This window comes from Pseudochelatococcus sp., assembly GCF_050946405.1.
Lineage (GTDB): Bacteria > Pseudomonadota > Alphaproteobacteria > Rhizobiales > Beijerinckiaceae > Pseudochelatococcus.
Window position 1 is genome coordinate 57,672 of sequence record NZ_JBMNUS010000013.1, and the last position, 57,671, is coordinate 115,342.

Sequence of the window (57,671 nt, forward strand, 5' to 3'; positions counted from 1 at the left end):
GCCAGGAGAGGACGACAGAAGAGATGACGACAGACACCGGATCCGAAATCGCCGTCGCCGGGACCCGCGGGCTGCCTGCCCCGCCGCCCGCCCAGCCGCTACCCGTCATGGAAGGCCCGGCATCCGCGGGCCCCGGCCCCGTGCGCCGGCTTTTCGCGCTGTGGTCCGTCAGGCTGTCGGCGACGGCGCTCTTCATCGTCGTGGCGATGGCCGTCATGGCGCCGTGGCTCGGGACGGTCGATCCCGTCACCATCGATCCTGCCCAGCGCCTGCGGGGCATGACCGCCGCGCACTGGCTCGGAACCGACAGCTTCGGCCGCGACGTCTATTCGCGTCTCGCCTACGGGGCGCGCGTCTCGCTCGTCGTCGGCGCCGGGGCGGTGCTTATCAGCGTCGTCTTCGGCATGTTCTTCGGCGTCGTCACCGGCTATTTCCGCTGGGCGGACATGGTCATCATGCGGTTCATGGACGGGCTGATGGCCATTCCCGGCATCCTGCTGGCGATCGCGCTCGTCGCCGTCTCGGGCGCGACGATCGCCACCGTCGTGATCGCCATTTCGGTGCCGGAGATCCCGCGCGTCGTGCGCATGGTGCGCAGCGTCATCCTGGGCGTGCGCAGCGAGCCCTATGTGGAGGCGGCGACCATCCTCGGCACGAAGCTGCCGGCGATGGTCTGGCGCCACCTCATCCCCAACACGCTGGCGCCGCTGCTGGTGCAGGGCACCTACATCTTCGCCGCCGCGATCATGACGGAGGCGATCCTGAGCTTCCTCGGCGCCGGGGTGCCGCCGGAAACGCCCTCCTGGGGCAACATGATGGCGGATGCCCGCGTCTACTTCCTGCTGAAACCCGAACTGATCCTCATTCCCGGCATCATGGTCTCGATCACGGTGCTCAGCGTCAACATGCTCGGCGACGTGCTGCGGGACAGTCTCGATCCGCGCATGGCCAAGCGCCTCTGATCACGACCCGCTGCGAAGGAGCGCCAACATGACATCCGCGAACGCCATTTCCGCGCCGAACGCCATTTCCGCGCCGAACGCCACTTCCGCGCCGAACGCCATTTCCGCGCCGGCCGTCGTTCTCTCGGTGCAGGGGCTGACCGTCGACACCGTTCCCAAAGGCGAGAAGCCCATCGTCCGCGACATCGGCTTCGAGGTGCGGGAAGGGGAGACGGTCTGCATCGTCGGGGAATCGGGCTCGGGCAAGTCCGTCACCTCGCTGGCGGTGATGGGGCTGCTGCCGAGGGGAAGCCTCGCCGCCACCGGCGGCCGCATCCTGCTCGACGGTGAGGACGTGCTGAACGCCAAGCCGGCGCGCATGCGCGCGCTCCGGGCGACGCGCGTCGCCATGGTGTTTCAGGAGCCGATGACCGCGCTCAACCCGGTGCGGCGGGTGGGCGAGCAGATCGAGGAGGTGCTGCGCCTGCACACGAAGCTGTCGGCGGCCGAGCGCAGGCGCAAGGTGCTGCACATGCTGGAACGCGTGAAGCTGCCCGATGTGGAGCGCATCCACGCCTCCTATCCGCATCAGCTTTCCGGCGGCCAGCGCCAGCGCATCGTCATCGCCATGGCGCTCATCCTGCGTCCGCGCCTGCTGCTGGCCGACGAGCCGACGACGGCGCTGGACGTCACGACGCAGAAACAGATCCTGTCCCTGATCCGCGAGCTTCAGGAGGAGACGCGGACCGCGGTCGTCTTCGTCACCCACGATTTCGGCGTCGTTTCGGAGATCGCCGACCGTATCGTCGTCATGAACCGGGGCGAGATGGTGGAGCAGGGCACCCGCGACGCCGTTCTGGCCGCGCCCGCGCAGGAGTACACGCGCATGCTGGTATCCTCGGTGCCGAGCCTCATTCCCCGCCGGCAGCCCCTGCCGGACCATCCGCCGGCGCTGGAGGTGATCGGCCTCGGCAAGCTCTATGAGGAGAAGCGCTTCTTCGGCGCCAGCCGCCGCGTGGTCGCCGCCGACAACGTGACGTTCACCGTGCGGCGCGGCGAGATCACCGGTGTCATCGGCGAATCGGGCTCGGGCAAGTCGACGGTGGCGCGCTGCGTGGTGCGCCTCGCGGAACCGACATCCGGCAGCATCTTCCTCGGCAGCCAGGATATCGCCGCGATGCATGACCTGAGCGCCGTTCCGAAGCGCGTCCAGTACATCTTTCAGGACCCCTACCGTTCGCTCAACCCCCGGCGCACCATCGGCCGGTCGCTGACGGAAGGGCTCGTCAACTTCGGCATGCCGGAGGCGGCGGCGTTGAAGAAGGCGGCCGGGACGCTGGAACTGGTCGGGCTGCCGGCCTCGGTGATGGGGCGCTATCCGCACCAGTTTTCCGGCGGGCAGCGCCAGCGGATCTGCATCGCGCGCGCCATCGTCATGGAGCCGGACGTGCTGGTCGCCGATGAGGCGGTTTCCGCGCTCGACGTTTCCGTGCAGGCGCAGGTGCTGAAGCTGTTCGAGGAGATCCGCGAGCGCACCGGCGTCGCCGTGCTGTTCATCACCCACGATCTGCGCGTCGCCGCCCAGATCTGCAACACGATCGTCGTCATGGAGCGCGGCAAGGTCGTCGAGGCCGGCAGCGCCATCGACGTGCTCGGCGCCCCGAAGCATCCCTATACCCGGTCCCTCATCGACGCCGCCCCGGCGCCCGGCTGGGACTTCCGGAATTTCAGGCCGGCTCAAGTGGTCTCCCAATCGGTTTCTCACGCGGTTTCTCACGCGGTCTGAGGTCATGACATCACGTTATCGGGAAGGACTTTCCTCATGCGTATCATCGTCTGCGGATTTCAGCACGAGACGAACACTTTCGCGCCGGCGAAGGCCGACTATGCCGCCTTCGAGCACGGCGGCGGCTGGCCGGGCATCAGCCGGGGCGCGGCGCTGTTCGAGGCGCTGACGAGCACGTCCAACATCCCGGCCGCCGGTTTCATCGAGGCCGCGCGCGTGGCGGGCCACGAAATCGTGCCGATCGTCTGGGCGGCGGCGAGCCCCTCGGCGCATGTGACGCGCGACGCCTACGAGCGCATCGCCGGCGAGATCGTGGCGGGCGTCGGCGCGGCGTTGCCGGCGGACGCCATCTACCTCGACCTGCACGGGGCGATGGTGGCGGAGCATGCCGACGACGGCGAGGGCGAACTGATCGCGCGGGTGCGCGCCGTCGCCGGGCCGGACGTGCCTATCGTCGTGAGTCTCGACCTGCACGCCAACGTGACACGACGCATGCTGGCGCAGGCCGACGCGCTCGTCGCCTTCCGCACCTATCCGCACGTCGACATGGCCGAAACCGGCGTGCGCGCCCTGCGCCTGATCGAGGAGCGCGTGCGCCTCGGGCGGCGCTTCGCCGTGGCTTCCCGGCGCATTCCCTGTCTCATTCCCATCTGCTGGCAGTCGACGCAGGACGAGCCGGCCGGCGGGCTCTACCGGACGCTTGCGCGCATCGAGGCCGATACGGCGGCGGCGAGCCTGTCGTTCACCATGGGTTTCGCGGCCGCCGATTTCCCCGAATGCGGCCCCGTGGTCTGGGCCTGCGCCGCCGATCCCGCCGCGGCGGAAAAGGCCGTGGAGGACATGAGCGAAGCGGTGCTCGCCGCCGAACCGTATTTCGCCGGGCCGCTGCTCGATCCCGACGCGGCCGTGAGGCAGGCGATGGCGCTGGCGGCGACAGGCAAGCGCCCCGTGGTCATCGCCGATGCGCAGGACAATCCCGGCGCGGGCGGCAATTCCGACACCACCGGGCTGCTGCGGGCGCTCATCGCCAATGGCGCGACGAAGGCGGCGCTGGGACTCATGGTCGATCCCGATGCTGCGGCAGCCGCTCACGCGGCAGGCGAGGGGGCGACCATAACCCTCGCGCTCGGCGGCCGCTCGCCGGTGGCGGGCGACGCGCCGCTGACGGCTGAGTTCTTGGTGGAGAAGCTTTCGGACGGCAACCTGCGCACCACCGGCCCGTATTACGGAGCGCGCGACATGCAGCTCGGTCCGAGCGCCTGCCTCGTTCATGGAGGGGTGCGCGTTGTCGTGGCGAGCCACAAGGCCCAGCTCGCCGATCAGGCGATGTTCCGCTACGCCGGCGTCGAGCCGACCGCGCAGGACATCCTCGTCGTCAAGAGCGCCATTCACTTCCGGGCCGATTTCCAGCCGATCGCGGCGGCCATCCTCACCGCCGTCGCGCCCGGCCCCATGGCCATGCTGGCGACGGACTGGCAATGGAAACATCTGCCGCCCGACATCCGCATGGCTCCCTGCGGCCCGACCTATGCCGAAGTCTCGGCCGGTTACGCCGACGAGGATCTGAAGCGCGCCGGCTGATCGCCCGGCCCTCCCGCTCTTGCTCTTGCCCTTGCCCTTGCCCTTGCCGTTTCTGTCACGATGGAGAATTCAATGTCGGAACTCTGGCGTCTGTCCGGGTCGCAGATTGCAAATCTCGTGCGCCTGGGCGAGATTTCGGCCACCGAGGTGGCGCGCGATGCGCTCGCGCGCCTCGATGCGGTCAACCCGCAGATCAACGCCGTGGTCGATTACAGGCCGCAGGAGACGCTGGCGCGCGCCGCCGCCGTCGATGCCGCGATCGCGCGCGGGGAGCCGGCCGGGCCTCTCGCGGGCGTGCCGGTGACGATCAAGATCAACGTCGACCAGGCGGGATACGCCACCAGCAACGGCCTCAAGTCGAAGGCCGATCTGATCGCCTCCGGGAACAATCCGGTCGTCGACGGCTTTCTGCGCGCCGGCGCGGTGATCGTCGGCCGCACCAACACGCCGGCCTTCAGTTGCCGCTATTTCACCGACAACCAGCTTTACGGCCCCACCCTCAATCCGCGCGATCCGGCGGTGACGTGCGGCGGCTCCTCCGGCGGGGCGGCCGCGGCGGTGGCGGCCGGCATCGGCTGCATCGGCCACGGCAACGACATCGGCGGATCGGTGCGCTATCCCGCCTATGCCTGCGGCATCCACGGCCTGCGGCCGGGGCTCGGCCGCGTGCCCACCTGCAACGCCAGCGGGCCGGACAGGACCATCGGTTTCCAGATCATGTCGGTGCAGGGGCCGCTGGCGCGCACCATACAGGACGTGCGCCTCGGCCTCGCGGCCATGGCAGGGCGCGACATGCGCGATCCCTGGTGCTTCGAGGCGCCCGCCGGGACGGGTTACAATCCGCAGCTCGCGGCGGTCTGCCTGCATCCCGACGGCATCGAGACCGCGCCGGAGGTGGAAAAGGCGGTTCTCGACGCGGCGCAGCGGCTGCGCGACGCCGGCTGGACCGTGGTGACGCTCGACGAGGTGCCGCCGCTCATCGAGGGCAGCCTCATCATGCATACGCTCTGGGTCGCCGACTATCCCGAAAGCAAGATCGCCGACGCAGAGGCGGAAGGCGATCCCGGCGCGATCGCGGCGATGCGCGGCGCGGTCGAACTGGTCGGCCCGGTGGATGTGGCGCGCTTCTCCGCGACGCTGACGCGGCGCGCCAATCTGGTGCGGGAATGGCTGCTCTTCCTGGAGAAATATCCGGTGCTGCTCATGCCGGTGTCGTCGGAGCTGCCCTTCGACACCGACATCGATCTGAAGAAGGGCTACCGCTACATCTACGATCATCAGCATTTTCTGGCCGGTCTTCCCGCTTTCGGCATTCCGGCGCTCACCGTCTCCACCGGCATGGCGGGCAGCCGGCCGGTGGGCGTGCAGATCGTCGCAAGCCGCATGCGCGAGGATCTGTGCCTTGCCGCCGGCGAAGCCATCGAGGCGCGCGGCGTGCCGCCGATGCCCGTCGATCCCGTCAGCGCCTGACGCATCCGTCGAGAAACGAATGGAGCCTTGTCCGTCATGAATGCCGCACCTCTCTTCCACGGTTCCGCCGATCTCGGTCCCGACGCGGGTGAAATGCTCGCCGGGCTGAGGCGGTGGGTCGAATGCGAAAGCCCGTCCATCGATCCTCGGGCCGTCAACCGCATGATGGTTCTGGCGAGCAGCGATCTCGCCGTCGCCGCCGTCGCCGTGCTCGCCCGCCGGGCTCGATCCGGCGGATTTTCCGCTGGCGGAAGGACGCGACGGCGACCTGTGCGGCAGGGACCACCGGCCGGCGGGTGACGCGCCGGCGCGGCGGCGTCAACGAAGGGGCGGCGGAGCCGTTCCATGCGTGGGCCGACGCCGTTCGCGAGGGCGGGGACCTGTTCATCTGAAGGATGTGGCGGAGAACGATCATGAATGACAATCACACCGAAGGCGGGCCGGCGCGGACGGATGCGCTGTGGAGTCTCGACGCGACGCTGATCGCCGCGCTCGTGTCGGCGCGCGAGGTGTCGGCGGAGGAGATCGCCCGTTCCGCGCTGGAGCGGCTCGAAGCCGTCAATCCCGCCATCAACGCCGTGGTCGAGTATCGCCCGGATGCGGTGCTGGACGCCGCGCGCAAGGTCGATGCGGCGATCGCGGACGGCCGCGATCCGGGGCCGCTCGCCGGCGTGCCCGTCACGATCAAGGTCAACGTCGATCAGGCGGGCTATGCGACCACCAACGGCGTTACGCTGCAAAGGGACCTGATCGCCGCGACCAACAGCCCGGTGGTCGACAGCCTGCTGGAAGCCGGCGCCGTGCCGCTGGGGCGCACCAACACGCCGGCCTTCAGCTACCGCTGGTTCACCGGCAACCGGCTGCACGGCGCGACGTTCAATCCGCGCCGCAAGGAGTTGACGCCGGGCGGTTCCTCGGGCGGGGCGGCCTCCGCCGTGGCCGCCGGCATCGGCGCCGTCGCGCACGGCACCGACATCGCCGGGTCCATCCGCTATCCCGCCTATGCATGCGGCGTGCACGGCCTGCGTCCGAGCCTCGGCCGCATTGCCGCCTATAACGCCAGCGCCGGCAAGGACCGCACGATCGGCGGTCAGATCATGGCGGTTTCCGGCCCGCTCGCGCGGCGGGTCGGCGATCTGCGTCTCGGGTTCGAGGCGATGGCGCGCCGGCCCGACAGCCGCGATCCGTGGTGGGTGCCCGCGCCCCTGCGCGGCGGGCCGGCGCCGCTGCGCGCGGCGGTGTGCTTTCGTCCCGACGGCATGGAGACCGCGCCAGAACTCGTCGCGGCGCTCGCCGGGGCGGCCGCGAAGCTGCGCGACGCCGGCTGGCTGGTCGATGAGGTCGACGCCCTGCCGCCTATCCGGGAAGCGGTGGCCGTGCAGATCGCGCTGTGGCTCGGCGACGACTACGAGGGGCAGGTGGCGGCGGCTGAGCGCGAGGGCGACGCCGGCGCCATGGCGGCGCTGGCCGGCCACCGGGATTTCGCGCGCTCGCTCGGCCTGGCGGGTTTCTCGCGGGCTCTCGCCCGCCGGCTCGGGATCGCGCGGGAATGGCTGATCTTCATGGACCGCTATCCGGCCGTGCTCCTGCCGCCCTGCGCCGAACTGCCCTTCGCGGACAATCTCGACCTGCGCGGCGAGGAGGATTACCGGCGCGTGTGGCAGGCGCAGATGCCGATGATCGGCCTGCCGGTGACGGGCCTGCCCGCCCTGTCGCTCTGCACCGGGCTGCTGCCGGACGGGACGCCGGTCGGCGCGCAGATCGTGGCGGGGCGCTTCCGCGAGGACATCTGCCTCGCGGCCGGCGAGGCGATCGAGGCGCGCGGCCCGCGTGTCACGCTTGCCGATCCGCGCGACGGCGCGTGATCCCGCGGCGCGGGCGGCCTCATTCGTTTGTTGGCGCATTAGAGCATTTCGGCATTTCGTTGAAACGCAGAAATGCTCTATCTTATTGACTTGACGCGTTTTCTTCACACAAAGCGGTATCCGCTTTGCTTGAAAACGCTTTAGATCATGAAATGCTCGCGCTTCGTGGTTTGATGCTATAGAGGCCGTCGGAGCGCGTTGCGTTCAAACGGAATCGTTTGATCGATCAGCATTCGCTCAGGACAAGGAATTCGGAACATGTCCCGTTTCAATCCGAACGGGACATGTTCCGGTGCCCCCGTTTCAGGATGACCGAGACGCCATGACGCTCGCCGACCTCCGCCCCGTCGCCAGACAATCGACCGAAAGCCTGGTCACGGACAGCCTGCGCAACTACATCCTTTCCGGCAAGGTGGCGCCCGGCGAACGCCTGACGGAAATCGCGCTGGCGGAGCAGCTCGGCGTGGCGCGGGCCACCCTGCGCACCGCCCTGCACCGGCTGACCAGCGAGGGCATCGTGGTCCAGATTCCCTATACCGGCTGGCAGGTGGCGACGCTCACGGGTGGCGACGTGTGGGAGATATGGACCCTGCGCGGCAGCCTCGAAAGCCTGGCGGCCCGGCTGGCCGCGCAACGCCCGGAACCCGCCGTCCGCGAGGCGCTGCGCGCGGCGCATCTGGCCCTGCTCGCCGCCTGCGAGGGCGGCGGGCTCAAGGACATGATCGCGGCCGACTTCGCCCTGCATCGCGCCATCATCGACAACAGCGGCCACCGCCGGCTGGCGGCGCAATACGCCATCGTCGAGCAGCAGGTCAAACTCTATATCGCCACCAGCAACACCCACGTCGCCACGGGGCCGGCGGACATCATCGAGCAGCACCGGCCGCTCGCGACGGCGCTGCTCGCCGGCGAGGCGGAGGCCGCCGGCCGCGAGGCATGGCTCCACAACGAAAGCGAAGGCCGCCGCCTGATGGACTGGCTGGAGCACCGCGTCTCCTGACAGGCGCACGGCGCTCCCACCCTGACGCGCCGGCCGGCCGCGTCCTCCCGAAGGCGCGGGAGCGGCTCACACCACCCCGGAATCGCGCAGGCGGAACCACGCGATCGCCGCCGCCAGATAGAGGCTTTGCAGCCCGTGGAAGGGAATGGGCTGTACCCTGGTCAGGGGGAAAGGAAGCGTTCTCGGGTCGCGGGACGTGGCATAGGCCGCCAGCGCCGCGCCCATGGCCGTCTCCAGCGCGACGCCGCGTCCCTGACAGCCGATGTTGATGACGAGCCCCTTCTCAGGCTCGTGCACGTGGGGCAGGAAGTCGCGCGTCACGGCGACATGGCCGCACCAGCGATGATCGAAGGCGATGCCCGCCAGTTGCGGGAACATGCGGACTGTCGTCTGCTCCAGATGCCGCCAGTCGTTCGCCGAGCGCGGCTGCCGGAAGGGGCCGCGCCCGCCCATGATGAAGCGGCCGGTGTGGTCGCGCCGGAAATAGAGCAACAGGTTGCGCGTGTCGGAAGACGGATAGCCGCCCGGCATGATCGTGCGGCCGATCTCCTCCGGCAGCGGCACGGTCGATACCTGATAGGAGATCGGCGCGATCACCGTGCGGGCGATCCGCGGCGCCAGCTCGCGCGTGTAGCCGTTCGTGCACACGATGACCGTGTTGGCCGTCACTTCCGGCCCGTGCGCGGTGGAGACACGCCACTTGCCCGCTTCCGCCCGCCAGCCGGTGACGGCGGTGTCGCCGTGAATCGTCGCGCCCGCGGCGGCGGCGGCGCGCGCCAGCTCCCGCGCGTAGCTCAGCGGCTGCACGGCTCCGCCGCGCGGATCGAACCAGCCGCCGAGATAGGCCGTGGTGCCGAGCAGGCGCGCGGTTTCCTCCCGGTCGAGCACGCGCGCGCCCTCCACGCCGCGCTTTCGCCACTGGTCGGCGCGGGTCGCGACGGTCTTCAGCGCCTGCGCGTTGTGCGCGCCCTGCACCCAGCCCGTGCGCGAATGCGGCACGTCGAGGCCATGGCGCTCGATCAGATCGAACACATGGCGCGTGGTGGAGCCGGCGAAGGCCGTCAGGGCGCGGCCGGCGTCGCCGCCGGCTTTTTTATCGAGCTCGTCGGGATCGTACTTCAGCCCGGCGATGACCTGCCCGCCGTTGCGCCCGGAGCCGCCCCAGCCGGGTTCGCGCGCTTCGAGCACCTTGACCCGGACGCCGCGCTCGGCCAGATGCAGCGCGGTGGAAAGGCCGGCGTAGCCCGCCCCGACGATGGCGACGTCGACGCGGGCGCCTTCTTCGAGCCGCGGCGTCGGAATGGCCGGCATGGCCGTATGGGCCCACAGGGACGGGGAAAGAGGAAACAGTTCAGAAGACATGGCAGCCTGCCTATGGACGATGCGGGCGCCCGGTCGCGGGGCGCGCCTTGAATGATTGCCGGCGAATCAAATAATTCGCCAGACAATCATTCGTTCGGATCGGTTCAGTCACGACTTGAAAGCCTCCGGAGCATTTCGACATTTCGCTGAAACGCCGGAATGCTCTATCTTGTTGATTTGACGCTTTTCCTTTACGCAAAGCGGTGTCCGCTTCGCTTGAAAACGCCAGAGCATCGTGCAGAAAAGCGGATACCACTTTTCGTCGACAAAGATGCTTTAACTCAAAAAGTGAGCGCGTCAGTTCTGATTCCATCAGAACCGACGCGCTAGACGTGTTCGATCACCCGGCGCAGAAAGTCCTGCGTTCGCGCCTGTTTCGGGTTGCCGAGCACTTCCTTCGCCGGCCCTTCCTCCACGATCACGCCGCCGTCGAGGAACAGGACGCGGTCGGCGACGTCGCGGGCGAAGCCCATTTCATGGGTGACGACGACCATCGTCATCTCTTCCGCGGCGAGGCTGCGCATGACGGCGAGCACCTCGCCCACCAGTTCCGGGTCCAGCGCCGACGTGGGCTCGTCGAACAGGATGGCCTTCGGCTGCATGGCCAGCGCCCGCGCGATGGCGACGCGCTGCTGCTGTCCGCCGGAAAGTTGAGCCGGAAAATTGTCGGCCTTCGCCGCCAGCCCGACGCGCTCCAGCAGCGCGCGCGAACGCTCCTCCACTTCCCGCCTGGGCTCGCGCTTGACGAAGAGCGGGCCTTCCATGACGTTCTCCAGCACCGTCCGGTGCGGAAACAGGTTGAAGCGCTGGAACACCATCGAGACATGCGTGCGGATCTCGACAATGGATCTGTGGTGGCAATCGACGGTTTTTCCCTCGAAGGTGATCTGCCCGTGCTGATAGCTTTCGAGCCCGTTGATGCAGCGCAGGATCGTCGACTTGCCGGAGCCGGAGGGGCCGATGAGGCAGACGACCTCGCCCCTGGAAACGGCGGCGGAAACGCCCTTGATGACCTCGAGTTGTCCGTAGCTCTTGTGAACGTCCTTCAGCTCGATCATCGTCCCTTTCCTCCCATCTTCTTCTCCAGCCTGCCGACGAGAATGATGAGCGGCACGCACATGACGAGATAGAGCAGCGCCACGGTGGAGAAGACGGCGGTGTTCTTGAACGTCGCCGCCGCCAGCAGCTTGCCCTGCATCGCCAGCTCCGCCACCGTGATGGTGGACGCCTGCGAGCTGTCCTTGAGCAGCATGATCATGGTGTTGCCATAGGGCGGCAGCGCGATCCTGAACGCCTGCGGAAGGATGACGCGGCGCATGGTCAGCGCCCACCCCATGCCGATGGACTGCGCGGCCTCCAGTTGGCCGCGGTCGATCGCCTGGATGCCGGCGCGGAAATTCTCCGCCTGATAGGCGGAATAGGCGATGCCCAGGCCGATGATGCCCGCCTGGACGGCGGAGAGGGAAATTCCGAATTCCGGCAGCACGAAGTAGATGTAGAACAACTGCACGATGATCGGGATGCCGCGCAGGAAGTTGATGACGACCAGCGCCGTCTTGTCGAGAAACCATTTTCCCGACACGCGCATCAGCGCCAGCATGATGCCCAGCAGCGTCGACAGAACCAGCGCGCCGACGGTCACGACGATGGTCAGCCACACACCTTGCAGCAGAACGGGCAGAAATTCGATGACATCGTTGATGAATTGCATGACGGTGGAAACCTCGGCGATGGAAACCTCGCCGCCCGTCGCCGAAGGCGGGGTCCGCGCATTCGGGGGGCCTTTCCCGGAAGGACCGGGATGAGGGCGGAAATGCGGAATGCATCGCCGCCCCATGCGACCGGTAACGGGCGGGCGACTGACTCAGAGGCCCCACTTCTTGACGATCGCGTCGAAGCGCCCTTCGGCCTTCAGCTTCGCGATCGCCGCGTTGAACTTTTCGAGCCGCTCGGCGTCGTCCTTGCGCAGGCCGATGCCGATGGCGCCGTGCAGCGTCGGCTTGTAGCTCTCCACGATGCGGGTATCGGGGAAGCGGCCCTGAGCCAGGTTGTGGGCGACGATGGGATAATCGGCGAAGCCGGCCTTGATGCGGCCCGCGTTGACGTCGCGGATCATGTCGGGAATGGTCTCGTAGGGCTTGACCTCGGCGAAAAGCCCGGTGCGCTGCAACGCCGAAATATAGGTCGTGCCGATCTGCCCGCCGACGACCTCGCCCTTCAGATCCTCGAAGGACACGTATTCCTTCGTATCGGCCTTCGGCACGAACAATGCTTCGCCGTAGCCGTAGACCGTATCGGTGAAGTTGATCACCTCGCGGCGCGCGTCGGTGGCGAACATGGCCGCCGCGATCACGTCGATCTTCTTCGACGTCAGCGACGGTATCAGCGATGCGAAGATGATCGGCGTGATTTCAACCTCGTAACCGGCTTCCTTCGCCACTTCCGTCACGATGTCGACCATCAGGCCGTTGATCGTGTTGGTCTTGGGGTCGAGAAAGCTGAAAGGCACGCTCGTCGGCGTCGAGCCGACCTTCAGCGTCTGCGCCCACGCGGAAGAAGCCGCGCCGGCGGCGCAGGCCATGGACAGGACAACGGCCAGCGGTTTGAATACGTTCATGTCGGATACCCCTCTTGTTTTGCCGTCCTGGGGACGTCGCTCGTATGAAAATCCGGAGGTTATGAGAGCGTTTTCATTTTTATGAAAAAACGCTACCATGATGCGCATCGGCAAGCAAGTATTTTCATGTTAGTGAAATTATGCTGATATGAAAGTGCAAAAGAGAGGGAGGCGTCGTGTCGGAAGCAAACGAGAAGGATGGCGAGGCGAGGCACCTTGCTGCGGATCAGGCCATCGGCCAGCGTATTCGCGCCCTGCGCCGCGAGCGTTCGTTGTCGCTGATGGAGCTTGCCGCCCGCACGGGTTACTCGGTGGGCTATCTCAGCCAGATCGAGCGGGGGCTGTCGTCGCCGTCGTTGCGCACGATGGTCGCGCTGGGGGAAACCTTTTCGGTCGGGCTTTCCGGGTTGTTTTCCAGCACCGCCGTGACGCCCGCGGAAGGATCGGGCGATGTCGTCATCCGCCAGGCCGACCGCGGGCGGATGGATTTATGGCGCACCGGCATCGACAAGGAAATCCTGACCCGGCCCGACCCGGCCTTCGGCCTGGCGCTCTATCTGATGAAGCTCGCGCCGGGCGGCTTCTCCGGCGAGAAGTTCGTCGCCCATCTCGGTGAGGAGGCGGGCCTCGTGCTGGAGGGAACGCTGGAATTGCAGGTCGACAACGAGGCGTGGGAACTCACGGAGGGCGACAGCTTCCAGTTTCTCAGCATGCGGCCGCACCGCTATCGCAACCCTTCGCAATCGTCGCCGACGCAGGTGTTGTGGACGACCTACACACCGCCCGAGGCGAGAGGCGGCAACGGCGCCGGCGCGCCGGGAAGCGCGCCCGGAAACCCGCCGGCAGACGGCGACATCGGCAGCGAGGCTTGATCATGGCATTTCTCTATCACGCTGATCCATCGCGGGCGCACAGATGGCGCGAGGTGTTCGCCGCGGAAGCGCCCGACATCCCCTTCTTCAGCGCCGGGGACCGGCACGATCCGGCGGCGATTCGCTATCTGGTGATCTGGGAGGCCGAGGGAAATCTGGCGGAGCGCTATCCCGATCTTGAAGTCGTGTTTTCGGCCGGGGCCGGCACGGACCAGTTCACGCCCGCGCATCTGCCGCCCGAGGTGCCGCTCGTGCGCATGGTCGAGCCCGGACTGGCGGCCGGCATGGCCGAATATGTCTGCGCCGGCGTCCTGCTCCTTCACCGCGATCTGATCGGCTACATCGCCGATCAGCGGAACGGGCGCTGGAACCCGCGGCCGATCGTGCCGGCGGAGCAGCGGTGCGTCGGCGTCATGGGGCTCGGCGCGCTGGGCATGGCCGTCCTCGCGCCGCTGAAGGCGCTCGGCTTTCGGCTTGCCGGATGGAACCGCTCGTCGCGCTCCATCGAGGGCGTCGAGACCTACGCGGGCGCGCAGGAGCGCGACGCCTTTCTCGCCCGGTGCGACATCCTGGTCTGCCTGCTGCCGCTGACGCCCGAGACGCGCGGCTGCCTGAACGCCGATCTGTTCGCGAGACTGCCCGAGGGCGCCGGCATCGTGAACGTGGGGCGCGGCGGCCATCTGGTCGAGGCGGATCTTCTGGCGGCGCTGGATCGCGGGCGGATCGGCGGCGCCGTTCTCGACGTCTTCGCGCAGGAGCCGCTGCCGCAGGAGCATCGGTTCTGGCATCATCCGCGCGTGTTCCTGACCCCGCACATGGCCAGCATGACGCAGCCCGAGGGCGGCGCGCGCGCCGTCATCGCCAACATCCGCCGCCATCGCGCCGGCGAGCCGCTGCTCAACCGTGTCGACCGCTCGCGCGGCTATTGAGGCGAGGCATGGGGAACGTCGCCAGCTCACGCCTTGCCGCCGACGATGTTCCCCAGCTCCAGCTCGGGGTAGAGCGCATCGACGACGCTGACGTCGTGGCGCAGCTCGGCGATGATCCAGTCCTGCACGGCGGTGACGATGGGCCGCAGCGGCTTGCGGCGCGAGCGGACGAACTGGCAGCGCCGCTGCGTCGTCGTCACGCGCGTGCCGGCCGGCACCAGCGCCCGCGTCCGCAGCCAGTGGGCGACGACATTGAGCCAGCCCAGCGCGACGCCCTGCCCGAGCAGCGCCGCCTGCACGACGATGGCGTAATCGAGGAAATTCATGGAATCGAAGCGCGTCGAATCGGCGCCCTCGCCGGCGAAGAACAGGCTCGACCACGCCGTGTGCCTGTCATCGGGGTCCGCCAGCATGTCGATGTCGCGGCTGTCGCCGCGATGCCGCAGATGGTTTTCCCGATAATCGGCGTTGCTGATGGGAATCAGGATTTCCGGCATGATGTCGGCCGCTTCGTGCCGGGGATCGGGCGCGCTCACGAAGCGCATCCCGATGTCGACGTCGTGCACCTCGCCGGCCAGCTCGCCCATGACCAGTTGAAACCGCAGATCGACGGTCGGGAAAGTGCGTTTGAAATCCGCCATGCGCGGCATCATCCAGTGCGTCGTGAAGCCCGTCGAGACGGACAACGTCACCGTCTCGATGCCGGTCTTGTGATCCTCGATCTCGCGCAGCGCATTCTCGATGCCGGAAAAACCGCGCGCGATGGCGTCGAACAGGATGCGCCCCGGCCCCGTCAGCGTCGCGCCGCCGGCCTGGCGCGCGAACAGCGCGACATCGAGATGTTCCTCCAGCCGCGAGACCATGCGGCTCACCGCGGCGGGGGTGACGTTCAGCTCCTCCGCCGCTTTCGAGAAGTTGCCGCAGCGCGCTGCGGCCTCGAAAGTGAAGAGGCTGTTCATGGAAGGAAGGCGGCGTCTGAGTTTGTCCATTACATCATGTAACAACGGAGTGGATTATTTTTCAATTGCCTCGGTGACGGAACTTTGATGAGGTAAGGACAACGAGGCGTTCAACGGCCTTAATTTATAACAAACAAGGGGAGCGCGGCAGCAGGCGACGACCGGAATATGGTCGAACATGCCGCTTGTTGTGCAGTTTCTTGCTCGTTCTGGTGTCAGTTGCATTTCAATGCTTCTGAACAGGCAATCTGTAGTGGGATAGCATGGCGAAACTATCATTCCGGGAGCCCGTTGGCGTATCCGTGCGCTCGGCGACGAAATCTTACGGCGGCTTTCTCGCGCTGGACGACGTGAGCCTCGAAGTGGCTCCGGGCGAGTTCGTCTCCATTCTCGGGCCGTCGGGTTCCGGCAAGACGACGTTTCTCGGCATTCTGGGCGGTTTCGTGCAGCCGACGTCGGGGAGCATCCATCTGGGATCGGTGGATATTACATTCGCGCCGCCGCACAAGCGGGACATCGGCATCGTGTTCCAGAACTACGCGCTGTTCCCGCACATGAGCGTGGCCGACAACATCACGTTTCCGCTGCGGGCGCGGCATCTGCCGAAGGCGCAATGGGCCGACAAGCTGGAGGCGGCGCTCGCCATGGTGGAGCTGTCGGGCTACGGCGGACGGCAGATCCACGAGCTTTCGGGCGGGCAGCGTCAGCGCGTGGCGCTGGCGCGGGCGATGATCTTCGAGCCGCGTCTGATCCTGATGGACGAACCGCTGTCGGCCCTCGACAAGCAGTTGCGCGAGACCATGCAGATCGAGCTGAAGCAGCTCCACAGGAAGCTCGACGCGACCATCATCTACGTCACCCACGACCAGCGCGAGGCGCTGACGATGAGCGACCGGATCGCGATCATGAACAAGGGCCGCATCGCCCAGATCGATACGCCCGAACGGCTGCACGACCGGCCGGCGGATTCCTTCGTCGCGAGCTTCATCGGCGAGGCGACGCTGCTGCCCGTAACCAGGGAGAGCGACGACACCGTCGTGCTCGGCGACACGCGCCTGCGTTCCGCGCAGCCCGTGCCGCGCGGCGATCGGCTGTTCCTCGCGGTGCATTCGGAAAAGCTCGTCGTCGCCGGCGAGGAGGGCGGCGAAACGCCCAACCTGCTGCGCGCGACCGTGACGGATACGCTTTATCAGGGAGAAAGCATCCGTGTCTTCATCAGGCTCGGCAGCGGCGACCAGCTCAGTCTGCGGCTGCCGAGCAACCATTCCGGCCGGCGGCTTCTGAGGCAGCCCGGCGAATCCATTACGGTTGCGCTGCACCCGGACGACACCGTCGTGGTGCCGCAGGCGTAACGCGCTTCCGGGGAGGCGCCGCGCCGCCCTCCCGGAACGACAATCGACGAAAGAAGACGAAACTCCGGGCGGGCGGGCGTTCGCCGGCGGCACGCGCGCATGCGCCCTCGTTCTTGCGGAAAGGCTATCGTAAATGAAAATCACCGATTTCAAGGTCCTGACCTTCGACGTGGTCGGAACGCTGATCGACTTCGAGACGGGCGTGCTGGAAGCCGTGCGCGCGCTCGGGGGAGACAAGGCCCGGCAGGCGACGGACGACGAGATCTTCCAGCCGTATCTGCGCGGCCGGGCGAAGTTCTACGGCCGCTCGTCCTCGGCGATGAAGGATGTCTATCTGTCGCTGGCCGCCGAGACCGGATACCGCGCCGACGACGCCACCGCCGACGCCTTCCAGCTCGCCGTGCTGCGCTGGCCCGCCTTCGCGGATTCGGTCGCGGCGCTGGCCCGCCTGCGCCGCAATTTCCGCCTCGTCGCCATGACGAACGCCGACCGCACGGCCTTTTCCGCCTATGCCGAAACGCTCGGCAATCCGTTCCACGACAGCGTGACCTGCGACGACACCGGCTATGCCAAGCCCGCGCCGGAGTTCTTCGCCTTCAACAAGGGCCGGCAATCGGCCGCCGGCTTCAGGCAGTCCGAGATCCTGCATGTGGCGCAGAGCCAGTATCACGATATCGGCATCGCCCGCGAGCTGGGCTATGCGACGTGCTGGATCGAGCGCCGGCAGGGCTTGCAGGGCTTCGGCGGCACGCCCGAGCCCAGGGAGGTGACGAAGCCCGACTTCCACTTCTCCAGCCTGAAGCAGCTCGCCGACGCCGTCGACGCCGAACACGCCCTCGACCGCAAAGTTGCGGCCTGAAGGCCCGAAGCAGGGTGACGATCATGGGCTCCCCACCGTTTCCGGATATCCGCTCGCTGTGGCAGGACACCGCCGCCGCCCGGCCCGCCTTCGGGCGGCTGGCGGGAGAGCATCGCTACGACGTGGCGATCGTCGGCGGCGGCTACACGGGGCTCAGCACCGCGCGCTATCTCGCCCTCGCCGGCTTGCGCCCGATCGTGCTGGAGGCAAGCCGCATCGGGTGGGGGGCGAGCGGCCGCAACGGCGGCGTCGTTTCCGGCAAGTTCCGCATCAGCTACCCGGACATCGCCGCCCGTTTCGGCACGGAAACCGCGCGGCGGATGCACGACCTCGCGCTGGAGGCGATCGATCATGTGGGCGAGCTGACGCGGGTCTACGGCATCGCCGCCGCGGATTACCGGCCCAACGGCTCGCTGCGCTGCGCCCACAACGCCGTGAGCCTCGAGGCGCTGAAGCGCGAAACCCTGTGGCTGCGGCAGGAGCTGGGCGACACCGCCTGTTCCATCCTTTCCGCCGGGGCGGTGGCGGAAGAAACCGGCTCGCGCGATTTCGTCGGCGGCATGCTCAACACGCATGGCGGCATCGTTCACCCGCTGAATTTCGCCCTCGGACTGGCGGGCGGCCTCAAGGACGCGGGCGTCATCATCGCCGAGCAATCGCCCGTTACCGGCATTCGCCGCGATGAAAACGGCGTCGTCGTGGAAACGCCGGAAGGCGCGGTCAGGGCGCGCCAGGCCGTGATCGCCACGGACGGCTATTCCGATCTCACGGCGGCGACGGCGGGCGTGCGCAAGGCGATCATCCCCTTCCGGTCGGCGATGATCGCCACGGAGCCCCTTGCCGGGACGCCCGGCGAGGGATTGTTGCGGACCGACCGCAGCTACACGGAGACGCGGCGCATGATGCGCTGGTTCCGCAAGTTCGACGGCCGGTTGCTGTATGGCGGCCGGGGCGCCTTCGGCAAGCAGGATTCGGAGAGCGCCTTCACCGCCCTGCGCAACGCGATGGTGCGCCAGTTCCCGGAGCTCGAATCCGTGCGGGTCACGCATCGCTGGTCCGGGCTGGTGGCGATGACGCTCGACAGCCTGCCCCATGCGGGCCGGCTCGACGACCGCATCGTGTATTGCCTCGGCTATAACGGCACGGGCGTCGCCATGGCCTCCAACATGGGCCGTTACGTCGCGCGCATCGTCACCGGCGAGCGGCCGGATGTCGGCCTCGTGTCGGCGCTGCCGCTGAAGAACGTGCCGTTCTACACCCTGCGGGAGCCGGCCGTGAGGCTCGTGGCGGGATGGTATCAGTTCCTCGACGCCATCGGCCGCTAGGGTGTGTTCCGGTTGGCGCGGGAGAAACATGGAGCGTTTCAGGGGAGGCTGCCGAACGAAAAAATATAAAGCGGCTGTCACGACCGTGCGGCCGGCAAATGCATCCGGAAAAGACCAGAGGAGAATAACGATGATCGTGAAATTTACGCTGCTGACGATGCTGTCTTCCGTCGCCGCCCTCGCGGCCGGGACGGCGAGCGCGCAACAGATAACCTTCGTGTCGCAGGGGGGCGCCTATCAGGAGGCCCAGACCAGGGCGATTCTGGACCCCGTGGCGCAGTTGCTCGGCATCACCATCCGGCAGGACAGCTCGCCCGACGCCTGGCCCGTGATCCGCACCCAGGCGGCGACGGGAAAACCCATCTGGGACGTGATCGACACGCCGACGAAGGATTGCGTCCGGGGCGGCGAGCAGGGCTTCATCGAGAAGCTGGATTTTTCCCGGATTCCGAATGCCGCCGACCTGCCGGAGCAGTACAAGAGCCCGTATTCCGTCGCTTATGAGTTCTATTCGAGCGTTCTCGCCTACAACAAGGACAAGTACGGCGATAACCCGCCGCAGGGCTGGGCGGATTTCTGGAACGTGGAAAAGTTCCCCGGCACCCGCGCCCTGCGCAATCATCCGCTGGCGACGCTCGAGGCGGCGCTGATCGCCGATGGCGTTGCGCGCGACCAGCTCTATCCGCTGGATGTCGACCGCGCCTTCAGGAAGCTGGAGCAGATCAAGCCGCATGTCACCGTCTGGTGGACGTCCGGTGCGCAATCGGCCCAGCTTCTAGCCGACGGCGAGGCGGATCTGGTGATGGCGTGGAACGGCCGCGTGGCGGCCGTGCAGAAGGAAGGCGCGCCGGTGGGCTTCACCTTCGGCGACGGCCTGCTGCAATACACCTCGCTGTGCATCCTGAAGAACGCGCCGAATCTGGATACGGCGGTTCAATTCGTGAATGCCGCGCTGACGCCCGACATCCAGGCCAATTTCCCGACCTATATCGACTACGGCCCGGCCAATCCCGCCGCCTACGGCACCGGCAAGATCAGCCCGGAGCGCGCGGCGCAACTGCCGAGCTCTCCCGCGAACACAGCCGTGCAGGCGTTGATCTCCGAAGAATGGTGGAGCTCGCCGGCGGGCGAGGAGGCGCAGCGGCGCTGGGCCTCGTTCATCCAGCGCTGATCGTCGCCGACGCGGGGCGGCTTGCCGCCCCGCGCCTTTCGCTTCCATCGATGGAGGAATAACCATGGCCGCCTGCCCTCCGGGTCCCGCAGTCCTTCATGAGCGGCGCGAACAGCGGCTGACGTTGCTGCTGCTCGCGCCGGCGCTCGCGGTCGTCGTCTGCCTGCTCGTGCTGCCGCTGCTCTGGCTGGCGTGGCAGTCGATCCGGGGCGACGGCGGCTTCACGCTGGTGAACTACCAGCGGTTTCTGACCGACGACATCTATCTGATCTCGTTTCTTCAGACCTTTCGGATCGCCGTGACGGTGACGGTCGCGACGCTGCTGCTCGGGTATCCGGTGGCCTATGCCGCCGCGCTGGCGCCGCGGCAATGGAGCCTGCTCATCCTGGCGGCCGTGGTGCTGCCCTTCTGGACGAGCGTGCTGGTGCGCGCCTATGCCTGGCTCATCCTGCTGCAAAGGCGCGGCCTCGTGAATTCGGCATTGACCGATCTCGGGTTGATCGACAGCCCGCTGCTGCTCGTCAACAACGAGTTCGGCACGGTGCTGGCGACGATACACATCCTGCTGCCGTTCATGGTGCTGCCGCTCTACGCCACCATGCAGAAGATCCCGCGCGAGCTGACGATGGCGGGCGCGAGTCTCGGCGGCAGCCCCTTCTTCGTCTTCACGCGCGTCTTCCTGCCGCTGTCCCTGCCGGGTGCGATCGCGGGCATGGTGCTGGTGTTCGTGCTGACGCTCGGTTTCTACATCACGCCGGAACTGCTCGGCGGCGGGCGCACCTTCATGGTGTCGATGCTGGTGTCGCGCAATATCGAACTCTATCACGAATGGGGCGCGGCCTCGTCCATCAGCATGGTGCTGCTCGCCAGCGTGTTCCTGATCTTCCGTCTGTCGACAAGGCTCGTTCCCTTCGAGCGCATCATGGGTACGAGGTGAGCCATGATACCCTCCCGTTTCTTCCTCTACGGCTTTGTCGCGCTGGTGCTCGTGTGGCTGATGGTCCCCGTCGTGATCATCGTGCCGATGTCGTTCTCGGATTCGCGCTTTCTCGCCTTTCCGCCGCCGGCGTGGTCGCTGCGCTGGTACGAGGCCTATCTGGGCAGCGCGGCGTGGATGCAGGCCACGCGCGTGAGCCTCATCGTCGCCTTCGCCAGCGCCGTCATCGCCACCGTCATGGGCACCGCCGCCGCCTATGCGCTCAACATGACATCCTCCCGGCTGGTGCGTAACCTGCAAGTGATCCTGTTCCTGCCGCTCGTCGTGCCGATCGTCATCACGGCCGTGGGCATCTTCTTCATCTACGCCAACACCGGCCTGCTGGCGACGATGACGGGGCTCATCCTCGCCAACGTCATGCTGGGGCTGCCTTATGTGGTGACGTCGGTGCTGGTGGGCCTGCGCAAGTTCGATCCCGTGCAGGAAATGGTGTCGCGCAGCCTCGGCATGAACAGGTTCCGCACGTTCTTCATCGTGACCCTGCCGCAGATCCGGCCGAGCGTGATTTCCGGCATGCTGTTCGCCTTCATCTCCGCGCTCGACGAAACCGTCGTCGCGTTGTTCATCTCCGGCGGCGAATACCAGACGCTGACCAAGCGCATGTTCACCGCCCTGCGGGACGAGATCGACCCGACCATCGCGGCCATCAGCTCCCTGCTGACGGCGACGTCCTTCATCATGGTGATGCTGCTGTCGCTCAACGCGCGCAGCGCCGGGAACAGGCGGAACGAGGCGGCATGATGGCCGATCATCTCATTCTGGGCGGCGGGTCTGCGGGCTGCGTGCTGGCGGCGCGGCTTTCGGAGGATGCGCGGCGCGCCGTGATTCTGGTGGAGGCGGGCCGCAACATCGCCGCGGACGACGTTCCCGACGATATCCGCAGCCGCTATCCGGGCCGGGCCTATCTCGACACCTCCAACATATGGCAGGCGCTGCGGGCGCTGATGGGCGAGGCCATGCCGCGCCCGTCGCGGCGCTACGAGCAGGCGCGGCTGCTGGGCGGCGGCTCCGCCATCAACGCGCTGATGGCGAACCGGGGTGCGCCGGCGGATTACGACGAATGGGAGGCGCTCGGCGCCGCCGGCTGGAACTGGGACGCCTGCCTGCCCTTCTTCCTCGGCATCGAGGCCGACCGCGATTTCGACGGCCCGCTGCATGGCGCGAACGGCCCGCTCTCCATCCGCCGCATCGGCGACGACAGGATATCGCCATTCGTGGATGCGGTGCTGAAAACGCTCGACGCGCGCGGCCATCCGCAGCGTGCCGACCAGAACGGCGTCTGGCAGGACGGTGCGTTTCGCGGCGCCGTCGCCGTGAGCGACGCGGGCGAGCGGCTGCCCACGTCCATCGCCTATCTCACGCCGGAGGTCCGGCGCCGGCCCAATCTCACGCTGCTCACCGGCCATCAGGCCGCCCGCATTCTCTTCGACGGCCGGCGGGCCGTGGGGGCGGAGATCGTCGGCCCGGACGGCGGTTCGCGCACGATCCGCGCGCGCGAGGTCATCGTCGCGGCGGGCGCGATCCATACGCCGGCGCTGTTGCTGCGCTCGGGCGTCGGCCAGCCGGAGGCGCTGCGCGATATCGGCGTTCCGGTCGTGGCGTCCGCCGCGGGCGTGGGGCGCAACCTGATGGAGCATCCCTCCATCGCCGTCGCCGCCTATCTGCCGCCGGCGATGCGCGCGCCCGACCCGCGCGAGCACCATGAACAGGGCGTGTGGCGCTACTCCTCCGGCCTGCCGGAGACGCCGGCGGGCGACATGCACGCCGCCATCCTGTCGCGTTCCGGCTGGCATTCGGTGGGCGGGCGCATCGGCAGCCTGTTCTTCTGGGTCAACAAGTCGTACTCGCGCGGCTTTCTGAAGCTCGCGGACGCCGATCCCCGCGCCGAGCCCTTCGTCGATTTCCGCATGCTGTCCGACGCGCGCGATCTGGAGCGGCTGAAGACGGCGCTCCGGCTGGGCGCGGAAGTGCTCGCCGATCCGCGCCTTGCCGGCGGCATCGGCCCGGTCTTCCCGTCGAGCTATACGCCGCGCGTGGCGAAGATCGCGCTTCCCGGCCGCTGGAACGCCTTCCAGCGCGGCCTTCTCGCGGCGATGCTCGACGGGGCGGGGCCTCTGCGCGGCGCGCTCATCCATGCGCTCGTGACCCTCGGGACGACGATGGACGGCCTGCTGCGGGACGACGGGGCGCTGACGGATTTCGTGCGCCGCAACGTCGGCGGCACCTGGCACGCCTCCGGCACCTGCCGCATGGGCGCGGATGGCGATCCCGAAGCCGTCACCACGCCGCGGGGCAAGGTGCGGGGCGTCGAGGGCCTGCGCATCGCGGACGCCTCGCTCATGCCGTCGATTCCCCGTGCAAACACCAACATTCCGACGATCATGATCGCGGAACGCATTGCCGATTTCGTCCGCAAGGGGTTTTAAAAGGGTGTCATTCATCCACGGGGAGCAGACGACATGAAGAACGCACATCACTTCTACATCGACGGCGCCTGGGTTGCCCCTCTGGGCGGGAGCGCGCTCGACGTCATCGATCCGGCCACGGAGCAGCCGTTCGCCTCGATCGCGCTCGGCACGGCGGCCGACGCCCGGCGTGCCGTCGCCGCCGCCCGCAAGGCGTTCCCAGCCTTCTCACAAAGCCCGCGCGCCGACAGGCTGGCGCTGCTCGAGCGCATCGCGGAAATCCTCAAGCGGCGCAACGACGAGATCGGCGACATCATCTCGCGCGAGATGGGCGCTCCCCGGCAAATGGCGCGCGAGGAACAGGCGGGCAGCGGACGCTACCATTTCAGGGAAACGATCCGCGCCTTCCGCGATTTCTCCTTCGAATACATGCAGGGTTCCACGCGCATCGTGCATGAGGCGGCCGGCGTCGTGGCCATGATCACGCCGTGGAACTGGCCGCTCAACCAGATCGCCTGCAAGGTCGCGCCGGCGCTCGCCACCGGCTGCACGATGGTGCTGAAACCTTCCGAGATCGCACCCCTCAACGCCGTGATCTTCGCGGAAGTGCTGGAAGAGGCGGGCGTGCCGCCGGGCGTGTTCAATCTCGTGCACGGCGACGGGCCGACCGTGGGCGCGGCGCTGTCGAGCGATCCCGACGTCGACATGGTGTCGTTCACCGGTTCCACCCGCGCCGGCATCGCCGTGGCGCACGCGGCGGCGCCCACGGTGAAGCGGGTGCATCAGGAACTGGGCGGCAAGTCGCCCAACATCGTCCTGCGAAGCGCGCCGTTCGAGGAGGCCGTGCGCGCGGGCGTTCTCAAGTGCTTCGACAATTCCGGCCAGTCGTGCAACGCGCCGACGCGCATGCTGGTGCCGCAGGAGCGCATGGACGACGCCGTCCGCATCGCCGCCGCCGCGGCGGACGCCCTGCGTGTCGGCCCGCCCGACGCGGCCGACACCGACCTCGGCCCGGTCGTCAGCCGCGCCCAGTTCGACCGCATCCAGGCGCTGATCGCCAGGGGCATCGAGGAAGGCGCGGAACTGGCCGCCGGCGGTCCCGGCCGGCCGGTGCACCTCAATGCGGGCTACTACGTCCGCCCGACGGTGTTCGGGCGCGTCACCAATGACATGACCATCGCGCGGGAGGAGATTTTCGGGCCGGTCCTCTCCATCATCGGCTACGGCGCCACGGAGGAGGCGGTGGCCATCGCCAACGATACGCCCTACGGTCTTGCCGCCTATGTGCAGGGCGCGCAGGAAGAGGCGCGCTCGCTTGCCCCGCTGCTGCGCGCCGGCGTGGTGCGGCTGAATGCCTCCGCCTGGGACGGCGCGGCGCCGTTCGGCGGCTACAAGCAATCCGGCAACGGGCGCGAATACGGCCGGTTCGGCCTGCACGAGTTCAGCGAGATCAAGGCCGTCGTCGGCTTCGACGAGGCGTGAAAACGGCCGGCGACGGGCCATCATCAGGGGAAAGAACGATGCTTGAGCTTCAGGATGCTTCGCTTCTCGTGTCCCGCTGCCTGATCGGCGGCGAATGGATCGCGGGGGGCGGCGAGACGGTCGCGGTCGACGATCCGGCGACGGGCGGGATCGTCGGCCATGTGCCGGCCGCCGGGGAAGCGGAAACCGCGCAGGCGATAGCCGCCGCCGCCACGGCGCTGAAGGAATGGCGCAAGCGCCCCGCCGCCGAGCGGGCGGCGCTGCTGGAACGCTGGCACGAACTCGTCCTCGCCAATGTCGAGGATCTCGCGCGCATCATGACGGCGGAGCAGGGCAAGCCGTTGCCGGAAGCGCGGGACGAGATCCGCTATGGCGCGTCCTTCATCAAGTGGTTCGCCGAGGAGGCGCGCCGCATCCACGGCGGCACGGTGCCCGCGCCCGCGAGCGACCGGCGCATCCTGACGCTGAAGGAGCCGGTCGGCGTCTGCGCCATCATCACGCCGTGGAATTTTCCCAACGCCATGATCACCCGCAAGGTGGCGCCGGCGCTGGCGGCGGGCTGCACGGTGATCGTCAAGCCGTCCGAGTTCACGCCCTATTCGGCGCTGGCGCTCGGCGTGCTGGCGGAGCGCGCGGGCATTCCCGGCGGCGTGATCAACATTCTCACCGGGCTGCCGCAGGCCATCGGCAAGACCCTGCTGGACAGCGACATCGTGCGCAAGGTGTCGTTCACCGGCTCCACGCGCGTGGGCTCGCTGCTGATGGCCGGCAGCGCGCCGACGGTCAAGCGGCTGTCGCTGGAACTGGGCGGCAACGCGCCCTTCATCGTCTTCGACGACGCCGATCTCGATGCCGCCGTCGAGGGCGCGCTGGCGTCGAAGTTCCGCAACGGCGGGCAGACCTGCGTCTGCGCCAACCGCCTGCTGGTGCACGAGCGCATCTACGACGCTTTCGCCGACAGGCTGGCGCAGCGGGTGAACGCGCTGAAGGTGGGGCCGGGCTTCGCCGAGGGCACGCAGATCGGCCCCATGATCAACGACGCCGCCGTGGAGAAGATCAACGACCACGTGGCGGACGCGCTGGCGCGGGGCGCCCGCAACCTGACGCCGCGGACCGATCTGCCGCAGGGGCGCCGCTACGTCGCGCCCGTGGTGCTCGCCGATGCGGCCGCCGGCATGCGCCTCGCGGATGAGGAAACCTTCGGCCCCGTGGCGCCGCTGTTCAGGTTCCGCACCGACGACGAGGCGATCGCCTTCGCCAACGGCACGCCCTTCGGCCTTGCCGCCTACTTCTTCACGCAGAACCTCAAGCGCGCCTTCACGGTGGGCGAGGCGCTGGAATTCGGCATGGTGGGGCTCAACACGGGCAGCATTTCCATGGCGGTCGCGCCGTTCGGCGGCGTGAAGCAATCGGGGCTCGGCCGGGAAGGCGGGCGCGAGGGCATCGAGGAATATCTTGAGACGAAGGCGTTCCACATCGGCGGCCTGAACGGCTGAAGCCTCCACGGAGTTGAGATGAGCGACAGAACTTATGACATCGCGGTGATTCCCGGCGACGGCATCGGCAAGGAGGTGATGCCGGAGGGCGTGCGCGCGCTGGAAGCCGCCGCGCGCCGCTTCGGCTTCGGCATCAGGCAGACGTGGCACGATTTCGCCAGTTGCGATTACTACGCGAAGCACGGAAGCATGATGCCGGAGGACTGGAAGGAGCGCCTGGGCCGCCCGTCCGCGTTGTTCTTCGGCGCGGTGGGCTGGCCGGATACGGTGCCCGATCATGTATCGCTGTGGGGATCGCTGCTGCAATTCCGCCGCGAATACGATCAATACGTCAACCTGCGGCCGGTACGCCTGATGGAGGGCGTGCCTTGCCCGCTCGCCGGTCGCAAGCCGGGCGACATCGATTTCTGGGTGGTGCGCGAGAACACGGAAGGCGAGTATTCGTCCGTCGGCGGGCGCATGTTCGCCGGCACGGAGCGCGAGATCGTGTTGCAGGAAACGGTGATGACGCGCCACGGCGTCGACCGCATCCTGCGCTTCGCCTTCGAGCTGGCCCGGAAGCGCCCGCGCCGGCAACTGACGTCGGCCACCAAATCGAACGGCATCGCCATCACCATGCCCTATTGGGACGAGCGGGTGGAGGCCATCGGCGCGGAATATCCCGAAGTGGCGCACAACAAGTTCCACATCGATATCCTCACCGCCAACTTCGTTCTCAAGCCGCAGATCTTCGATGTCGTCGTCGGCTCCAACCTGTTCGGCGACATCCTGTCCGATCTCGGCCCGGCGTGCGCCGGCACCATCGGCATCGCGCCGTCCGGCAACATCAATCCCGAGGGCGATCATCCGTCGCTGTTCGAGCCCGTGCACGGCTCGGCGCCGGACATCGCCGGCCGGAACGTCGCCAACCCGATCGGACAGATATGGTCGGCGGCGATGATGCTCGACCATCTCGGCGAGGCGGAAGCCGCTGCGGCCATCGTGCAGGCCATCGAGGCGGTGCTGAAGGAGCCCGCCTTGCGCACCCGCGATCTCGGCGGCCGCGCCGATACCGTCACATGCGGCAAGGCGATCGCCGACGCCATCGGCGGATAGAGCATCGTGCGTTCAAGCCGATCGATCGGCTTGAACGCAAATTGCTCCGGTGTCGGTAAAATATATTTCAAATCAGCAGGATGCGGGACTTCCGCGTTTCGGGAAAACGCGGAAGTCCCCTGAACGGGAGAAGCTGGATGAGCAACCTGATCGTGTTCGACCTTGAGAACCTCGGCGCGCCCGAGGAGAGCGAGGCCGCGCCGGAGCGCCTTGTCGAAGGCCGGCCGACCTACAAGACGTGGGAGAAGGATGTCGTCGACGACGGGCGCATCCGTTCCGGCGTGTGGGAAGCGACGCCCGGCGCCACCCGCTCCGTGAAGGGCGAGACGTGGGAGTTCTGCACGATCCTCTCCGGCGTCGTCGAACTGGCGGAAGAGGGCGGCGAGACCCGCCGCCTTGCGGCGGGCGACACGTTCATCATGCGGCCGGGTTTCGTCGGCGTGTGGCGCACCATCGAGACGGTGCGCAAGCTGTGGGTGATCGTTTCCTGATACCCGCACGGCCGGGTTTGCGACCGCGCCGGCCCTGCTCAAGCCCGCGCGCAGGTCATCGGGCCGGATCGCGTCGATCCGGCCCTTTTTCTTCGCCGCGTCGATTACTGTGCGCGGTTGAGCGCATCGCCGAGGACGGACACGATCTCGCCGATCTGCTCGCGCTCCACGATCAGCGGCGGCGACAGCGCGATGATGTCGCCGGTGACGCGGATCAGCACGCCCCGGTTGAGGCAGTCGATGAACACGTCATACGCGCGCGCGCCGGCGGCGCCGGGGCGGGAGGAAAGCTCGATGCCCGCGACGAGGCCGAGGACGCGGATGTCGATGACGTTCGCGGCGCTCTTCAGGCTGAAGATCGCCTCCTGCCATTCTTCCGCGAGGCTCGCGCCGCGCGTCAGCAGGCCCTCGTCGGCGTAGATGTCGAGCGTCGCGATGCCGGCGGCGCAGGCGGCGGGGTGGCCCGAATAGGTGTAGCCGTGGAAAAGCTCGATGGCCGCCTCGGGGCCGGTCATCAGCGCGTCGTGCACCTTCCGCTGCACGAACACGGCGCCCATCGGAATGGTGCCGTTGGTCAGGCCCTTGGCGGTCGTCACGATATCCGGCGTGACGCCGAAGTAGTCCGTGGCGAAGGGCGTGCCGAGACGCCCGAAGCCGGTGATCACCTCGTCGAAGATGAGCAGGATGCCGTGGCGCGTCGCGATTTCGCGCAGGCGCTCCAGATACCCCTTCGGCGGCGGCAGCACGCCCGCCGACCCCGCGAGCGGCTCCACGATGACGGCGGCGATGGTTTCCGCGCCGTGCAGCGCCACCAGCCGCTCGAGATCGTCGGCCAGTTCCGCGCCGTGCTCGGGCAGGCCCTTCGTGAAGGCGTTGCGGGCGGGGTCATGGGTGTGGCGCAGATGGTCGGCGCCCGGCAGCAGCGGAAACACGCGCCGGTTGTTGACCAGCCCGCCGACCGAAAGGCCGCCGAAGCCGACGCCGTGATACCCGCGCTCGCGGCCGATGACGCGCGTGCGCGTGCCCTGCCCGATGGCGCGCTGGTAGGCGATGGCGATCTTCAGCGCCGTGTCGACCGATTCCGAGCCCGAATTGGTGAAGAAGATGCGGTCGAGCTGCGCGTCCGCGCCGCCCGGCGCGACGGCGGCGAGGCGCTCGGCGAACTCGAAGGCGATCGGATGGCCCATCTGGAACGAGGGGGCGTAATCGAGCGTGGCGAGCTGGCGCTCCACCGCCGCCGTGATCTGCCGCCGCCCGTGACCGGCGTTGACGCACCACAGGCCGGCCGTGCCGTCCAGCACGCGGCGGCCGTCGACCGTGGTGTAGTGCATGCCCTCCGCCGCGGCCAGCAGGCGCGGCGCCTTCTTGAATTGCCGATTGGCGGTGAAGGGCATCCAGTAGTTGTCGAGGGACGGCGTGTTCGGCCTGTCGGCGGCGGTCGTCATGATGAAAGCTCCTCTGGCGGTTTTTCCCGTGGCGGGTGCAGGCAGCGTAATCACGGTTATGATTTGCCAACAAGTCCTTTTCTGATGACTGATAACACGTTGAAATATATGGTGGTGCGCGTGGCCGTGTTTCGGTTTTCGAAACGGCTGCAACGCCGGAGGCTTTTCGGTCTGACGCGTTTTTCTCGCGCGGAGCGGCATCCGCTTCGCTTGGAAACGCTTTATCGCGGGGAGGGAATGTTGATCGACGATCTCGGCGGCCGGCTGCGCTACGTCCGCACGCTTCACAATCTGTCGCAGCGGGAACTCGCCAAGCGGGTCGGCGTCACCAATTCCACCATCTCGCTGATCGAATCCAACACCAGCAACCCCTCGGTGGGCGCGCTGAAGCGCATTCTGGACGGCATCCCGATCAGCCTCGCGGACTTTTTCGGCCTTGAGCCGGCCGCGCCGAAGAAGGCGTTCTACCGCGAGGACGAGATGGTCGAGATCGGCAAGGGGCCGATATCCTACCGGCAGATCGGCGAGAACCTCGTGGGCCGCGCCATGCAGATTCTCAGGGAGCGTTACCAGCCCGGCGCGGATACAGGGGTGATTCCGCTGGTTCACGACGGCGAGGAAGGCGGCGTCGTTCTCAGCGGGCGGCTGGAGGTGACGGTGGACGGCGAGCGGCGCATTCTCGGCCCCGGCGACGCCTATTACTTCGAAAGTCGCCGCCCGCACCGCTTCCGCTGTCTCGGTCCCGTGCCGTGCGAGGTCGTGAGCGCCTGCACGCCGCCTACATTCTAGAGCGCGCTCCGTTCAAACGGAGAAGGAGTTTCCGGCGAGGCAGCCGGCTCATGTTCCGCGTCCGCGGGCGCGGGCGGCGAGCGCGTTGCGGATCGCGAAGCTCGAATGGATGCGCGACACGCCGGGCAGCGTCGACAGGATTTCGGTGTGAACGCGCTCGAACGCGGCGGCGTTCTCCACCTCCAAGCGCAGCAGGTAGTCGGCCGAACCCGTCATCAGATAGCACTCGCGAATCTCGGGATGCTTGCGCACCGCCGTCTCGAAACGGGCGAGATAATCTTCCGTCTGCCGCTCCAGCGTGATGTTGACGATGACGGCCATGGTGGCGTCCGGCAGCGCGTGGTCGATGATGGCCGTGTAGCCGCGAATCACGCCGCTGTGTTCGAGCTGCCTGATCCGCCGCAGGCAGGCGGAAGGCGACAGGCCGACTTCCCCGGCGAGTCTCGCGTTGCTCATGCGCGCGTCGAGACGCAGCAGGCGAATGATGTTGCGGTCGACGGTGTCCAGGCCAGTCATGCAATAACCTTCCAATTCATCGTTTATTATTGCATGGAATTTCCATTGTTGAAACGATCGTGTGCAGTTTGCGCATCCATTGCGCGATCGTTGCGGTAGGCTCAATGCCGTTTCGCGGGGCTGCCCTTCGGGGTGGGCGCGGCCCTGCGCCGGGGGTGTTTTTATGGTCGAAGACGTTTCTCCTGCCGTTGCGCGGCAGATATCCTGCGGCATCCTGACGGTCGATCTCGACGCGCTGGCGCGCAATTATCGCGCGCTGCGCGAGCGGCTCGCGGGCGTCGCCGCCGGGGCCGTCGTCAAGGCGGATGCCTATGGTCTCGGCGCGGAACAGGTCGCGCCCGTGCTCTATGATACCGGCTGCCGCGACTTCTTCGTCGCCCATCTCGGCGAGGCGCTCGCGCTGCGGCCGGCACTGGATGATGACGCGCGGCTCTACGTATTGAACGGCCTGCTGCCGGGAGCGGAGAACCTGTGCGCCGACGCCGGTATCGTGCCCGTTCTCAACACGCCCGAGCAGGTGGCGAACTGGGCGGCGACGGCGCGGGCGCGCGGCCGGGAACTGCCGGCGGTGCTCCAGTTCGATACCGGCATGTCGCGGCTCGGGCTCTCCGGCGGCGAGGCGCAGGCGCTCGCGGCCGATCCCGCGCGGCTCGCCGGCGTGCGCGTCGCTTATCTGATGAGCCATCTCGCCTGCGCCGACGAGCCCGACAACCCGCAGAACGCCGATCAACTCGCGGCGATGCGCCGTTTCGCCGCCCTCTTTCCGGGGGTGCCGCCGTGCTTCGCCAATTCCGGCGGCATCTTTCTCGGCGCGGATTATCACGGCGCGCTGGCGCGCCCCGGCATCGCGCTCTACGGCGGCGCGCCGGCGGCGGGCGACGTCAACCCGATGGAACCGGTCGTGCGGCTCGACGTGCGCGTGATCCAGACCCGCACGGTGCCCGCCGGCGCCCGCGTCGGCTACGGCGGCGCCCACGTCACGGCGGGCGAAACGCGCCTCGCCACGATCGCGGCGGGTTATGCGGACGGCCTCTCCCGCCACCTCGGCGGTCGCGGCGCGGTTTACGTCGACGGCGTGCGCCTGCCGATCGCCGGGCGCGTGTCGATGGACAGCATCACCGTCGACATATCGGCGCTGCCGCCGGGAACGTTGACGACCGGCAGCCTCGTGGAAGTGATCGGCCCGCATCAGACGCTGGAAGACGTCGCGGAAGCGGCCGGAACCATCGCCTACGAAATTCTGACCGCCCTCGGGTGGCGCTACCATCGCGACTACGTTCGGACAGCGGAAAAAAACAGGGGAACCGCATGAACATCGTCATTCTCGGCGCGGGCGTGATCGGCGTCACCTCCGCCTATTATCTCGCCAGGGCGGGCCACAAGGTGACGGTGCTCGACCGCCAGCCCGGCCCGGCGCTCGAAACGAGCTTCGCCAACGCCGGCGAGATATCGCCCGGCTACGCCGCGCCATGGGCCGCGCCGGGCATTCCGCTCAAGGCGCTCAAGTGGCTGTTCATGACGCATGCGCCGCTGGTGATCCGCCCGCTGCCGGCCCTTGCCGCGTGGCGCTGGATGTTCGCCATGCTGCGCGAGTGCTCCGATGAGCGCTACAAGATCAACAAGGGGCGGATGGTGCGCCTGGCGGAATACAGCCGCGATTGCCTCATCGTGCTGCGTGAGGAAACCGGCATCGCCTATGATCACCGCACGCAGGGCACCTTGCAGGTCTTCCGCACGCAAAAGCAGTTCGACGGCATCGCCAAGGACATCGCGGTGCTGAAGGCGGACGGCGTGCCGTTCGAGGTGCTGGATGCGGCGGGCTGCGTCGCGGCGGAACCCGGCCTCGCGGGGGCGCGGGAGAAGATCGTCGGCGGCCTGCGCCTGCCCCACGACGAAACCGGCGATTGCTTCAAGTTCACCAACGAACTGCACCGGATCTGCGAGGGGCTCGGCGTCACGTTCCGCTTCGGCGTCGACATCCGCCGCCTGCGGGTGGCGGGCGGGCGCATCGCCGCCGTCGAAACGGCGGCCGGCGACGTCACCGCCGATGTTTTCGTCGCCGCGCTCGGCAGCTACGCGCCGGCGCTGCTCGCGCCGCTCGGCCTGCGCCTGCCGGTCTATCCGGTGAAGGGCTACTCGATCACGCTGCCCGTTGTCGACGAGGCCCGCGCGCCGGTTTCCACGGTGATGGACGAGACCTACAAGGTGGCGATCACGCGGCTCGGCGACCGCATCCGCGTGGGCGGCATGGCGGAGATCGCCGGCTTCAACCTCGATCTGCCGCCGGCGCGGCGCGCCACCCTCGAACATTCGGCCGAAGACCTTTTCGGCGGCGCGGGAGACCGGCAGCGGGCGACCTTCTGGAGCGGCCTGCGGCCGATGACGCCGGACGGCACGCCGGCCATCGGCCCGACGCGCTACGCGAATCTCTTCCTCAACGCCGGCCACGGCACGCTCGGCTGGACCATGTCCTGCGGTTCGGGCCGCGTGTTGGCCGATCTCGTCGGGGGAACGAAGCCCGATATCGAAACGGCGGACCTCGCGCCCGGCCGCTACGAATCGCGCTGACGCAGCCGGAATGTCCCTTCGTTACGATTGAAATGTAACGGCCGTTGCATTATAGGGGTGCCATGGTTTCCTTGGCATGGCTCCTCCTGACCTACAAGGTCCCCCCCGATCCCGCCGCGCGGCGGGTCGCGCTCTGGCGCAAGCTGAAGGGCATGGGCGCGGTCTATCTGCAAAACGGCGTCTGCCTGCTGCCGAAGACCGACGATCACGCCCGCCGCCTGAAGATGATCGGGAACGACGTCGCCGAAATGGGCGGCGAGGCGGTCATTCTCGAAACCGTGGCGCTGGATCGCGGGCAGGAGGAAAAGGTCGTCGCGCGATTCAGGGCCGACCGCGACGAGCAATACCGGGAGTTCCTCGGGCGCTGCGCCGATTTCGAGGCGGAAATCGCCAAGGAAATCGCCATCGGGAAATTCACCTACGCCGAGCTGGAGGAAGAGGACACCGACCTGAAGAAGCTTCAGGGGTGGCTGGAGAAGATCAGGAAGCTCGACTTCTACGGCGCGCTGCTGGCGGAGGAAGCCGCCTCTCGCCTGCGAGCCTGCGAGGCGGTGCTCGAAAGCTATGCGCAGCGCGTCTTCGACGCCCATGACGAGAACCGGTAGTATGGGCATTTTCAGGCGCGACGACGAGATGAAGGCATCGGCCGGCCGGCGCGGCATTCCCGCGGGCGTCTGGGCGCTCGGCTTTGTCTCCATGCTGATGGATATCTCCTCCGAGATGATCCATGCGTTGCTGCCGGTCTACATGGTGGCGGTGCTCGGCACCTCCATGCTGACCGTCGGCATCATCGAAGGCATCGCGGAGGCGACGGCCGCGATCACCAGGATCTTCTCCGGCGCGCTCAGCGACCGGCTCGGCCGGCGCAAGTTCCTCGCCGCGCTGGGCTACGGCCTCGCGGCCTTCACCAAGCCGATCTTTCCGCTGGCGCCGTCGATCGGCTGGCTCGTCGCCGCCCGTTTCATCGACCGCGTCGGCAAGGGCATTCGCGGGGCGCCGCGCGATGCGCTGGTCGCGGACATCGCGCCGCCCGAACTGCGCGGCGCGAGCTTCGGCCTGCGCCAGTCGCTCGACACGGTCGGCGCGTTCATCGGCCCGCTGCTCGCCATCGGCCTGATGTGGCTGACGGCGGATCATTTCCGGACGGTGTTCTGGATCGCGGTGATTCCGGCTTTCCTGTCGCTTGCCGTCATCCTCTTCGCGGTGAAGGAGCCGGAGCGGCCGCAGGAGCTGCGCCGCGTCCGCATGCCGCTGCGGCGCGAGGAACTGCGCCGCCTTGGCGCGGGCTACTGGCGGGTGGTCGCCGTCGCCGCCGTCTTCACGCTCGCCCGCTTCAGCGAGGCTTTCCTGATCCTGAAGGCGCAGTCCATCGGGCTGCCGCTGGCTCTCGTGCCGGTCGTTCTCGTCCTCATGAGCCTGGCCTATTCGTTGTCCGCCTATCCGGCGGGCGTGCTGTCGGACAGGATGGACCGGACGGCGATCCTGATCTGCGGCCTCGGCCTGCTCATCCTGGCCGATCTGGTGCTTGCCTTCGCCGGCGGGCTTGTCGGCCTGGGGATCGGCGTCGTGCTGTGGGGCCTGCACATGGGGCTGTCGCAGGGCATCCTGGCCACGCTCGTCGCGGATACGGCGCCGGCGGAACTGCGCGGGACGGCGTTCGGCATGTTCAATCTCGTGACCGGGTTCGCGCTGCTGGCCGCGAGCGTCATTGCGGGCGGTCTGTGGGATCTCGCCGGGCCGCGCGGCACGTTCCTCACCGGCGCGGCTTTCGCCACGCTGACGGTGGCGGGGCTGGCGACATTGCGGCATCGGCGAGGCTCTCGCTGAAGCCGTGCCGGGGCGCAAGAAATGTCGCATTCTGGCGGCGGCCGCCGCCGCCGACCGTGCGGATATCGGATGGAATCGACACGGCCATGCCGTTCAGCGCCGGCACGGAGCGCGTTAACGCTCCTGAAATTTCACGCATTTTCACGGATATTCAAGAGGTGCCTCATCAATGGGCAGAGACTGCCTAATGGGTAGTCACATCGGCAAAAATTGCATGATAACGACAAAAATTGCGTCGCGGGGAGAGGCGGGCGCTTGCGTCGTCATCTCCCATATCGTTACATGTCGGCGACAATCAGGCAGACTTTCCCCTCCCGATCGGATCAGCCGTTCATGTGCTCGTTCAAAGCGCCGTCGACGCTCAATGACGCCCTTGTCTCAAATGCGGGCGTGTCGGAGATCGGAGTTGCGGGCATTGGCGATCCGCCGCGCGGCGTGACCTTTTTCGGGGCCGACCGCCAGCTCACGCATGTTTCCTACGCGCAGTTGCTCGACCGCTCCCGCCGCTGGCTGTGGCATCTGACGCAGGGCGGCGTCCGCCCCGGCGACGAGGTGCTGATCGTCACCGACGACCTGCCGCTGTTCACGACGGTTTTCTGGGCCTGCGTGCTCGGCGGCATCGTCGCCGTGCCGGTCTCGACACCCACGAACGACGAGGGGGCGCTCAAGATCGCGCGTATCCGGGGCGTTCTGCGGCGTCCGTGGATCGTCTCGGACGCGCGGGTGCATGCTCGCCTCGCCGCCGTCGCGGACGGGATCGCGCCGGAACGCACGGCGTGCGCCGGCGAGCGCTCGATCGCGGTTCCCGGCGTCGTGCTCGATTGTCCGGCGGCGCCGGTGGCATCCGTGGCGGCGTCGGATGTGGCCTTCATCCAGTTTTCCTCCGGCTCGACGGGCGCGCCGAAGGGCGTGATCGTCACCCACGCCAACCTGATCGCCAATTGCACGGCCATTCTCAAGGGCATCCTTGCGAACGCGCCCGGTGAAAACGGAGAAGCCGCGCGCCTGTTGAGCTGGATGCCGCTGACGCATGACTTCGGCCTCATCTGGTTCCACATCCTGCCGACCGTCTTCGGGCTGGATCACGGCCTCGTCCCGACGAAGCTCTTCGTGCGCAACCCGCTGGTGTGGATGCAGGCGGCCTCCGACATGAAGGCGAGCGTGCTCGGCGGGCCGAATTTCTCTTACCGGCATTTCCTCAAGCATTTCGATGCCGGCAAGCCGCGCGACTGGGATCTGTCGCCGGTCCGCGTCATCGCCAACGGCGCGGAGCCCATCTCCTGCGAACTGGCGGAGGAGTTCACCGCGGCGCTCGCGCCTTGCGGACTCGATCGCGGGGCGATGACCGCCGCCTACGGGCTGGCGGAAGGCACGCTGGTGGTGAGCATGGCGCAGCCCGGCGCGGGGCTCGGCCGGATTTCCGTCGACCGCAACCGCGTCAATCCCGGCGAGCGCGTCGCGCCGCTGGATGAAGGCGATGACGCCGCGGTGAGTTTCGCGGATGTCGGGACGCCGCTGGATTGCGTGTCGCTGCGCGTTGTCGACGAGGCGGGGCTGCCCTGCGCCGACGATGTGGTCGGCCGCTTGCAGATAACCGGCGCGAGCGTGACCGCCGGTTACTACAACGACGACGAGGCGACGCGCGCCGCCTTCACGGCGGACGGCTGGCTGGATACGGGCGATCTGGGCTTCATGCGCGCCGGGCGTCTCGTCGTCACGGGCCGCCGCAAGGACGTGATCATCGTCAACGGGGTGAACTACTATCCGCAGGACATCGAGCGCGTGGCCGGCGAGGCGGAAGGGCTCGACCTCAACATGGTGGTCGCCGGCGCGATCCCGCGCGGGGTTCTCGGCGAGGATCGGGAAGGCGTCGTGCTGTTCGTGCTGTTCCGGCGCGAGGTGGAGCGGTTCCTCCCGCTCGCCCGCGAGGTGCGCGACCGCGTGCTGCGCGAGATCGGCATTCCCGTCGATCGCGTCATTCCGGTGGCCCGCATCGCCAAGACGACGAGCGGCAAGGTGCAGCGCTTTCAGATGGTGGGGCAGTTCGTCGCCGGTGCGTTCGATGAAGCGTTGCGCGCGCTCGATGCGGCGGATGCGGCCGAGGGCGCCGCGCTGCGCCGGGCGTGGGAGCGGGGCGACGAGGCCGCGCTGGTGGCGGAACTGGCGGCGTGGGGCGCGCGCATCGTGCCGGGCGGCGCGCTCGATCCGGGCCGGCCGCTCATGGAAAGCGGCTTCACGTCGCTGCGTCTCGTCGAACTGATGCGGCGCATCGGCCGCGCGCTCTCGCTGGACCTGCCGGTCACGCTCGCCTTCGAACAGCCGACGCTGGCGGCGCTCGCCGGCGCGCTCGTGCGCCTGCGCAGCGCCGATGCCGCGCCTGCGGAAGCGCCGCGCGCCGCGCCGGCGGCGGAGCGGGCGCGGATCGGCATCACCGGGCTGGCCTGCCGCCTGCCCGGCGGCGTTGAAAGCCCGGCCGGCTTCTGGCGGCTGCTTGAAGGCGGCGTCGATGCGACGGCGCCGGTCGCGCCCGGCCGCTGGCCGGCTTACGACGCCAGCCTGACCGTGACCGATCGCGGCGGCTATCTGGCGGATATCGAAACCTTTCCGGCCCGGTTCTTCAATCTGACGCAGGTGGAGGCCGATGCCGTCGACCCGCAGCAACGGCTGCTGCTCATGACGGCCTGGGAGGCGCTGGAGCACGCGGGGATCGATCCGCTGTCGCTGAAGGGATCGCGCACCGGCGTGTTCGTGGGCATCAGCCCCGGCGATTACGTGCAGGCGCAGGCGCGCGCCGGCCGGCTCGACGCCATCGGCCCGCATGCGTTTCTCGGCAGCGCAACGAGCGTCGCGGCCGGGCGCATCGCCTATGTGCTGGGGCTGGAGGGGCCGGCGCTGGCCGTCGACACGGCCTGTTCGTCGGCGCTCGCGGCGCTCCATCTCGCGGTGCGGGCGCTGCGGGCCGGCGAGTGCGACCGCGCGCTGGTGGCGGGCGTCAATCTCATCCTCGGCCCCGAGATGCATGTGGGCCTCAGCCGCATGAACGCGCTGTCGCCCGCGGGGCGCTGCCGGGCTTTCGACGCGGCGGCGGACGGCTACGCGCGCGGCGAGGGCTGCGTCACGCTCGTGCTGGAGCGTCTCGATGCCGGAGATGCGCCACGTCCGCTCGCCCTTGTGCGCGGCACGGGCCTCAACCACGACGGCGCGTCGAACGGGCTCACCGCGCCCAACGGCGCGGCCCAGCGGGCGGTGATCGCCGCCGCGCTCGCGGATGCGGGCCTTGCGCCGGCCGATGTCGACTATGTGGAGGCGCACGGCACCGGCACGCCGCTCGGCGACCCGATCGAGGCGATGGCGCTGGCGGAAGCCTACGGCGCGGGGCGCGACGGCGAGCTGCGCGTCGGCTCCGTCAAGACCAACATCGGCCATCTGGAGGCCGCCGCCGGTCTTGCCGGCCTCGCCAAGGCGGTGCTCGCGCTCCGGCATGGCAGCCTGCCGGCCTCGCTGCATTTCGAGACGCCCAATCCGCTGATTCCGTGGCCGCAACTGCCCCTGCGCGTCGTCGACCGCGCCGAGCCGTGGCCGGCCGTGGCCGGGCGGGTGCGCCGGGCCGGCGTCAGCGCCTTCGGCATGAGCGGCACCAACGCGCATGTCATCATCGAGGAAGCACCGCCGGCGCCCGTGCCCGCGCATGACGACGCGCGGGCGACGGTGCTGCCGGTTTCCGCGCGCACGCCGGAGGAATGCGCCGCGCTGGCGGAGCGTTACGCGGCCGCGCTGGAGCGCGCCGACAGCGGCCGCATGCACGATCTGGCCCGCACGGCAGCGTGCGGCCGGGCGGCGATGGCGCATCGGCTGGCGGTGACGGGACGCGATCCGGCGGAACTCGCCGCGAAGTTGCGGGCGAAGGCCGCCGCCGGGGCTGGCAGGCCCGATGCCGGCGCGCCCGTCGTCTTCCTGCTGCCGGGGCAGGGGGCGCATGCGCCGGAGGCGGTGCGCGCGCTCCATGCGCGCGAGCGCGTGTTCCGTGAGACGCTGGATGCGGCCGATGCGGCGCTTGAGGGCTTTCTGGACCGGCGCCTGACCGATCTCCTGCTGTCGCCGGAGGGCGCGCCGCTTCTGGGGCGCACGGCCTACAACCAGCCGGCGACGGTGGCGGTGTCGCTGGCGGTGGCGGCGATGCTGCGGGCGTTCGGCGTGCGGCCCGATGCGGTCATCGGGCATTCGGCCGGCGAGATCGCGGCGGCGGCGCTCGCGGGCATGCTGGATCTGCCCACGGCGGTGCGGTTCGCGGCGGCGCGCGGCGCGGCCATGCAGGCGCTCGACGGCGGCGCGATGATCGCGGTGCGCGCGCCGGCGCAGACGATCAACGACGTGATTGCGCAGACCCTGGCGCGGGTCGAGGGCGTGGGCGTCGCCGCCTGGAACGCGCCGGCGCGCGTCACGCTGTCGGGGCCGCGCGAGGCGGTGGCGCGGGCGGCCGCCGTCCTGCGCGAGGCAGGCGCGCGCGTGGCAGAGCTGCGCGTGGCGGAGCTGGACGTGTCGCACGCCTTCCACTCGCCGATGATGGACGGCGCGCTCGCCCCCATCCGCGAACTTGCCGCCGGCCTCACGGTGAGCGCGGCGACGGGGCGCATGATTTCCACGCTGACGGGCGGGCCGGTCGATGCCGGGGCGCTGCGCGATCCCGCCTATTGGGCGCGGCAGGCGCGCGAGCCGGTGGCCTTTGCCGCCGCCGTGTCGGCGGTGGGGGGCGATGCGCCCGACCGCGTCGATCCGGTTCTGATCGATCTTGGCGCGCGGCCGGTGCTGGCGCCGCTCGCGGCGGAGGTGCTGCCGCAGGCGCGCTGCCTCGCCGTCTGCGACGCGCGCCGGCCCGACGAGCGGCTCATCGAGACGCTGGGCGAACTGTTCGAAGCCGGCCGGCCCGTGGCATGGCCCGCCGTCTTCGCGGAGCGTCCCGGCCGGCTCGCGGAAGCGCCGACCTATCCCTTCATCGGCAAGACGCGCGTGCTGCCGACGGCCGGTGCGGATTCCCGCGCCGGCGAAGCGCAGGCGGCCGGCCGGGCGGAAGCGCTGCCCGTGCCCGCGGCGACAGCCCCGGTGGCGGGGCGCGAGGCGGTTGCGCACGTCATCCGCAGCGTCCTGCGCGGCGTCGCCGGGCTCCAGCCGGAGGAGGTGGCGGGCGATGCGACATGGTTCAGCCTCGGCCTCGATTCGCTGCTGATCGTCCAGCTCCAGCAGGCGCTGGCGCGCGAATACGCCATCGACCTGCCGCTCGCCGCCGTCATGGAGAACGGCGATACGCTCGACCGGCTCGTGACCCTCGTGGTGGAGCGCCTGCCCCGCGTGGCGCAAGCGCCGGTGGAAGCGCCCGTTATGGAGACGCCCGCTGCGGCGGCGGCTGGCGGCGAAGGCGTCGAGGGGCTTCTCGCCCGGCAGATCGACGCCATGAGCGCGCTGTTCAGCCAGCAACTCGCGTTGCTTCAGGGCGGAGTCCGGCCGGCGGTTTCGACGCCCGCCGCTATCCCGGACGTCGCAGTCGCCGGGCCGGCCCCGGCCGCGCCGAAACGCGAGATCAAGGGCCTGTTCAAGGCGCTGCCGGCGCGCAGGGAGCAGGCGAATCCGGCGCAGGAGGCGCATGTGCGCCGCCTTGCCGCCGCCTTCAACGCCCGCACGCGCTCCTCGAAGGAGCATACGGCTGCCTATCGTGGCGTCTACGCCAACCCGCGCGCCGTGATCGGCTTCCGCCCCGAGTGGAAGGAGCTGAACTACCCCCTGCATGTGGAGCGGGCGGAAGGGCCGTATGTGTGGGATATCGACGGCCATCGTTATGTCGACATCACCATGGGTTTCGGCGTGACGCTGTTTGGCCACAACCCGCCCTTCGTGCGCGAGGCGCTGGCGGCGGAGCTTGCCGCCGGCTTTCCCGTCGGCCCGCAGAGCGCGCGGGCCGGGCGGGTCGCCGCCATGATCAGCGCCATGACCGGCGTGGAGCGGGTGGCGCTGTTCACCACCGGCAGCGAGGCCGTCATGGTCGCGCTGCGGCTGGCGCGCGCGAAAACCGGCCGGCGCAAGATCGTGACCTTCGTCAATTCCTATCACGGCACGTTCGACGGCGTGCTGGCGGTGGGCTGGACCGAGGGCGCGCGCGTGACGACCATGCCCGTGAGCGAAGGTACGCCGCAAGGCATGGTCGATGACGTGATCGTGCTGCGCTACGGCGATCCGGCCGCGCTCGACGTCATCCGCCAGCACCTCGCCGAACTGGCGGCCGTGGTGGTGGAGCCGGTGCAGAGCCGCGACCCGGCGGTGCAGCCGCGCGCCTTCCTGCACGAGTTGCGGGCGCTGACGGCGCAGGCGGGCGTCGCGCTCGTTTTCGACGAGACGATCACCGGCTTTCGCGTGCATCCCGGCGGGGCGCAACGCCATTTCGGCATCGAGGCCGATATCGTCACCTACGGCAAGGTCGTCGGCGGCGGCATGCCGATCGGCGTCGTCTCGGGAAGGCGGCATTATCTCGACGGCGTCGACGGCGGCGACTGGCAGTATGGCGACGATTCCGTTCCTTCCGCCCGCACCGCCTTCGTGGCCGGCACCTTCAACAACCATCCCCTGACGGCGGCGGCGGCGGAGGCGGTGCTGAAGCACCTCGCCGCCGAGGGGCCGCAGTTGCAGGAGCGGCTGAACGCCCGCACCGCCGCGATGTGCGCCGAGCTAGACGCCCTGTTCGCGGCCGAGGACGTGCCCGTCCGCATGGCGCATTTCAGCTCGCTGTTCCGTTTCGAGTTCGCCGGCGACACCGAGATCCTCAACTATCACCTGCTCAACAACGGCGTTTTCGTCTGGGAGGGGCGCAACTGCTTCCTCTCCACCGCCCACAGCGACGACGACATCCGCTTCATCGTCGAGGCGGTGCGCAAGGGCATCGCGGAGATGCGGGCCGGCGGATGGCTGCCGCCGTCGCCGGGCCGCGCCGCGCCCGAGGCGCGCCAAGAGCATGGTGCGCGCGAGGAGGCAGGACCGGCGCCGCTCGGCCGGGGGCAGGGCGAGATGCTGGCGCTGCTCGAAGCGCGGCCGGAGGCGACGCTCGCCTATAACGAGATGGTGGCCTTCGCGCTCGACGGCCCGCTCGACCGGGAGGCGCTGCGCCGCGCCTTCGCCGGGCTCGTGCGGCGCCACGAGGCGCTGCGTTGCGCGGGCATCGACGAGACCGGCTGGCGCGCGGCGGCTCTTCCGCCCGCCGACCTGCCGGCGGAAGAGCCGGCCGAAGAAGGAGCGGTGATGGCGCGCCTGGCGCGCGAACTCGAAACGCCGTTCGATCTGCAACGCGGGCCGCTCATGCGCGCGCTGCTGCTGCGCCTTGCGCCGCAGCGGCATGTGGTGGCTTTCACCGTGCATCACATCGTCGCCGACGGCTGGTCGCTCGGCCTGATGGCGGGCGAACTCGCGGCGCTTTACGCCGCCGAACGGGCCGGCGTGGCGGCGGCGCTGCCGCCGGCCGAATCGTTCCGCGCCTTCGTCGCCTGGACGCAGGGCTTGGACGGCGGCGCGTCTCCGATGGCGGAAGACAGCGCGCCCGTCGTCCTGCCGGCCGCCGATTTCCCGCATCGCGCGTCCTTCCGCGGCGGGCGCGTCCACCGCCGCCTGTCGGCGGGCGGGCGGGAAGGCGAAGGCGTGTTCGATGCCGCGAGGCGTTTCGCGCGCGCGCATGACACAAGCCCGTTCACGGTGCTGCTCGCGGCCTATGCGCTGCTGCTCGGCCGCCTGTCGGACCAGCGCCGGCTGACCATCGGCATTCCCGTCGCCGGCCATACGGAGGCCGGCTTGCCGGTGATGGTGGGGCAGGCGTCGGCGGTGCTGCCGCTGACGCTGGAACTCGATCCGCAAGCGGATTTCGCAGCCCTCGTTGCCCATGTGAAGGCGGCGCTGGCCGATGCCCGGCACGGCGTCGGCGGGCTCTTCACCGCGCAGGGCGGGCGGGGCACCGATGTCAACGTGCTGTTCAACCTCGACCGCGGTTTCCGGCTCGATTTCGAGGGATTGGGGCTGACGTGGATATCGCCTCCGGTCAGCCGGCCGAAAAAGGACCTGTTCCTCAACGTGCTGGAGCTGAACGGCGAAGCGCTGCTCGATCTCGATCATGACGGTGCGCTGGGCGATTCCGCCACGGCGGAGCGCTGGCTCGATTCCTTCCTGTCGCTGCTCGCCGAGGGGCTGCGCGCGCCCGCGACGCCGATCGCGCGCCTGCCGCTCTCCGCCGCTGACCGGGCGGCACAGGCGGATGATGTGCGCACGCGCGACGGCTTCGGCGCGCCGGCCGCCATCGGCACGGTCGCGCCGGTGGAGGCGCGCGACGATGCGGGGCTTTGGGCCGACACGGGGCGGCTCGGCCGGCTGCGGGCGGATGGCGGCGTCGAGGTGCTGGGCGAGGCGCGGCGTTTCCTGCGCACGCGCGGCGGCTGGCTCGATCTCGACCTTCCGGCGCGGGTGCTGCGGGAACACCCGGCGCTGGCCGATGCCGCCGTGATCGCGGAATCCGGCGGGCTGACCGCCTTCGTGACGCCGCGCGCGGGCGGGCAGGTCGACGGGCAGGCGCTCGCCGCCTATGCGGCGCTGCGGCTGCCGCCCGAGGCGCGGCCGGCCGCCTTCGTCGTGACGGATATCGCGCGCGATGCCGGGGGGCGCGCCCTCCTGCGCGCCGATCACGGCGAGCGTCTCGCCACGCGCGCCCTCACGCCCGCCCGCACCGATGCGGAGAAGGCGGTCGCGGCGATCTGGGCCGAGGTTCTCGGGCTGGAGGAAGTCGGCGTCCTCGACAGCTTCTTCGACCTCGGCGGTCACAGCCTCAAGGCGCTCGCCATCCTCGCGCGCGTCGAGGCGCGGCTCGGGCGCACCGTGCGGCTGCGCGCCTTCTTCGAGGAGCCGACCGTGGCGGGGCTCGCGTCACGTCTGGGCGCGGGCGAGGCGCATGCCGTCATTCCGACCGCGGCACCGGCGGCGCATTATCCGGCGTCGAACGCGCAGGCGCGGCTGTGGATGCTCGACCGGATCGATCCCGGCCTTGCCGCCTACAACATCGGCTTTTCGCTGCGCAGCGCCGCGCCTCTCGACGAAACCGCGCTGCGGATCGCGCTGGCGGGCCTCGCCGGGCGGCACGAGAGCCTGCGCACGGCGCTCATCGACCATGACGGCCTGCCGCGCCAGACGATCCTGCCCGCGTTGCAGCCCGAGCTGCGCATCGAGGATGCGGTGGGCGCGGACGCGGCGGCGCTCGTCGCGCGGGAGCGGGCCATCGCCGCCGAGCCCTTCGCGCTGGAGCGCGCGCCGCTCTGGCGGGCGGTGCTGCTGCGCGGGGGGCAAGGGGATATCGAGCCGGCGGGCGACCGTCTGGTGTTCGTGCTGCATCATGCCATTGCCGATGTGTGGTCGGTCGGCGTTTTCGTGCGGGATTTTCTGGCGTTGTACGCAGAGGCCGGCGGCGCACGGCTGCCGGCGCTGGCGCTGCAATACCGGGATTATGCGGTCTGGCAGGTGGGGCGGCCGGAGCCGCATCTTGACTGGTGGGTCGCGGCGCTGGCGGATGCGCCCCGGCTGGAGCTGCGGCCCGACCGGCCGCGCCCGCCGCTCAAGACCTTCAACGGCGATCATGTCGTTCTCGATGTGCCGGGGCCGGTCGCGGCGGCCCTCAAGGCGCTTGCCGCCGTCAACGGCGCGAGCGCGTTCACGGCGGTGGTCGCGGCGCTCTGCAACCTGCTGTGGGAAGAGACGGAGGCGCGCGACATCGTCATCGGCACGGTGACGGCGGGGCGCGACCATCCGGCGCTCGCGGACCAGATCGGTTTCTTCGTCAACACGCTGGCGCTGCGCGCGCGGGTGGCGCCGGAGGCGGGCTTCCTGCCGCTGCTCGCGGGCGTGCGCGATGCGCTGCTGGCGGCGGCCGAACATGGCGATACGCCGCTCGACCGGGTGGTCGAGGCGTTGAACCGCCCGCGCGATCCGGCGCGCAATCCGCTGTTCGAGGTCGTCGTGGTCATGGACGACCGCGAGGAGATCGACCGGCTGCTCGCCGGCACCGGCTTCGCGCTCGCGGAAATCGACACGGCGACGGCGCAGTTCGACCTCACGCTTTATGTCACCGACGGCGCGGACGGCATCCGCATCAAGGCGACCTACAATACCGACCTGTTCGACCGCGCCCGCATCGAGGGACTGATGGCGCGGCTGGCGGGGCTGATGGCGGGGGCGGCCGCCGATCCGGCGCGCGCGCTCGCCGCGCGGGCGCAGGGGGGCAGGGCGGCGCATGGTTCCGCGCCTGGCCAACGGCAAGGCTACGCGCCGTCGCGCCATCAGGAGCGGCTGTGGTTCGTGGATCACTTCGAGCGCGGCGTGCTCTATCCGTCCGGGCCGACCTATTACAACATGCCGTTCGTGGTGCGCGTCGACGGCGCGGTCGATGCCGCGCGGCTCGCGGCTGCCGCTGCGGCGCTTGCGGCGCGGCATGAGGCGCTGCGCGCGGCGCTCGTCACGCAGGGCGACCGTCCGGCCGTCGAGGTCGCGGCGGCTGCGGCGCTGCCGGTTGCGGAGATTGCGGCGCCGGCGGGGGCGGGGCTTGCCGCAGTCGAGGAGGCGAGCCGCGCGGCCTTCGACCTCGATACGCCGCCGCTCGCCCGTCTGACGCTCTGCCGCGAGGCGGGGAGCGGCGCCTGCTGGCTCGCCCTGACGGTTCATCACGCCATGGGCGACCGGGCGGCGCTGCGCACGCTGGCGGAGGAACTCGCCCGCCTTTATGCCGACCCGGCCGCCGCCCTGCCGGAAATCCGCCCCTTCGGCGCGGCCCATGCGCTGCCGGAGCGGGCGGTGGAGGCCGGCCATGAGGCGGATGCCGCCTATTGGCGCGAGGCGCTGGCGGGCGTTTCCGCGCTCGTGCTGCCGACGGACCGGCCCCGCCCCGCGATCCACACCTTCACGGCGGGCCGCGTCGCGGGGCGGCTCGACGCGGCGCTGCGCGGGCGGATCGACGCGCTGGCGGCGGCGCTCGGCGTGAGCCGGGCGGATGTGCTGCGCGCCGGTTATCAGGCGTTGCTGCATCGTCTTTCCGGCCAGCGGGATGTCGTCATCGGCGAGACCGTGCAGCCGCCGCAACCGGCGCGGACGGTCGGGCCGCTCGCCAATCTCCTGCCCTTGCGGCTCGACGTGGAGGCCGGCGAGGGCTTTGCCGCGCTGGTGCGGCGCGCGGCGGCGCGGCGGCAGGCGGATGCGGCGCATGGCGCGATCCCCTTCGATCTGCTGGTGCTGGCGGTGAAGCCGCGCAACGACATGAGCCGCACGGCGCTGTTCGATGTGCTGTTCCACCATGAGAATGCGACCGCCGCCCTGCCGGCCGGGTGGGCGGCGGTCGACACCGGGCTCGGCTGGGGCAAGTACGATTTCGTGCTGTCCGTGGTGCCGGATGGCGACGGGCTGGCGGTGAGCCTCGTCTACAACCGCGACCTTTTCGACGCCGCCAGCGCGCAGGCCGTCCACGCGCGCTACGGGCAACTGCTGGCGGCGGCGCTGGCGCAGCCGGAGCGGCCGCTGTCTGCGCTCGACATCATGCTGCCGGGAGAGCGCGCGGCGCTGCTGGCCGAAGCCGGCGAGGTGGCCGATTACCCGCGCGGCCTCACGCTCACGGCGCGTTTCGAGGAGATGGCGGCGCGCCACGGGGCGCGCATCGCCGTCACCGACACCGACGGGGAACTGACCTATGCGGCGCTCGACGCGCGCGCCAACCGGCTGGCGCATCGCCTGCGCGCGCTCGGCGCGGGACCGGAGGCGCTGGTCGGGCTGTTCGTGGGGCGCACCTGGCGCATTCCCGCTGGCATTCTCGGCATTCTCAAGGCGGGCGCGGGCTATGTGCCGATCGATCCCGCCTATCCCGACGAGCGCATCCGCTTCATGGTGGCGGATTCGGGCATGCGGCTCATCGTCACCGACGCTGAAAACGCGGCGGCGGCGCACCGCCTCGGCATTGCTACGGTGGTGATCGATGATCTGGCGGAGGACCTGCCCGTCGCGGCGACACCCGAAAATGCCGCGCCCGAAAATGCTGCGCCCGAGAACGTCGCTTACGTCATCTACACGTCCGGTTCCACCGGCATGCCCAAGGGCTGCGTCATCGAGCACCGCAACGTCATCCAGCTCTTCTTCCACGAGGGGCGGCCGTTCGCCTTCGGGCCGGATGACGTGTGGAGCCTGTTCCACTCCGCCTGTTTCGACTTCTCGACGTGGGAGATCTACGGCGCGCTGCTCTTCGGCGGCCGGCTCGTCGTCGTGCCGCAGGCGCTGACGCGTGAGCCCGCCGCCTTTCTGGAACTCGTCGCCCGCGAGGGGGTGACGGTGCTGAGCCAGACGCCGACCGCCTTTTACGGGCTGATCGAGGCGGCCCGGCAGCGCCCCGGCCTGCATCTTGCGCTGCGCGAGATCGTCTTCGGCGGGGAAGCGCTGGCGCCGGCCCGGCTTGCCCCGTGGCGGGCGCTCCACCCGGCCGCGCGCCTCGTCAACATGTACGGCATCACCGAAACGACGGTGCATGTGACGTTCAGGGAGATCGGCGACGCCGAGATCGCGGAGGGCCGCAGCGTCATCGGCCGGCCGCTGCCGTCCTGCGGCGTGTTGCTCGTCGGCCCCGATCTCGCGCCCTGCCCGCGGGGCGTGGCCGGCGAGATCGTGGTCGCGGGCCACGGCGTCGCCCGCCGCTACCTGAACCGGCCGGAACTCACGGCGGAGCGCTTCATCGCGCACCCGGACCTGCCCGGCGGGCGCGTCTACCGCTCCGGCGATCTCGGCCGGATCGGGCTTGACGGCGAGCTGGTCTATCTCGGCCGCATGGACGATCAGGTCAAGATACGCGGCTTTCGCATCGAGCCTGGCGAGATCGAGCGCCGGCTGGTCGCGCATCCCGCGATCCGCGATGCGGCCGTTCTCGCCGAGGGCGGCGAGGGCGGCGAGGGCGCGGCGGGCGAGAGCCTCTGCGCCTGTGTCGTCACCGATGCGCCGCCCGGCCGCGAGGAGCTGTTTCACTATCTGGCGGACAAGCTGCCCGACTACATGATTCCGTCGCGCTTCCTGCGCGTGGCGCGCATCCCGCTCACGGCCAACGGCAAGGCGGACCGCCGGCGGCTCGCGGCGGAGGGCGGCGAGGCGATCGGCGCGGGGGGCGGCGCGGAGGAAGGCCGGGCGCCGCGAACGCCACTGCAAAAGGCGGTGGCGCGCATCTGGTGCGAGGTGCTGGGCGTGCCGCAGGTGGGGCTCGACGACAATTTCTTCGCGCTCGGCGGCCATAGCCTCAAGGCCAATCAGGTCGTGGTGCGCATCCGCCAGCGCCTCGGCGGCAGTCTCGACCTGCGCGATTTCTTCAGCGCGCAGACGCTCGCCGTGCTGGTCGAGCTGATCGAGCGGCGCGGGCTCGGCGCGGCGGGCACTATTGCCCCGGCGCCGTCCGCGCCCGACTATCCGCTCTCCTTCGCGCAGCGCCGGCTGTGGCTGGTGCAGAACATGAACCCCGATAGGGTGGCCTACAACATGGCCGGCGCCTTCGTCGTGGAGGGGGCCGTCGACCGGGAGCGGCTGGCGGCGGCGTTCCGGGCGCTGGCGGTGCGCCACGAGATCCTGCGCACGCGCTTCGTCTCGCGCCACGGCGAGCCCCGGCAGGTGGTGGATGCCGGCATCGACGGGCATATGGCGGTGTTCGAGGCCGGCCATGACGCGGGAAGCGGCGGGATGGCGGCCGTGGAGCGGCTGCTCGCGGCGGAGCTTCGCCATGTCTTCGATCTCGCGCGCGGGCCGCTGGCGCGGGTGCATCTGGCGGAGCTGCCCGTCAAAGGGCACGGCGGCTGCGCCATCATCATCAACCTGCATCATATCGTCTCCGACGGCTGGTCGGTGACGGTCATGCTGCGCGAGCTGGAGGCGCTCTACCGCGCGGCGCTGGCTGCGCCGCAGGCGACGCCGGCGGAGATCGCGGCGCGGGCCGGGCTGCCGGCGCTGCCGGTCCAGTACCGGGACTATGCCTTGTGGCAGCACGGCGAGGCGGCGGGCGAAGGGTTGCGGGCGGCCCGCTCCTACTGGCTCGCCCGCTTCGAGGACGAGGCGCCGGCGCTGGAACTGCCGGCCGACCGGCCGCGTCCGCATACGCCCGGCGGGGCCGGCGCCATCGTGCATGCCGTGCTCGACGAGGAACTGACGCAGGCGCTGAGGGACCTCGCGCGCCGCCACGACATGAGCCTGTTCGGCGTGCTCGCCGCGCTCGTGCGGGTGCAGCTCGCGCTCCTGTCGGGGCAGGACGACATCACCATCGGCACGCCGGTCGCCGGCCGCAACCTGCTGGAGCTGGAGGGGCAGATCGGCTTCTACCTCAACCTGCTGGCGCTGCGCGGCCGCATCGGGCCGCAGGATGCCTTCGGCGATGTCCTGAAGGCGGAGCGCACCCTGGTGCTCGACGCCTTCGCCCATGAAGCCTGTCCGTTCGACCTCCTGGTCGGGGAGCTGGGCGTCACGCCGGAGCGCGGCCGCCATCCGCTTTTCGACGTGCTGATCATTCTCCAGAACAACGAGCCCGTGCGCCTCGACCTTGCCGGGAGCCGGGGCGCGCCGCTGCGCGATACCAGCATCAGCGCCAAATACGATCTCAACTATATGTTCGAGGACCGGCCGGCGCTCGAACTGCTGCTGGAATACGCGGCGGATCTTTTCGATGCGGACACGGCCCGCCGCATCGCCGGGGATTTCGTCGCCCTCGCGCGGGCGGTCGCCGCCGATCCCTCCATCGGCGTCGACAGCCTGCGGGATCGCATGCAGCGGGCCGTGCCGCCGCCGGATGCGCCAGCGGCGGATGTGCTGGCGCATGACGCGGCGCATGGTGCGGCTTTTGCCGATGACGGGTGGTGAGCCATGTGCGGCATCGTGGGATTTCTCGACCGGGATGGCGCGCCGCGCCCGCACGATCTGCTGCGCCGCATGGCGGAGGCCGTGCGCCACCGGGGGCCGGATGACGAGGGCTTCTTCACCGGCGACGATATCGGTCTCGGGTTCCGCCGTCTGTCGATCGTCGATCTGGAAGGCGGGCGGCAGCCGATGTTCGCCGGCGACGGGCGTGTGGCGGCCATCTGCAACGGCGAGATCTACAACCACGCCGAGCTGCGGGCCGATCTCACGGCGCGCGGCCACCGCTTCCGCACGCGCTGCGACACGGAGGTGATTCCGGCGCTGTTCCTCGAATACGGGCTCGACTTTCCGCGCCGCATCAATGGCCAGTTCGCCTTTGCCGTCTACGATCGGGAGACGCGCCGGCTGGTGCTGGGGCGCGACCATGTGGGCATCGCGCCGCTGTTTCATGCCGAGGTCGGCGGGCTGCTGTTGTTCGGCTCGGAAATCCGGGCGCTGCTGTGCCATCCGGGCCTTGCCCGCGATGTCGACCTGACGGCGCTCGACCAGATCCTGACCTTTCCGGGGCTGGTGAGCCCGCGCACGATCCTGGCGAACGTGCGCGCGCTGCCGCCGGGGCATCTGCTGGTGGCCGATCCCGGCCGGCCGCCGCGCCTCGATCGCTTCTGGGATCTCGATTTTCCGCGCCATGATGAGTTTCCGCGCCATGACGAGATCGGCCCGCCCGGCCGGGCGGACGATTACGTCGACGAGCTGGACGCCGCGTTGCGGCAGGCGGTGCGCTACCGGTTGCAGGCCGATGTGCCGGTCGCCGGCTATCTGAGCGGCGGCCTCGACAGTTCGCTCGTCGCCGCCATCGTCGCCGATCTGGAGCCGGGGGCCACGCGGCATACGTTCTCCATCACCTTTCCCGACAGGGCGATCGACGAGCGCGAGCCGCAGCGCCTCGTCGCGGCGAGGCTCGGCACCGCCCATCACGAGCGGGAGATCGATCCCGCGCGACTCGCCGCCGGGCTCGACCGCATCGTGGGCTGTGCCGAAGCGCCGCTGCGCGAATCCTATAACGTATGCTCGCTGCATCTGTCGGGCATGGTGCGCGAGGCCGGGCTCAAGGTGGTGCTCACCGGCGAGGGCGCGGACGAGCTTTTCGGCGGCTATGTGGGCTACAGGCTCGATGCGGAGCGCGCGCCTGACGCGGACGACCCTTACGATCTCGACGCGCTGATCGAGGGCGAGTGGCGCGAGCGCCTGTGGGGAGACAGCCGTTTCTTCTACGAGAAGGATTATGGCGCGAGCCGCGACATCCGCCGCGAACTCTACGCGCCGGCGCTGGCCGAGCGCTTCGAGGCGTTCGACTGCCTCGCCCATCCGCTTGTCGACCGCGCGCAGATCGAGGGCCGGCATCCGTTTCATATCCGCTCGTATCTCGATTTCAAGCTGCGCCTGGCCGATCATCTGCTGGCGGATCACGGCGACAGGGTGAGCTTCGCCAATTCCGTCGAGGCGCGCTATCCGTTTCTGGACATCGGCGTCATCGACGTGGCGCGCCGCATCCCGCCCGCCCTCATGGTGCATCAGGGCGAGGAAAAGCATATCCTCAAGCGTCTCGCCCGGCGCTACCTGCCGGCGCAGATCGTGGAGCGCAAGAAGTTCAGCTTCGTCGCCCAGAGCAGCGCCACGCTGCTGCGCGAGGGCGTGCCGCGCGTGCGCGAGGTGCTCGACGAGGCACGCGTCGCGGCGGACGGCTACTTCAGCCCGGAGGCGGTCGCGCATCTCAAGCAGCGGCACGCCGCGCCGGGCGCGGAACTCAACCAGACCTTCGAAGACGACTTCCTGATGGTCGCACTGACCTTCGGGATCCTGCGCGAACAATTCGATCTGCCGAAACTCTCATGACAGGACAAGGCCCCGTGCACTCCACCATGCAGCCTCCCGTGCAGCGTCCCATGCAGCGTAGCTCCTACGTCGACCGGTTCGAGGAGAATGCACGGGCGCGCCCCGCCGCCGCCGCGCTGGCGACGGCGGCGGGTGAAGTGTCCTACGGCGCGCTCGACGCGCGGGCGCAGCGCCTCGCCCGGCGGCTCGCGCGGCTGGGGGCGGGGAAGGGCGTCATCGTCGGCCTGTTTCTGGACGCCGACGAAACCTATGTCGCGGCGCTGCTCGGCGCCGGCAAGACGGGCGGCGCCTTCCTGCCGCTGCCGCCGGACCTGCCGCCGCTGCGCGTCGCCGCCTGCCTCGCCAAAGCGGAATGCGGGATCGTCGTGACGCTGGGCCGCCACCGCGCCGCGCTGGATGCGGCGCTGGCTGAAGCCGGCCGATCGGTCGCGGTCATCGAGGCGGATGCGCCGGACGATGCCGGCGACGCCGCGCCGGTGGCGCGCGCCATCGGCCCTCACGATCCCTGCTACGTCATGTTCACGTCGGGCTCCACCGGCGCGCCGAAGGCCATTCTGGGGCCGCATCGCAGCCTCTCCCACTTCCTGCGCTGGGAGGTCGGCGAGTTCGGGCTGGATGAGACGGTGCGCGGCTCGTGGCTCGCGCCCGTCACCTTCGATGTCAGCCTGCGCGACATCCTCGTGCCGCTCATGGCCGGGGGCACGCTCTGCATTCCCGATGCCGAGACGCGGATGGTGCCGCGCAAGCTGGTCGACTGGCTGGCGCGCGAAAAGGTGACGCTGGTGCATTGCGTGCCGACGGTGCTGCGCCTGATCACGCGCGAGCTGGCCGACCGCGGCGGCGATGCCGGCCTTGCGGTGCGTCATCTGCTGGTGGCGGGCGAGCCGCTGCTCGGCGCGGATGTCGCGGCCTGGCGGGCGGCGGCAGGCGGGCGCGCCGAGGTCGTGAACCTCTATGGCCCGTCGGAAACCACGCTGGCGAAGGTGTTCCACCGCATCGGCGAATTGCCCGCCGATCCGCGGCGGGTGCTGCCCATCGGCCGGCCGCTGCCCGACACATCGGTGCTCGTTCTTTCCAACGGCCGGCTTTGCGGCCCGCAGCAGATCGGCGAGATCCACATCCGCACCGCCTATCCCTCGCTCGGCTACCTGAACGACGCGGCGCTGACGGCGGCGAGCTTCATCCGCAATCCGCTCGGCAACGACGATGCCGACATCGTCTACAAGACCGGCGATCTGGGGCGCTACCTGCCGGACGGCACCGTCGAATGCCTCGGCCGGCAGGACAATCAGGTCAAGGTCAATGGCGTGCGCATCGAGCTTGCCGAGATCGAGGTCGCGCTGCGCGCCGTCGCGGGCATCGCCAAAGCGGCGGCGGCGGTGCATGCGGGCGGCGGGGCCGATCCCGTGCTCGTGGGTTATTATGTGCCGGATGCCGGCGCGGCGCCGTCGGCGGAGGCGATCAAGGCGCAGCTCGGGCGCATCCTGCCGGCGGCCATGCTGCCGCACGTGCTGGTGCGTCTCGACGACCTGCCGCGCACCATCAGCGGCAAGCTCAATCGCAAGGCGTTGCCGCGCCCGGAGGAGCTGTTCTACGCCGAGCATGCCTATGTGGCGCCGCAGGGCGAGACGGAAGACAAGCTCGCGGCCATCTGGCGCGAGATCTTCGGCCTGACGCGCGTCGGCGTCGAGACCGCCTTTCACGATTTCGGCGGCGACAGCCTGCGGGCGATCCGCGCCGTGCAGAAGATCTTCCAGACATTCTCCGTCGAGATCAGCCTGAAGGATTTTCTCGCCGCCGCGACGATCCGGGAACTGGCGCGCCTCGTCGCGGCCGCAGTCCCCGCGCCGGTGAGCGCCATTGCGCGCGCGGCCGATGCGGCAAGCTATCCCGCCACCCCGGCCCAGAACCGGCTGTGGCGTCTCGACCGGCTCGGCATCGCCCCCACCGCCTACAATCTGACGGAAGCGTGCGAGCTGCTGGGGCCGGTGAACGAGGCGGCGCTGGAGCGCGCCTTTCGCGACCTGATCGGCCGCCACGAATCGCTGCGCACCACATTCGAGGAGGATGCGGACGGCAACGCGCGCCAGATCGTGCACCATGACACGCCCTGGCGGCTCGAACGCGTCGACCTGCGCCGCCATGCGGAGCCGGACCGCGCCGCCGCGCTGCTGGCGCGGGACAATGCCGGGCATCGCTTCGACCTGCATCGCGGCCCGCTGCTGCGCGTCGTGCTCGCCCGCCTGCCGGATGCGGAGGGCGCGGCGCGGCATGTGCTGCTGTTCAACATTCATCACATCGTCGCCGACGTGTGGTCGCTCGGCGTGCTGGTGCGCGAGGTGGCGGCGCTCTATGCGGCGGCACTCGCCGGCCGCGACGCCGGCCTTGCGCCGCCGGCGCTGCAATTGCGGGATGTGGCCGTGTGGCAGGCCGGGCGGGCGGCCGCCGGCGCGCTGGACGGCGACCGCGCCTATTGGCTGGAGCGCTTCTCCGCGCTGCCCGCGCCGCTCGACCTGCCGGCCGACCGGCCGCGCCCGCCGGTGCAGACCTTCAACGGCACCACGCGGCGCTTCCGCCTGCCGGCGGACCTGACCGGGCAGCTCGACGGCCTCGCGCGCCGGCACGGCACGACGCGCTTCGCCGTGGTCACGGCGCTGACGAAGGCGCTGCTGCACCGTTATACCGGACAGACGGATATCGTCGTCGGCAGCCCCGTCGCCGGCCGCACGGATGCGGCGCTGGCGGACCAGATCGGCTATTACGTCAACACGCTCGCGCTGCGCGACACTGCGGAGGCGGGAGCGCGCTTCGCCGACCTGCTCGCGCGCGTGGCGGCGACGGTGCGCGAGGGGCTCGCGCATCAGGATTACCCGTTCGACGCGCTGGTGCAGGAACTGCCGCTCGAACGCGACATGAGCCGCTCGCCGCTGTTCGACGTCATGGTCGTCGACCACGCCTTCGAGGATGGCGACCTGCGGCTGGAGGGCGTGCGCGTCATGCCCTTCGGCGACCGGAACGCCTGGAACTTCAGCCGTTTCGATCTCGTCTTCCATTTTCAGGACGAGGCGGACGAGCTGGTGCTCGATCTCAACTACAACACCGACCTGTTCGACGATGCGCGCATCCTGCGCATGGGCGCGCATTTTGCGGAGCTGGCGCGCGCCGCAGCCGGCGACGAGTCGCAGGCTGTCGGGGAACTTAACCTGCTGCCGGCGGACGAAAGCCGGGAACTGGCCGCTTTCACGCACGGGCCGGTCGTGGCGCGCGATGCGGCGGCGACCATCGTCTCGACCTTCGTGGCGGCGGCGCGCCGTCACGCCGGGCGCCCCGCCGTCATCGATGCCGGAGGGCGCGTGCTCTCCTATGGCGCGCTCGACGGGGCGACGGACCGGCTGGCGCACGATCTCATCGCGGCGCATGGCGTCGCCCCCGGCGAGCGCGTGGCGGTGTTCGCGAGGCGCACGCCGGAATCGGTCGCCGCCATGCTCGCGGTGATGAAGGCCGGCGGCGTCTATGTGCCGATCGATCCCGACTATCCGGCCGCGCGGATACGGTTCATGCTGCGCCAGGCCGGCTGCCGGCTGGCGCTCGCCGACAGCGGGGCGGCCCCGGTCGCGGATGTGCAGGTCGTCGCCGTCGCGCCCCGGCTCGCGGCCGGCGACGCGGCGCAGCCCGTCGACCGCAGCGGCGCGGGCGAGGCGGCCTATGTGATCTTCACCTCCGGGTCGTCGGGCGAGCCGAAGGGGGTGGCGGTCGCCCACGGCGGTTTCGTCAACATGTCGTCGGGGCAGATCGCCCTTTTCGGACTCACGCCCGAGGACCGGGTGTTGCAGTTCGCCTCGCCGTCCTTCGACGCCTCGCTCGCCAACATGTTCATGGCGCTGTTCAGCGGCGCGGCGGTGGTGCTGCCGTCTGCCGGCGACATCAAGAACACGGCCGATTTCCTGGCGCTGCTGGCGCGGAGCGGCACCACGGCGCTCACCCTGCCGCCGACCTATCTGCGCGCGCTGCGGCGGGCGGAACTGGCCGGGGTGAGGGTGCTCATCACGGCGGGCGAGGAAGCGCCGGCCGCCGACCTGCTCCATTACGCGCAGCGGCTCGCCGCCTTCAACGCCTACGGCCCGACGGAGTTTTCGGTCTGCGCCACGGTGCATGAGGTCAGCGAGCGAGACCGCGACCGCCTGCGCCTGCCCATCGGCCGGCCGTTGCCGAATACGAGCGTGCATGTTCTCGATGCCGCGCTCAAGCCCGTCCCGGTCGGGATCGCGGGGGAAATCTGGCTCGGCGGCAGCGGGCTCGCGCTCGGCTACGAGGGCGATGCGGCGCAGACCGCCGCGCGCTTCGTCACGCATCCGCACACGGGCGAGCGCCTCTACCGCACCGGCGATCGCGGCGCGTGGCGCGAGGACGGCGCGGTCGATTTCCTCGGCCGCGCCGACGATCAGGTGAAGGTGGCGGGCCACCGCATCGAGCCGGGCGAGATCGAGGCGGCGATGCGCGCGGTGCCGGGCGTGCGCGACGCCCATGTCGCCACAGTGGCGCGGGCCGACGGCTCCGCCGCGCTCGCCGCCTGGTACTGCGCGGACGAGCGCGTGGAGCTGTGGCCTTCGGTGGCGGAGTTCTACGTCTACGACGACATCGCCTATGGCAGCATGGCCGCCGACGAGGGGCGCAACCGGCGCTACCGCGAGGCTTTCGCGCGCCACCTGCCCGGCAGGACGGTGGTGGATATCGGCACCGGGCCGGTGGCTATCCTCGCGCGCCTCGCCATCGAGGCCGGCGCGCGCAAGGTCTACGCCATCGACAGGCTGGAGGCGACGGCGCGCAAGGCGCGGGAGACCGTGGCGGCGCTCGGCCTCGACGACCGCATCACGGTGATCCACGGCGACGCCCTGACCCTGGAGCTGCCCGAGACGGTGGATTTCTGCATCTCCGAGATCGTCGGCGCCATCGGCGGGGCGGAGGGCGCGGCGCGCATCATCAACGGCGCGCGCCGCTACCTGAAGGACCCGGCGGCCATGCTGCCGCAGTTCAGCGACACGCGCATCGCGGCGCTGGCGCTGCCTCACGACCGGCTCGCGCCGGGCTTTTCGGACATCGCGGCGCATTACGTCGACAAGATCTTCGCGGAGGTCGGCCAGCCGTTCGACCTGCGCCTGTGCCTCAAGAACCTGCCGCGCGAGGCCATCGTCTCCACCGACGCGCCGTTCGAATATCTGGACTACACGCGCGAGGTGCCGGTCGAGGCGACGCACACGGTCGAACTCGTCGTCACGCGGGACAGCGAGATCACCGGCTTCCTCGTCTGGCTGCGGCTCGGCGTCGATGCGGATGCGGTGGTGGATATTCTCGACAACCCCGGAAGCTGGCTGCCGGTGTGGCTGCCGGCCTTCGCCGTGCCGGTCGCGGTGGCGGCGGGCGACCGCATCGCCATCACCATCGCGCGGCGGCTTTGCGGCAACGGTTTCAACGTCGACTTCTTCCTCGACGGCACGGTGACGCGGGCGGCCGGCGAGGCGGTGCCGTTCGCCTGCCGCAGCGCGCATTTCGGCGACGGCTTCCGCCGCACGCCCTTCCATGCGGGGCTGTTCGCGGGGGAAGGGGTGCCGCGCTTCGAGGCGCCGACGCCGGCCGTGGTGCGCCGTCACCTGCT

The 57,671-nt window shown here is 69.5% G+C and carries 35 protein-coding genes (1 of these 35 only partly in view); 28 read left to right on the plus strand and 7 right to left on the minus strand.

The window, feature by feature from the left end:
• Window positions 1–23 precede the first annotated feature (23 nt).
• The 7 genes from ACOYJQ_RS16905 to ACOYJQ_RS16935 all read left to right on the plus strand — a co-directional run bounded on the left by ACOYJQ_RS16905 (window position 24) and on the right by ACOYJQ_RS16935 (window position 8,643).
• On the plus strand, window positions 24–962 hold the full coding sequence (locus ACOYJQ_RS16905; protein ID WP_433460136.1) for an ABC transporter permease: 939 nt from the start codon (window positions 24–26) through the stop codon (window positions 960–962).
• Between the two features lie 28 nt (window positions 963–990).
• On the plus strand, window positions 991–2,727 hold the full coding sequence (locus ACOYJQ_RS16910; protein WP_433460138.1) for a dipeptide ABC transporter ATP-binding protein: 1,737 nt from the start codon (window positions 991–993) through the stop codon (window positions 2,725–2,727).
• Window positions 2,728–2,763: 36 nt separating this feature from the next.
• Window positions 2,764–4,308: a M81 family metallopeptidase gene (locus ACOYJQ_RS16915; RefSeq protein ID WP_433460139.1), complete on the plus strand. Its 1,545-nt coding sequence runs from the start codon at window positions 2,764–2,766 to the stop codon at window positions 4,306–4,308.
• Window positions 4,309–4,380: 72 nt separating this feature from the next.
• Complete coding sequence (locus ACOYJQ_RS16920) at window positions 4,381–5,778, plus strand: amidase family protein (RefSeq protein ID WP_433460141.1); 1,398 nt, start codon at window positions 4,381–4,383, stop codon at window positions 5,776–5,778.
• A gap of 36 nt (window positions 5,779–5,814) precedes the next feature.
• Window positions 5,815–6,078, plus strand: coding sequence for a hypothetical protein (locus ACOYJQ_RS16925; RefSeq protein ID WP_433460142.1), 264 nt, complete (start codon window positions 5,815–5,817; stop codon window positions 6,076–6,078).
• 113 nt (window positions 6,079–6,191) lie between these two features.
• Complete coding sequence (locus tag ACOYJQ_RS16930) at window positions 6,192–7,643, plus strand: amidase family protein (RefSeq protein ID WP_433460143.1); 1,452 nt, start codon at window positions 6,192–6,194, stop codon at window positions 7,641–7,643.
• Window positions 7,644–7,965: 322 nt separating this feature from the next.
• Window positions 7,966–8,643 carry a GntR family transcriptional regulator gene (locus tag ACOYJQ_RS16935; RefSeq protein WP_433460144.1) on the plus strand — a complete coding sequence of 226 codons (678 nt, stop codon included), beginning with the start codon at window positions 7,966–7,968 and terminating at the stop codon, window positions 8,641–8,643.
• Window positions 8,644–8,709: 66 nt separating this feature from the next.
• Here the strand turns inward: ACOYJQ_RS16935 and ACOYJQ_RS16940 are convergent, their stop codons facing one another.
• The 4 genes from ACOYJQ_RS16940 to ACOYJQ_RS16955 form a co-directional block, all read right to left on the minus strand.
• Entirely contained in the window at window positions 8,710–10,005 is a 1,296-nt protein-coding gene (locus ACOYJQ_RS16940; protein ID WP_433460145.1) for an NAD(P)/FAD-dependent oxidoreductase, read from the minus strand.
• Between the two features lie 326 nt (window positions 10,006–10,331).
• The gene (locus tag ACOYJQ_RS16945; protein WP_433460146.1) at window positions 10,332–11,063 is read right to left on the minus strand and encodes an amino acid ABC transporter ATP-binding protein; all 732 of its coding nucleotides are present in this window, start codon (window positions 11,061–11,063) and stop codon (window positions 10,332–10,334) included.
• Complete coding sequence (locus ACOYJQ_RS16950; RefSeq protein WP_433460147.1) at window positions 11,060–11,716, minus strand: amino acid ABC transporter permease; 657 nt, start codon at window positions 11,714–11,716, stop codon at window positions 11,060–11,062. The genes ACOYJQ_RS16945 and ACOYJQ_RS16950 overlap by 4 nt, the downstream gene beginning before the upstream one ends.
• A 153-nt stretch (window positions 11,717–11,869) precedes the next feature.
• Window positions 11,870–12,622 (minus strand): ABC transporter substrate-binding protein, encoded by a 753-nt coding sequence (locus tag ACOYJQ_RS16955; RefSeq protein WP_433460149.1) that lies wholly within the window; start codon window positions 12,620–12,622, stop codon window positions 11,870–11,872.
• Between the two features lie 176 nt (window positions 12,623–12,798).
• Here ACOYJQ_RS16955 and ACOYJQ_RS16960 point away from each other — a divergent pair, with 176 nt between their 5' ends.
• Complete coding sequence (locus tag ACOYJQ_RS16960) at window positions 12,799–13,494, plus strand: cupin domain-containing protein (protein ID WP_433460150.1); 696 nt, start codon at window positions 12,799–12,801, stop codon at window positions 13,492–13,494.
• Between the two features lie 2 nt (window positions 13,495–13,496).
• A complete protein-coding gene (locus ACOYJQ_RS16965; RefSeq protein WP_433460152.1) occupies window positions 13,497–14,423 on the plus strand; it encodes a 2-hydroxyacid dehydrogenase in 927 nt (308 codons plus the stop codon).
• 26 nt (window positions 14,424–14,449) lie between these two features.
• On the opposite strand, the gene ACOYJQ_RS16970 is transcribed toward ACOYJQ_RS16965, so the two are convergent.
• Window positions 14,450–15,412 carry a LysR family transcriptional regulator gene (locus ACOYJQ_RS16970; protein ID WP_433460153.1) on the minus strand — a complete coding sequence of 321 codons (963 nt, stop codon included), beginning with the start codon at window positions 15,410–15,412 and terminating at the stop codon, window positions 14,450–14,452.
• A gap of 233 nt (window positions 15,413–15,645) precedes the next feature.
• Between ACOYJQ_RS16970 and ACOYJQ_RS16975 the strand changes: the two genes are divergently transcribed.
• The 11 genes from ACOYJQ_RS16975 (at window position 15,646) to ACOYJQ_RS17025 (ending at window position 28,055) form a co-directional block, all read left to right on the plus strand.
• A complete protein-coding gene (locus ACOYJQ_RS16975) occupies window positions 15,646–16,734 on the plus strand; it encodes an ABC transporter ATP-binding protein (RefSeq protein WP_433460155.1) in 1,089 nt (362 codons plus the stop codon).
• 133 nt (window positions 16,735–16,867) lie between these two features.
• On the plus strand, window positions 16,868–17,593 hold the full coding sequence (locus ACOYJQ_RS16980) for an HAD-IA family hydrolase (RefSeq protein ID WP_433460157.1): 726 nt from the start codon (window positions 16,868–16,870) through the stop codon (window positions 17,591–17,593).
• 23 nt (window positions 17,594–17,616) lie between these two features.
• Entirely contained in the window at window positions 17,617–18,918 is a 1,302-nt protein-coding gene (locus tag ACOYJQ_RS16985; RefSeq protein ID WP_433460159.1) for an NAD(P)/FAD-dependent oxidoreductase, read from the plus strand.
• A 130-nt stretch (window positions 18,919–19,048) separates the two neighbouring features.
• The gene (locus ACOYJQ_RS16990) at window positions 19,049–20,089 is read left to right on the plus strand and encodes an ABC transporter substrate-binding protein (protein ID WP_433460160.1); all 1,041 of its coding nucleotides are present in this window, start codon (window positions 19,049–19,051) and stop codon (window positions 20,087–20,089) included.
• Window positions 20,090–20,153: 64 nt separating this feature from the next.
• Window positions 20,154–21,026, plus strand: coding sequence for an ABC transporter permease (locus ACOYJQ_RS16995; RefSeq protein ID WP_433460161.1), 873 nt, complete (start codon window positions 20,154–20,156; stop codon window positions 21,024–21,026).
• Between the two features lie 3 nt (window positions 21,027–21,029).
• Window positions 21,030–21,827, plus strand: coding sequence for an ABC transporter permease (locus ACOYJQ_RS17000; RefSeq protein ID WP_433460163.1), 798 nt, complete (start codon window positions 21,030–21,032; stop codon window positions 21,825–21,827).
• Entirely contained in the window at window positions 21,824–23,512 is a 1,689-nt protein-coding gene (locus ACOYJQ_RS17005) for a GMC family oxidoreductase (RefSeq protein ID WP_433460164.1), read from the plus strand. Before ACOYJQ_RS17000 ends, ACOYJQ_RS17005 begins: the two co-directional genes overlap by 4 nt.
• 33 nt (window positions 23,513–23,545) lie before the next feature.
• Window positions 23,546–24,973 (plus strand): aldehyde dehydrogenase family protein, encoded by a 1,428-nt coding sequence (locus tag ACOYJQ_RS17010; RefSeq protein WP_433460166.1) that lies wholly within the window; start codon window positions 23,546–23,548, stop codon window positions 24,971–24,973.
• Between the two features lie 38 nt (window positions 24,974–25,011).
• Window positions 25,012–26,469: an NAD-dependent succinate-semialdehyde dehydrogenase gene (locus ACOYJQ_RS17015; protein WP_433460167.1), complete on the plus strand. Its 1,458-nt coding sequence runs from the start codon at window positions 25,012–25,014 to the stop codon at window positions 26,467–26,469.
• Window positions 26,470–26,487: 18 nt separating this feature from the next.
• Window positions 26,488–27,564, plus strand: a complete 1,077-nt coding sequence (locus ACOYJQ_RS17020; RefSeq protein WP_433460168.1) for a tartrate dehydrogenase — start codon at window positions 26,488–26,490, stop codon at window positions 27,562–27,564.
• 137 nt (window positions 27,565–27,701) lie between these two features.
• Window positions 27,702–28,055, plus strand: a complete 354-nt coding sequence (locus ACOYJQ_RS17025) for a cupin domain-containing protein (protein WP_433460169.1) — start codon at window positions 27,702–27,704, stop codon at window positions 28,053–28,055.
• Window positions 28,056–28,159: 104 nt separating this feature from the next.
• On the opposite strand, the gene ACOYJQ_RS17030 is transcribed toward ACOYJQ_RS17025, so the two are convergent.
• Window positions 28,160–29,500 carry an aspartate aminotransferase family protein gene (locus ACOYJQ_RS17030; protein WP_433460170.1) on the minus strand — a complete coding sequence of 447 codons (1,341 nt, stop codon included), beginning with the start codon at window positions 29,498–29,500 and terminating at the stop codon, window positions 28,160–28,162.
• 237 nt (window positions 29,501–29,737) lie between these two features.
• Between ACOYJQ_RS17030 and ACOYJQ_RS17035 the strand changes: the two genes are divergently transcribed.
• Window positions 29,738–30,289 (plus strand): cupin domain-containing protein, encoded by a 552-nt coding sequence (locus ACOYJQ_RS17035; protein ID WP_433460172.1) that lies wholly within the window; start codon window positions 29,738–29,740, stop codon window positions 30,287–30,289.
• Between the two features lie 48 nt (window positions 30,290–30,337).
• Here the strand turns inward: ACOYJQ_RS17035 and ACOYJQ_RS17040 are convergent, their stop codons facing one another.
• Window positions 30,338–30,805: an Lrp/AsnC family transcriptional regulator gene (locus ACOYJQ_RS17040; RefSeq protein WP_433460173.1), complete on the minus strand. Its 468-nt coding sequence runs from the start codon at window positions 30,803–30,805 to the stop codon at window positions 30,338–30,340.
• A gap of 163 nt (window positions 30,806–30,968) precedes the next feature.
• Here ACOYJQ_RS17040 and alr point away from each other — a divergent pair, with 163 nt between their 5' ends.
• The 7 genes from alr to ACOYJQ_RS17075 all read left to right on the plus strand — a co-directional run.
• On the plus strand, window positions 30,969–32,117 hold the full coding sequence (gene alr / locus ACOYJQ_RS17045) for an alanine racemase (RefSeq protein WP_433460175.1): 1,149 nt from the start codon (window positions 30,969–30,971) through the stop codon (window positions 32,115–32,117).
• Window positions 32,114–33,373 carry a D-amino acid dehydrogenase gene (locus tag ACOYJQ_RS17050; RefSeq protein ID WP_433460176.1) on the plus strand — a complete coding sequence of 420 codons (1,260 nt, stop codon included), beginning with the start codon at window positions 32,114–32,116 and terminating at the stop codon, window positions 33,371–33,373. Before alr ends, ACOYJQ_RS17050 begins: the two co-directional genes overlap by 4 nt.
• Before the next feature lie 62 nt (window positions 33,374–33,435).
• Window positions 33,436–33,978: a Chromate resistance protein ChrB gene (locus ACOYJQ_RS17055; RefSeq protein ID WP_433460177.1), complete on the plus strand. Its 543-nt coding sequence runs from the start codon at window positions 33,436–33,438 to the stop codon at window positions 33,976–33,978.
• A gap of 1 nt (window position 33,979) precedes the next feature.
• Window positions 33,980–35,200, plus strand: a complete 1,221-nt coding sequence (locus ACOYJQ_RS17060; RefSeq protein WP_433460179.1) for an MFS transporter — start codon at window positions 33,980–33,982, stop codon at window positions 35,198–35,200.
• Window positions 35,201–35,533: 333 nt separating this feature from the next.
• Window positions 35,534–50,125 (plus strand): amino acid adenylation domain-containing protein, encoded by a 14,592-nt coding sequence (locus ACOYJQ_RS17065; RefSeq protein ID WP_433460181.1) that lies wholly within the window; start codon window positions 35,534–35,536, stop codon window positions 50,123–50,125.
• 3 nt (window positions 50,126–50,128) lie between these two features.
• Window positions 50,129–52,018 (plus strand): asparagine synthase (glutamine-hydrolyzing), encoded by a 1,890-nt coding sequence (gene asnB, locus ACOYJQ_RS17070; RefSeq protein ID WP_433460182.1) that lies wholly within the window; start codon window positions 50,129–50,131, stop codon window positions 52,016–52,018.
• Window positions 52,015–57,671, plus strand: the 5' portion of a protein-coding gene (locus ACOYJQ_RS17075; protein WP_433460183.1) for an amino acid adenylation domain-containing protein. It continues 1,783 nt past the right edge of the window; 5,657 of the gene's 7,440 nt are visible here — the first part of the coding sequence; the start codon lies at window positions 52,015–52,017; its stop codon lies beyond the right edge, outside the window. The genes asnB and ACOYJQ_RS17075 overlap by 4 nt, the downstream gene beginning before the upstream one ends.

Excerpts from the sequence above, each read along its gene's own strand:
- ACOYJQ_RS16905 (WP_433460136.1), top strand. The coding sequence starts at position 24 with ATGACGACAGACACCGGATCCGAAATCGCCGTCGCCGGGACCCGCGGG.
- ACOYJQ_RS16910 (WP_433460138.1), top strand. The coding sequence starts at position 991 with ATGACATCCGCGAACGCCATTTCCGCGCCGAACGCCATTTCCGCGCCG.
- ACOYJQ_RS16915 (WP_433460139.1), top strand. The coding sequence starts at position 2,764 with ATGCGTATCATCGTCTGCGGATTTCAGCACGAGACGAACACTTTCGCG.
- ACOYJQ_RS16920 (WP_433460141.1), top strand. The coding sequence starts at position 4,381 with ATGTCGGAACTCTGGCGTCTGTCCGGGTCGCAGATTGCAAATCTCGTG.
- ACOYJQ_RS16925 (WP_433460142.1), top strand. The coding sequence starts at position 5,815 with ATGAATGCCGCACCTCTCTTCCACGGTTCCGCCGATCTCGGTCCCGAC.
- ACOYJQ_RS16930 (WP_433460143.1), top strand. The coding sequence starts at position 6,192 with ATGAATGACAATCACACCGAAGGCGGGCCGGCGCGGACGGATGCGCTG.
- ACOYJQ_RS16935 (WP_433460144.1), top strand. The coding sequence starts at position 7,966 with ATGACGCTCGCCGACCTCCGCCCCGTCGCCAGACAATCGACCGAAAGC.
- ACOYJQ_RS16940 (WP_433460145.1), bottom strand. The coding sequence starts at position 10,005 with ATGTCTTCTGAACTGTTTCCTCTTTCCCCGTCCCTGTGGGCCCATACG.
- ACOYJQ_RS16945 (WP_433460146.1), bottom strand. The coding sequence starts at position 11,063 with ATGATCGAGCTGAAGGACGTTCACAAGAGCTACGGACAACTCGAGGTC.
- ACOYJQ_RS16950 (WP_433460147.1), bottom strand. The coding sequence starts at position 11,716 with ATGCAATTCATCAACGATGTCATCGAATTTCTGCCCGTTCTGCTGCAA.
- ACOYJQ_RS16955 (WP_433460149.1), bottom strand. The coding sequence starts at position 12,622 with ATGAACGTATTCAAACCGCTGGCCGTTGTCCTGTCCATGGCCTGCGCC.
- ACOYJQ_RS16965 (WP_433460152.1), top strand. The coding sequence starts at position 13,497 with ATGGCATTTCTCTATCACGCTGATCCATCGCGGGCGCACAGATGGCGC.
- ACOYJQ_RS16970 (WP_433460153.1), bottom strand. The coding sequence starts at position 15,412 with ATGGACAAACTCAGACGCCGCCTTCCTTCCATGAACAGCCTCTTCACT.
- ACOYJQ_RS16975 (WP_433460155.1), top strand. The coding sequence starts at position 15,646 with ATGGCGAAACTATCATTCCGGGAGCCCGTTGGCGTATCCGTGCGCTCG.
- ACOYJQ_RS16980 (WP_433460157.1), top strand. The coding sequence starts at position 16,868 with ATGAAAATCACCGATTTCAAGGTCCTGACCTTCGACGTGGTCGGAACG.
- ACOYJQ_RS16985 (WP_433460159.1), top strand. The coding sequence starts at position 17,617 with ATGGGCTCCCCACCGTTTCCGGATATCCGCTCGCTGTGGCAGGACACC.
- ACOYJQ_RS16990 (WP_433460160.1), top strand. The coding sequence starts at position 19,049 with ATGATCGTGAAATTTACGCTGCTGACGATGCTGTCTTCCGTCGCCGCC.
- ACOYJQ_RS16995 (WP_433460161.1), top strand. The coding sequence starts at position 20,154 with ATGGCCGCCTGCCCTCCGGGTCCCGCAGTCCTTCATGAGCGGCGCGAA.
- ACOYJQ_RS17000 (WP_433460163.1), top strand. The coding sequence starts at position 21,030 with ATGATACCCTCCCGTTTCTTCCTCTACGGCTTTGTCGCGCTGGTGCTC.
- ACOYJQ_RS17005 (WP_433460164.1), top strand. The coding sequence starts at position 21,824 with ATGATGGCCGATCATCTCATTCTGGGCGGCGGGTCTGCGGGCTGCGTG.
- ACOYJQ_RS17010 (WP_433460166.1), top strand. The coding sequence starts at position 23,546 with ATGAAGAACGCACATCACTTCTACATCGACGGCGCCTGGGTTGCCCCT.
- ACOYJQ_RS17015 (WP_433460167.1), top strand. The coding sequence starts at position 25,012 with ATGCTTGAGCTTCAGGATGCTTCGCTTCTCGTGTCCCGCTGCCTGATC.
- ACOYJQ_RS17020 (WP_433460168.1), top strand. The coding sequence starts at position 26,488 with ATGAGCGACAGAACTTATGACATCGCGGTGATTCCCGGCGACGGCATC.
- ACOYJQ_RS17025 (WP_433460169.1), top strand. The coding sequence starts at position 27,702 with ATGAGCAACCTGATCGTGTTCGACCTTGAGAACCTCGGCGCGCCCGAG.
- ACOYJQ_RS17030 (WP_433460170.1), bottom strand. The coding sequence starts at position 29,500 with ATGACGACCGCCGCCGACAGGCCGAACACGCCGTCCCTCGACAACTAC.
- ACOYJQ_RS17035 (WP_433460172.1), top strand. The coding sequence starts at position 29,738 with ATGTTGATCGACGATCTCGGCGGCCGGCTGCGCTACGTCCGCACGCTT.
- ACOYJQ_RS17040 (WP_433460173.1), bottom strand. The coding sequence starts at position 30,805 with ATGACTGGCCTGGACACCGTCGACCGCAACATCATTCGCCTGCTGCGT.
- alr (WP_433460175.1), top strand. The coding sequence starts at position 30,969 with ATGGTCGAAGACGTTTCTCCTGCCGTTGCGCGGCAGATATCCTGCGGC.
- ACOYJQ_RS17050 (WP_433460176.1), top strand. The coding sequence starts at position 32,114 with ATGAACATCGTCATTCTCGGCGCGGGCGTGATCGGCGTCACCTCCGCC.
- ACOYJQ_RS17055 (WP_433460177.1), top strand. The coding sequence starts at position 33,436 with ATGGTTTCCTTGGCATGGCTCCTCCTGACCTACAAGGTCCCCCCCGAT.
- ACOYJQ_RS17060 (WP_433460179.1), top strand. The coding sequence starts at position 33,980 with ATGGGCATTTTCAGGCGCGACGACGAGATGAAGGCATCGGCCGGCCGG.
- ACOYJQ_RS17065 (WP_433460181.1), top strand. The coding sequence starts at position 35,534 with ATGTGCTCGTTCAAAGCGCCGTCGACGCTCAATGACGCCCTTGTCTCA.
- asnB (WP_433460182.1), top strand. The coding sequence starts at position 50,129 with ATGTGCGGCATCGTGGGATTTCTCGACCGGGATGGCGCGCCGCGCCCG.